Raw genomic sequence first — 57,671 nt, 5'->3', positions numbered from 1 at the left:
TAAATTATCTTGAGCAGCTTTAATACCGAATGCTTCCATCCAGTTTAGTGCAGCTGCCTTGTGATGTGGGATTCCGGTAGGGTCATTGTAATTTAATAATTGATCTAAATAGCTTTTACTGACTACTTTCTGAATTGCTTCAGATACAATACTATTCGTTTGTTCAAAAGAAGCTACAAAGCCAAGATCAATACGATTTGCTGTTTTATCTGTTGAAATTGTTATTGAATGGGCTGCATTTGGAGCTACAAAAGTTCCACTTCCTGTAATCGCATAGATTAAACCTTTTACTTCACATATTTTGTAGGCTCGAGTGATTGTCGTAAAGTTTAAGTCAAGAAAATCAGCCAATTCGCGCTGTGGTGGTAACTTTGTACCAGGTGCTAGATAGCCATTAATAATATCTTGTTCTAGCTGTAGTGCAATCGAATGATAAAAAGGACGTTTTAAAGTCAATTTATCGGGTTTCCAAGACATTGGGTAATTTTCAAATGAATTTACTGGCATATACTTCACCTCAACTGTTTAATTCCATACAATTATAGCATTTTTGTATGGAAATCAAAAAATACAAATCGATTCACAATTGAGTAGAAAGTCGGTAAATATACTTTAACTGTATTTGATTTAATTTTTAGAAAATTGTAATCCATACAATTATTTCATTTTTTGTATGGATTCTGTATGGTAAATTATAATAAATTTAACGATACAGGATGTGAAGTTATGAAAAAGGGAAACAAACTTTGGATGGCATTTCGCTTTGCTTTTCCACACACGATACCCATTTTTGCAGGATTTTTATTTTTAGGGATAGCATATGGGATTTTTATGAACTCTTTAGGATTCAGTGCCATTTATCCGATTTTGATGGGGTTAACAATTTTTGCTGGATCCATTGAATTTATTGCAGCAAACTTATTACTGATGGGTTTTAATCCCATTAACGCACTTTTACTAACTATAATGGTGAACGCGCGACATTTGTTTTATGGAATCTCAATGTTAGATAAATATAAAGGCACTGGAAAGAAAAAAATCTATCTAATTTTTGGTCTATGTGATGAGACTTTTTCAATAAATTATACAGCTGATATACCAGAAAATGTGGATAAGAGTTTATTTATGTTTTTTGTTACATTCCTTAATCATTTGTATTGGGTAATAGGAGCAGCAATTGGTGGGATTTTTGGATCACTTGTAAAATTTAATACTGACGGGCTTGAATTCGTAATGACTGCTCTTTTTGTAGTAATATTCATTGAGCAGTGGAAAAAAGAGACAAAACACATTAGTGCAATAACAGGGGTTAGTCTTTCTACTATTTGTCTAATTATTTTTGGTGGAGATCATTTCATTATTCCTGCGATGCTTTCAATTCTCGTTACTCTTAGTGTACTTAGAAAACCAACTAAGAAAGTCGAGGTATCAGTATGACGATGAATATTACACAGCAAGTTATCACAGTATCAATGGTTGTTTTAGGTACAATGTTTACAAGATTTCTTCCATTTATCATTTTTCCACCTGGGAAAGCTACACCGAAATATGTACAGTATTTAGGTAAAGTCCTACCGTCTGCGGTAATTGGACTATTGGTTATCTATTGTTTTAAAAATGTAAATATACTTACCGATACTCACGGTATTCCAGAGTTTATTTCAGTATTTATTGTTGCCATTCTCCATTTATGGAAGAGAATGATGCTTCTTTCGATAGCGGGAGGTACGATTGTTTATATGGTTCTTGTGCAATTAGTTTTTTTAACAAAGTAGGAGTGAAATGATGAAAAATTATAGATGGAATAATGAACAAATTAGAAACCAAGTAAATGTTCTTGATGGAGTAATTAATCCGCATATCATTTTAAAAAATGCAACGTATTTAAATTCATATTTGAATCAATGGTTACAGGCGAATATTTGGGTTTATGGGGATCGAATAGTTTATGTTGGAGAAGCTCTTCCGGAAAACTTGGATGAAATTGAAGTGGTAGATTGTGAAGGACAATATTTAGTGCCGGGTTATATCGAACCTCATGCTCATCCCTATCAACTCTATAATCCTCTAACTTTAGCAAAGCATGCTGGACAATTTGGTACAACAACATTAATAAATGATAATCTAAAATTATTTTTAGAATTGCCTAGTCAAGTTGCTTTTGAATTATTGAATGATTTTAAAAATATCCCATCAAGCATGTATTGGTGGTGCCGTTTCGACGCACAATCTGAATTCCCGAATAATGATGAGCTTTTTCATTCGAAAGATGTTATGTCTTGGCTCGAAAATGAATTAGTTTTACAAGGTGGAGAACTAACTGCTTGGCCAAAGCTACTGAATGGGGACAATCAAATGCTTACCTGGATACAGGAAACGAAGAAGCTAAATAAAAAAGTAGAAGGGCATTTTCCTGGAGCTTCAGAACGCACTTTAGCTAAATTAATGTTATTTGGTGCAGATTGTGATCATGAAGCAATGACAGGAAAAGAAGTACTTTCGCGTTTAATGCAGGGCTATATGGTTTCATTAAGACATTCTTCGATACGGCCTGATTTAGGAGTGCTTTTAAAGGAAATGAAAGAGCTCGGCATTCAAAAATTTGATCGTTTTTTCTTTACGACTGACGGTTCACATCCTTATTTTTATGAAAAAGGAATGACTGATGAATTAATAAAAATAGCAATCCGTCACGAAATTCCTTTAATTGAAGCTTATAATATGGCAAGTTATAATGTAGCTCGCTATTATAATATGGAGCATTTACATGGTTCAATTGCCACAGGAAGAATTGCAAATATTAATCTACTAGAAAGTAAAGAAAACCCAACGCCTATAAGTGTTTTAGCAAAAGGTAAATGGATCAAGAAAAACGAAAACCTTATCAATCAATATTTGCCGATCGATTGGGAGAAATATCAATTTTCTAAACTAGATTTAAAGTGGACTTTACAAAAAGAGGATCTGAATTTATCAAGTTCATATGGTATAAACTTGATAAATAATGTTATTACAAAACCATATGAAAGTACGATTGATGTAGAATGTGATGAATTATCATACGAACATGATGAATGTTTTCTTTTGATGGTTGGAAGAGATGGTTCTTGGAGATTAAACACCATAGTGAAAGGATTTGCTAGGCATATGGGTGGATTTGCAAGTTCTTATTCTGGTACTGGTGACATTTTAATCTTAGGGAAAAGAAAATCAGATATGTTGAAAGCTTTTGAAAGAATGAAAGAAATAGGTGGTGGCATGGTACTTGTTGAGGAGGACAAAATTGTTCATGAAGTATCTTTACCTTTAAAAGGTAGTATGTCTGATTTAGAAATGGATAGTTTAATCCAAATTGAGAAAAAAATGATTAAATTGCTTAAAGAAAAGGGATATAAATATGACGATCCTGCTTTTACGCTATTATTCTTTTCTGCAACCCATTTACCATTTGTACGATTAACTCCAATTGGATTATATGATGTGAAAAATAAAGAAATTCTAGTTTCTCCAACAAAAAGGCAAACTGTACATTAAGAGAATTAGGATTTGAAAAAATGTAAATCTTAACAAAAAGTATAAAATATAAAGCTGTATCTTAGGCATGAATCCGAACATTAATCTGATTCCTGCTTTTTTATTTGCTTTATTTAAACTCATAATAATGAAAAGAAACAAAGAAGCGCATACTAATCAAGATAATTTTAGAGCAGAAATGGTAGGATGAATAATCTATAAGAGTTCTTAGTTTTTATGGAAGGGATGAAATATAAGTGGATCATTTAAATGAAAGAAACGAAAAAAATAAGAAAAAAAATATCCATCATTTCACAATAAATCCCAAAGGAAATATTAATGAAAATTTAGAAATTATCGAATCAATCTTTCCTACTGCTGACCTTGTAAAAAAAATTCTAATGATTGAAGAAAAGCCTGCACTTTTAATTTATTTATCTGGTCTAGTAAATGAGCAAAAAATTGATTCATTTATTAATAATATTATTTCGAAAAAAAAAGATTTCGAGTTATTCATAAATAATAATATGGAAAGTACGATTCGAATTGCTAAAATTGAAAAATCTATTTTAGATGGTAAGAGCATTTTATTTTTAGACGGGGTCTCATCTGCCTTTATTTTATCTACAGAGAATCCTCCTCGTAGGACATTCATGCCACCTACTATCGATAATTCGCTGAAGGGTTCAAGAATATCTTTTGTTGAAACGTATCAAGATAACATTGCATTGCTCCGTAGATTTATTCAAAATCGAGATTTTCGAACAAAGCAAACAGAAATTGGAAATGAGAATCGAAGCATTGTGTCAATTGCTTATTTAGATACTGTGGTTCAAAATAATTTACTTTTATCTATTGAAAAGAAAATTTCAGAAATAAAAGTAGATTCTGTACTGAATGCAAATCAATTGGCTCAATTAATGGAGAGAAATCAATTCTCACCATTTCCACAAATATTAACTACTGAAAGGCCAGATGAAGCGGCTTCAGCAATATTAAAAGGAAAAGTTGTTCTAATATTAGATCGTTCATCTGAAGTCATTATTTTACCTTCTGAGTTCATATCATTTTTTACAAGTATTGATGATTATTCTTCTAGATCTTTAGTAGCTACATTTAATCGAATTCTAAGAGTTGTAGCTTTCTTTATTACGCTCTATTTACCTGGAATTTATATTGCAATTGTTTCGTTTAACTTTGAAGTTGTACCTTTAAAATTACTTTTTTCAATTGGTGAATCACGTGCACAGGTCCCTTTTGACCCTCTATTTGAAGCAATTATTATGGAAATTACATTAGAAATGCTTAGAGAAGCTGGTATTAGGTTACCAGCGCCAATTAGTACAACAGTAGGGGTAGTAGGGGGGATTGTAATTGGACAAGCTGCAGTTCAAGCAGGTATTGTAAGTAACATTATGGTTATTGTAGTTGCATTAACAGCTATTTCTTCGTTTATTATTCCAAAATATGAAATGGCATCAAGTTTACGTATCTTAAGATTTCCTATAATGGTGATGGCGTCATTATTTGGCATTTTTGGACTTGTTATTAGTACAATGATCTTAACTGTTCACGTACTATCATTAAAGAGTTTCAATACAGCATATTCTTCACCCCTATCACCAATTATTTTTAGTCAACTAAAGGATACATTTATACGAATTCCTTTAAACTATCTTTGGAAAAATCAAAATAAAACTATTAAAAAGGATTAAGTGAATATTGGATGTGATTATGAATGAATATCACTAAATTGAACATTACATATTACCAATTTGTTCTTATTATTTTTGGTGTTCAAATAGGTATTGGAATGTTATCGCTACCACGTGAATTAGCTGAAAAATCAGGTGTAGACAGTTGGATTTCGATCTTAATTGGAGGTTTAATTTCAACAATTTTAAGTACTTTATATATAAAATTATGTCAAAAAGTTCCAGACAAAAATTTTTCTTCATTTATTACTTTTTATTTAGGAAAAATAGTTGGAAAAATAATGCTTTTTTTAATCTCACTCTATTTCTTATATGGTGCATCTTTAGTTTTAATGCTATCTGTATTATTTGTTCAATCTTATTTACTTCAACATACCAGTGCTTATATTATATTGTTCTTATTTTTGGTTCCGTCTTTTCAATTAGTAACTGGAGGTATTCATTTAATTGCGAAATATATGGAAACAATATTTCCATTTGTTATATTTTTCTTACTTATGTTATTTCTGACATTAAAAACTCCAAACTTTAAAAATTTAATTCCAATTTTGAAAGAAGGTTGGATGCCTATTATAAAATCTGTTCCATCAACGACTGTGTCATTTTTAGGAATCGAAATCATATTTGTAATCTATCCACTTTTAAATAAAAAGGAAAAAGCAATGAAGGGAGTTATTATAGCAAATGTGATGAGTTCGTTTACCTATTTATTTGTAACAATAATTTGTTTTTTAAATTATAATCCATATGAGATATTAACTATTTTTGCACCTGTTATTGATATTTTAAGTATTATCGAATTTCAATTTTTAGAGAGAATGGATGTAATTTTATTATCCTTACTATTTATGGTAATTTCAAAAACATGGGTTACCTATTTTTGGGTAGGTATGGACGGACTTTATGAGTTATTTAAAATAAAACGATTTCCGCTTTTTGTAATGACTATTTTTAGTTTAATTACAATTAGTTCATTTTTTTTCATACCAACCTTTAAATTCTTTGATCTTCAAGTGAAAACTTTTTCTAATTTGGGGCTCATTGTTATTTTAGGCCTACCTATATTGTTATGGATAGGTGGAATAATAAATAAAAAAAATTTCGGGTGACATCAAAGTGAAAAAAATTGCTCATTGTTTATTAAGTGTGATGATATTAATGGGATTAACAGGTTGTAATGATAAAGTTAATATTGAAGACATTACTATGGCGCTTTTATATGGAATTGATTTAGACGAGCAAGGGAATGTTACTATTTATATGTCAAGCCCTGTTTTTAGTAAAGATGCGAAAGAAAAAAATGAACAATTTAAAGTGAAAAGTTTATCTTTCAAAGAAGCTAGAGATTTTTTTGATGCAAAAGCAACTGGTATTACAGCAGGTGGTAAGTTGCAGGCTATATTAATCGGTAGAAAAATAATTGAACGTAAAGACTGGTTTTCTTTATTAGATGTATTTTACCGAGATCCAAAAATGCGTCTTAATGCTGATATATTAGTTATTAACGGTTCTGTTTCAGATGTTTTTGATTTTAGTCCGAAAAATAAGCCAAGATTATCAGTATTTATTCCACAGTTAATAAAAACAGCAAATTTTAGAAATGTCTCAGTAAGAACTACATTACGAAATTTTTACTCTTTGAATTCAGAAAAAGGTATTACACCTTTTGCACCTGAATTAACTTTAAAGGATGATATTTTAGAAATAAGTGGTACTACTTTATTAAACAATCAAAATCAATATAGTAGGTCCCTATCATTAAAAGAAACATTGCTAATAAAAATATTAGCGGATAGAAATACAGGACAAATAAGTATGTGGTTAAAGGATAAGCAAGAAAACAAAAATAATAATACCATCCCTAATGATAAAATCAGTTTTTATGTTAGGGATATAAAAAGGAATGTAAAAAAGAAATATAAAGATGGAAAATACCAATTTGATATAAACCTTAAATTACCTGTATCAATAACAGAATCCCCAATATTATTAAATGATGAATCACAAGGAAAGTTGAAAAAGGAAATTGAGCATGAATTACAAAAAGAACTTTATCATTTAATTAAATCACTACAAAAAGAAAAGTTGGATCCTATTGGTCTTGGTCAATTCGCAAGGTCATTTAAATACCATGAATGGAAAAAAGTAGAAGATGATTGGGTTAGTGCATACCAACAATCAAAAATTAATATAAACGTAAAAATTATTTTGGTAGATAAAGGGACAACTATGTAAAAGATATATAATTTCACAAAATAAACAAAACAATAAAACAAGTGAAAATCACTTAATGAAAGATTAATGGAAAGATGAATTCTGTATTGTGCAGTTTTCATCTTTTTTAATTTTAAATTGTTATTGAATTTATTATAGTTTCTTTTTTTCATTTGTTCAGCTACAGTCATTTTTCTAGTTCAATATCGTAATAATATTTAATTTATTTGATATAACAAGAAAAGCTTAACCATTATCAAAAATAATTTTTTAATAATAATGTCTTTACTTTATTATTAAAATCTTGATACAATAGCTTTCCGTCTGAAAATTCGGCTATTTATTTATATAAAGGGGGTAGAAGAAATGACTTCACAACAATTTAAAGAAGAACGACAGTATCTAAAAACCATTTTATCTGAAATGGAACGGCAGCTAACGAAGCTAGAAGGGATTCCCGTTTACACTGGAAGTGATGTAACTGAACAAGTACTAGAAGGAATTCGAGAAACAAATCGAAGGAATCTACGTTTAGCTAAAAATGAACCTTATTTTGGTCGAATGGATTTTCAAGAGGAGCATAAAGATTCGGTACCAGTTTACATAGGAAAAGTAGGAATATCAGAACAGGCTACGGAAAATCCATTGATAATTGATTGGCGTGCTCCAATTGCAAGTATGTTTTATTCTTTTACAGGAGGAGATGATTTTGCTTATTATGAATCTCCCGAAGGTATTATCGAAGGTATAATCTATTTAAAACGAAATATAGTAATCCGCAAAAAAAATCTCCAACGCGTTGTAGATACATATGTAAAAGGCGAACAAGATGTATCCACTACTGATGATTTTCTTTTATATCGATTAAGTGAAAATAAAGATAATCGCTTGAAGGATATTGTATCTACTATTCAATCAGAACAAAATGATATTATTCGTTCATCCAAAAATACACCATTAATCATTCAAGGAGTAGCAGGAAGCGGTAAAACAACTGTTGCTCTTCATCGACTTGCATTTCTGATTTACCAATACCGTGAAACATTAAAGGCAGATAAAATGATTATTTTTGCCCCTAATAATATGTTTCTAGATTATATTTCAAACGTTCTTCCAGAATTAGGTGTAGGTGGCATTCAACAGACAACATTTTATGATTGGGCTTTAAATACGCTTGATCATGAAGTAAAACTAAAGGATTCATCAGAAAACTTAAACAAATGGTTCGCAATTGGTGCTAACCGCCTTGAAGTCAATCATACTAGTCCAGGTAAATGGAAAGGCTCAACTCATTTTATGTCATATATTGATCGGTACATGGATATGTATGAAGCTTCCGCAGTTCCTGAAAATGATTTTAAACCATGGAAAAACAGAATGATTGATAAAGAAACACTTAAACATTGGTTTAGTATTGAATATAAACATTATCCACTTGCTAAACGGAGAGAACGTATTGTTGCAAGGCTTAAGAAATGGATAGATAATGAGCTAAAGGTTATAGAAGAAGCGAACAGAAGAAAGGAGAAAAAGAAAAAAGCAACTCAATATTTAAATTCTTATATGAAACAATGGCCAAAGCATACTGCACTTTCTTTTTATAAATCTCTATTCACTACAACAAAGGATGCTTCTATTGTAGACGAAATACCAGCAGATATTATTAAATCTACATCTTTAAATTGTAAAAAGAAAGAGATGGATCAGGAGGATTTGGCTCCGTTAGTCTACATTCACAATCGTCTTTATGGAATTGAGGCAAAGCAAAAGTTTCATCATGTAATAGTAGACGAAGCGCAGGATTTTTCACCTTTCCAAATTGCATTATTACAGAAGATGACGCTTAGAAATTCATTCACCATTCTCGGCGATTTATCCCAAGCCATTCACGAGTATCAAGGAATTAATACTTGGGATGAATTTTTAGAGGTATTCAATGAAAAAGAAGTAACCTATTATGAGTTAAATAGAAGCTATCGTTCCACAATGGAAATCATTCATTTTGCGAATGAGATTATAAAAAAAGCTGATATACCTGTTAGCATAGCAAATCCGGTATTTCGTAGTGGAGAAGAAGTTAAAATACAAAAAGTAGATCATACAAACCGGATTCAAGTAATCATTAATTCCATTCTTCAATTAAAAAAGGATAAAATGGATACAATTGCAATTATTGGCCGTACTGAGGACGAGTGTGGAATTTTACATAGTGAATTATCTGCAGCTGGTGAAGAAGTATCCTTTATTCATTCAAAACAGAGAAAATATGAAGGTGGAATTTCAGTAATACCGGTATATCTTTCTAAAGGACTTGAATTTGATGCTGTACTACTTGTCGATGTAGATGACATACATTATGAAGAAACGAAACAAGACGCTAAGTTACTATATGTTGGATGTACTCGAGCACTTCACAATTTGACCGTATTATATTCTGGAAACAAATCTCCACTGATTGGAAATTCATCACTTCAGATCGATTAAATACAATGCTAATTATTTAATACAAAATATACAAAAAGCATCGATTTTAGAAATCGATGCTTTTTTAAATTGGCTCGAATGAACTTTCTAACACTCTGAACTAAATAAAACTGTCAAAAAAATTCCTAAAATATGGTAAATCTTACTCATTTCAACAAGATTAGTAGTCTATTACTATTTAAGTATTAAATAAAAAGTAGGTGATTAGCATCGAGACAAAACACGAAGTCGTATTGTGCTTGAAGGATTTAAAAAAGGACTATGGGGGAAAATCGGTTTTAAAAGGAATTGATTTAACTGTACAACGAGGACAAATTATTGGTTATATTGGACCAAATGGAGCAGGTAAAAGCACAACTATAAAAATTTTATTAGGAATAGAAGGAAATTACTCTGGGAATGTTGAGATTTTTGGAAAAGAAATTTCAGATCAGAATGTTGAATATAAGAAAAAAATTGGGTATGTTCCAGAAATTGCTGAACTATACGATAATCTTACAGCTAGAGAATATTTAACATTCGTTGGCGAGTTATATGGAATGGATTTTGATGAAGCTGATGAGAAGGCAAAGAAGTTAATGAAGGTATTTGGTTTGGGGGAAGTTTACTTTTCGCGAATCGCTTCTTTTTCTAAGGGGATGAGGCAAAAAGTCCTAATCATTTCTAGTTTAATACATAATCCTGACCTTTTATTTTTGGATGAGCCACTTAGTGGGCTTGATGCAAATAGTGTAATGGTATTTAAAGAGATTCTAGACATTTTAGCTGCTAATGGAAAAACGATTTTTTATTCATCACATATTATGGATGTAGTAGAGAAAATAAGTAATCGTATTATTTTAATCAATGATGGTAAAATCGTTGCTGATGGTAGTTTTAAAGAATTAAAGGAGCAAAATGAAAAAGGGTCATTGGAACAGATTTTCAATCAGCTTACCGGGTTTAATGAACATCAAGCTTTAGCTGAGGAATTTGTAACCATTGTTAAAGGGGGATAACTATGAAGGATTTCCCTATGTTAAAAGTCTTAGATTTTTTTCGACCACTATTTGAGCTATTTGGTGTTGAATATCCAATCATGCGAAAGATTTTAGCAGTTAAATTAACAATGGATAGTCGTAGGACACCGACCATTTTTAATCAAAACAACAAAAAAGCAAAGAAAGACGAAGAAAATGGAATCTCAAAATCATTAGGAATGTATGCTTTATTGAGTCTAATGCTCATTCCATTAGTTCTATTTGGAAAAAGTTATGTCTATGAAATGAGTGCTTTTTTTGGCATTATTATGTTCCTCATCATGACTTCAATGATCTCGGATTTTTCAAATGTCTTACTTGATGTGAAAGATAAGGGGATACTTCACACAAAACCGATTGGAAAAAAGACGATTACTGCTGCAAAAATGGTACATATTTCAATCTATCTTTTATTAATAACTACATCTATTACAGCATTACCGGTAATTGTCGGGACATTTAAACACGGTTTTTTATTCTTAATTTTGGTGATTGTAGAGCTTCTGCTTGTCAATTTATTTATAGTTGTCTTAACGTCAATTATCTATTATTTTATTTTAAGATTTTTTGATGGTGAAAAGTTAAAAGATATTATCAATTACGTTCAAATCGGTCTATCAATTTCGATCGCTATAGGTTATCAACTTGTTGGTAGAGCGTTTAGCTTTGTAAATTTAGATATGTCATTTTCGCCAACTTGGTATCATTTTCTTATTCCCCCTATTTGGTTTGGTGCTCCCTTTGAGTTGATTTTAAATCATAACACAAGTACATATCTTATTGGATTTTCTATTTTAGCACTAATCATTCCAATTTTTGTGATCATGTTATATAGTCTAATGATCCCATCCTTTGAGAAAAATCTTCAAAAATTATCAAATAATAGTGGCATGAATAGAAAAAAAGACAGTAAGTGGAAGAATTGGCTATCTAGAGTTTTTTGTAGTAATAATGAAGAAAAGGTATTTTTTAGATTTGCAGATAATATGATGCGAAACGAGAGAGAATTCCGTCTAAAGGTTTATCCATCATTGGGATTATCACTCGTTCTCCCATTCGTTTTTCTATTCAATCAATTACAAATGTCTTCTTATCATCATATCGTTTTAGGTAAAAGTTATTTAACGATTTATTCGTCTTGCTTAATCATTCCGAATGCAATCGCAATGCTAAAATATTCTGGAAAATATAAAGGAGCCTGGATTTATAAAACAGCGCCTGTGTCAAACCTCGCACCATTATATAGTGCAACTTTAAAAGTATTTATCGTAAATCTATATTTTCCTGTCTATTTTATTTTAAGTTTAATTTTTATAGGAATATTTGGTATGAAAATAATTCCTGATCTATTAGTCGTTTTTATAAGTTCAATTTTATATACAGTTATTTGTTCAAATTATCTTAAAGGTTCGCTGCCATTTTCAGAGTCATTTGAGGATGCCACGCAAAATTCCGGTATAAAAATAATGATTGCCTTAGTATTAGGGGGGATTTTGGCATTAATTCATTGGGGGATAACATTTATTCCATTCGGTGTAATGATTTATTTAGTTTTGATAATGATTGTAACTTACTTTTCTTGGAAACGTGCTTATAACACGATTTGGAATTTTTGAAACGATTATTACTAAAAGTAGAGGGCGAAATGCTTTCTACTTTTTCTATTTTATTACTTGGGTAAGATAAAATAGTGATTGAGCAATTAAATAGAACTTTTTAATTGATTGGGATAATATGGGATTGTAGCTTAAATAAAAAGTTTGTGAGAGGACGATGACTATGTCTAATTTATTTAATCCATTCAAATACAAAGGATTAGAATTAAAAAATCGTGTTGTAATGCCACCTATGTGTCAATATTCGGTCCATTTAAAAGATGGGATTCCAACAGATTGGCATTTCGTTCACTATACTAGTCGTGCAATTGGAGGTACTGGTTTAATCATTATTGAAATGACAAATGTTGAAGATCGAGGTCGTATTTCAGATTATTGTCTAGGAATTTGGAGTGATGATCATATTCCTGCATTTAAGCGTATTATCAATGAATGCCATAAATATGGTGCAAAAGTTGCGATTCAGATTGCCCATGCAGGACGTAAAGCCGAAGATGCACCAATTCCAGTGTCCTCTTCACCAAACGCTTTTAATGAGAAATCAAAAACCCCACATGAGCTAACAACTTTAGAAGTTAAAGAAATGGTTGAAAATTTCAAAAAAGGTGTAGAGCGAGCGGTTCTTGCAGGAGTAGATACGATTGAGCTTCATGGTGCACATGGTTATCTCATTCATCAATTTGCATCTGCTTATACAAATCAAAGAACAGATGAATATGGGCAGGATAAATTTTTATTTGGAAAAGAAGTCATTAAAGCAGCTAAAAGTGTAATGCCAGCTGACATGCCACTTATTATGCGAATTTCTGCATTAGAATACGTGGATGGAGGCTATGGACTAGATTATTCTGTCGAAATGGCTAAAGCATTCCGAGATGCAGGTGTTGATATCTTCCATATTTCATCTGGTGGTGAAGGTCCAATCGGTTCAGGAGGTAGACCTGGATCTCATCCTGGATATCAAGTCAAATTGGCTGAACAAATAAAGAAAGAAGTAGAAATCCCTGTCATTGCAGTTGGGAGATTAGATGATGCAAATCTTGCAGAATCTGTACTTGGCAATCAAGAAGCGGATTTAATCGCTGTAGGTCGTGGGATGCTAAGTAATCCTTATTGGGCAAATGAAGCTTCAATCCTTCTTGATGGGAAACCTTTGACGCCAAAACCCTACGAGAGAGCATATTAAGTATAAAATATTAGAAAAGTACGCTGATTCTTCAGCGTACTTTTTTAATCAAGCTATAAATATGTGGACAAAGTTAGTTCGAAATTTAGATCGTTAATAGACCTTATTTTTTAATTTACATCATCAAAAAATGGTTTATTAGCAAAATAGTACATAATTGCCATCATAAATTCTCCACCAATAAGATTTCCAATTGTTACAGGTAGTAGATTTCGCATAATACCTGAAATAGTAATAGTGTTAGGATGATCAATTACAAGTGCAATTGCAAATGAGCACATATTGGCAATACTATGCTCGTAACCGGACATAAAGAAACAAAAAACAAATAAAATCATCGCAGTAATTTTTGTTAGATTTTCAGTTTCACCAAAAGACATTGGTATGAAAAAGGCAAGACACACGAGCCAATTACACAAGATACCCCTTGCGAATAAATGAAAGATAGAATTATCAATCTTATGTTCGACAACTGATAAAAGAAATGCGCTAGAGTCAGGAGTATCAAAAAGTCCAGTAGTATAAATGATAATAGCAAAAAGACAGGCTCCTAAAACATTCCCTACATAACTATATATCAAGAGCTCAAAAACTTTAGGCCATTTCATTTTATTTCGCAATGCTGCATAAGTGTAATAAAATGTATTGCCAGTAAAGAGATCTGCACCACCATACCAAATCAACACAATTGCTGCTCCAAATGTTATTGCCGCGCTTGGGTAAGCAACAGGAGAATTTACTAAGAAAAACCCGTTCCCTGTTTTGAACGCTACCATAACACCGAATCCAATAAACATACTCGCAAGCATACTTCTTAATAAGTAGCGGAGATGGCTTTGTTCAAATATTTTTTGTTTTTTTAAGGCTAACTTTTCCACTTCTAATAGCGGTTTTACTTCCATAGAATCACCCCTTTTTAATGTGTCCATAAATGTTTAAGAAATAGCATTTTTGTAAAATTTTATGTTAAAATTTAATTATTAAAAATTTTTCTTATCATTAAATCTTCCTTTTTCAAAAGAGTTTATGGATCACGAATAGTAGAAATAGAAAAGTTTATTGGAGGGGATAATTTGAAAGAAGTCATAGTACGCCCATATACATATGAGGATGCAGAGGCTAAGTTACAATTACATGTTGAAAATAAAGAACATTTTGAAAAATGGTCTCCTACGTTAAGGAAAGAAGACTTCTACACAGTTGAAGGACAAATGAATAGCATTAAAGAGTTTATGGAAAAAAGTGCTGAAGATAGTAGATATGATTTTGCAATCTTTGTTAAAGAAGAAAATGAGATAACTTTAATAGGGGAAGTACAGTTCATTTTCGTAACACGAGGACCTAAACAAAGTTGTATGGTTGGTTACCATATTGGGGAAAAATTTAATGGCCATGGATATATGACGAAAGCTTTGAAACTTGCTTTGAAAATTGCTTTTGAAGATTTGAAGTTCCACCGAGTAACTTCAGAGGTTAATCCAGAAAACGTAGGATCTTTACGCGTCCTTGAGAAAGTTGGATTTGTGAAGGAAGGATATTATCGAAAAAACTTAAAAATTAGAGATCAGTGGTATGATCATGTTTGTTTAGCAATCTTAGAAGAAGAATTTGCAGAAAAGGCTGCACAAAGTTTTTACTAATATAAATAGTTTAATTGATTTAAGATAGACAGTTTACTGTTTATCTATTTTTTTATGGAAATTTTTAATAAAAAATTCTATTTTACGTTAGTTTGAAAGGAATTAGATGTATTTCGACGTAATTTTTTATTTTTCTTAAAATTTTAATAATAAAAATAAAGGAAAATTGGCATATTTTAGCTAATTAATAAGATAGGGAGTTTATATACTCTTTCTATTAAATAATCGAAGTAATATTTCGATTCAAGTGTAAGATGCTCAAAGTAAAAACTATGGTGAAAAAAAAAGGAGTGGTAGGGATGAATTTCTACATTATATCGGAAGAGAAAGAAAACCAAAACATTCATTATTACTGTATCGCTGCAGGTAGCCATCGCTACGACTTTGCTGTTATCTTTTCGGAAAAATTTCTAGGGAAAGCAATGGTTGTCTCTATTCAAAGTGGAAGAATGGTATTACTTTGCAGAGAAGACATTGACCATCCGGAACACTGGGACCAAAAGCTTGGTATTGCAGATGAAGACATCAAGGAAATTGAATCGTTTTTTCATTCCATCTTGGACCAACGAATTTTTAGCGATCAATATTAAAAAGTGGGAGTCTCCATATTTTAGGAGACTCTTTTTATTTGTATTCATCAGTTAATTTTCTACCTCTTTTATTTTAGAACAAAGTATTAAAAATACATTTCGAAACATAATTTTTGTTCCTTCACAAAATAACAACTAATTTATATATTCCCCAATCATAAGAAAAAATCAACTTATAAAATTTATGGTTTTTACTAAAACGTTTTGAAATTTCCTAAAATTAACCAGTAATTCCCTTTAAAATTTGTTTAAATGACAATATTTTTAAGTGAAATACCCATTTTTAGGTTCTTTCAATCAGGAGCTCGTATTAATTAATGCATTGCAGCTGTTTTGGCAAGTGCAACACAGAAACTATAAGGGTAAGTCCTGAATAGTTTATGTCAATTCAACATTCTATATTAAGTTTAGCGGTAAATCGAAAGTAATTTTTGTGGGGTTAAATGCTTATTTATACCTCAGTTTTTTATTTAAAAAATGATGGCAAAAATATTAAATAAGGAAGATTTTACTATTTATCTTAAAATTTGATTAACTATATATTAATTTTGTTATAAATACCTTACAATTAATAAGAGTTTGTTACAATTACATCTCTTATTCTGTTGAAAGTGAGTAAATAAGCTAGTTTCGATCTTTAGGCACGTAGGGAAATAGACCTTGAAAAATAGCGAGAATTTAAATTATCAAATACAAAAGTTCTATTTTTGAGCAATCTAAAAGGTATTATTGAGTGTTAACTAGAAAATAATTCCAAGAGAAAGGAGGGGTTCGACAGTTTTGATATGGAACTGATGTAACTACATATAAAGTTTAATCCATTTGTTTTCATTCAAAATCATTTAAATGAATGAATTAATGTTTAGTAGTTACATACTTTGTTTAGTTAATGATCTATGAATCTATTAAAAAGGGGCTCCAACAATGAAGAAAAAAAATTATTTAGCTTTACCTGTATCAACAATCCTGTTATTTTCAAGTATTTATTCTGGAACAGTACAAGCTGCTTCGGTAACAGGATCTAATAGTACAGTATCTAATCAGGCAAACTCTGGTAAAAACCTTAGAAAAAGCCAAATGAAGGAAGTACCAAAAGCAAGTGGCAAAGTACTCCCTAAAAAGGCAGAATCTAAAATTGAAACAAAATTAAGAGATAAATTAGAAAATAAGCGAGCAGTTACGAAACATAATGAACAAACAGGTGAATTAATCGTTAAATATAAAAAGAAAGTGACTACAGGTCAAATCACTACACTTCAGAAAAAGTTTTCTTTAAAGCCCTCAAAGAAATTAAAGAGTTTAAACGCTGAATTAGTAAAAATTCCAACAGGTGAAAGCACAACGGAATACATAACGAAATTAAAAAAAGATCCAAACGTTGAATCTGTACAACCGAACTACAAATATTATGCTTCTGACTTCAATAATGCTAATGACTATTATGATCAATTATGGGGACTTAATAATATCGGACAAAACATCAATGACAGCGTAGGAAAAGAGAATATTGATGTAGACGCACCTGAAAGCTGGACTAATTTTAGTTCAAAGTTAGCAAAACCTGAAGCACAAGTCGTAGTTGGTGTGATCGATACGGGTGTAGATATTAACCATCCTGATTTAAAAGGCAAAATTTGGACAAATACAAAGGAAATTCCTGGTAATGGTATTGATGATGACCATAACGGTTATGTTGATGATGTAAATGGCTGGGATTTTTATAACGATGATAATACTGTTTACGATGCACTAGATGGAGATGAGCATGGTACTCATGTTTCCGGAACAATTGCTGCAGCTTTAGAAGGACCAAGCTTAAAAGATAATAAAGGTGTAGTTGGCGTTGCTCCTAACGTAAAAATTTTACCGTTAAAGTTCCTCGGTCCTCAGGGAGGAACCACTGCAGATGCGATTGAAGCAATCGAATACGCTAAAAGTATGGGCGTTAAAATTACAAATAACAGCTGGGGTGGAGGAGAATACGATCCATTACTTGAAGAAGCAATTGCAAATTCTAATAGCTTATTTGTAGCTGCTGCGGGTAATGAAGGAATGAATAATGATGAAGAAGGGTCATATCCTAGTAGCTATGAAAGTTCTAATATCTTATCCGTTGCGGCTGTTGATAATAAAGGTAACTTAGCTCCTTTCTCGAATTATGGTGCGGAGTCTGTTGATGTTGCTGCTCCTGGGGTTGACATTATGAGTTCAGTCCCTAAATACCCAATCGATGAAATTACAAAATCTTTAAAAATTGATCAAGCTGGGGCATCAGCTCAAATTGCTGGTGACAATTACAAAGCAATCTTTGATGGCATTGGTTATGAAAAGATATCTGAAAAACAAAGACAGGATGCTTTTGATAAAGCATTAAGTTATTTAGATTTAAAAGATACAAATAAAATTTTACTAGTTCAAGATGATGAAAGTGATCTTGCAGATTTGTTAAAAGATTTTATTCCTGAACTTGCTAAAATCTTTAAAAACTATTTACCAACCTATCAAAACTTGTTGTCTAAGTATTCTTCAGTAAATACGGTTACGATCAGTTCTGATTCTGCTTTATCTATGAACAGTACTGATTTATCACAATACGATGCTGTAGTTTGGTTTACAGGAAACGGTATAGGATTAAATTCTGAAGATGGTACTGTGTTAACTAAATCCGATACAGAATTGTTAAAAAATTATCTTTCAGGTGGCGGTAAATTATTATTATCAGGTGTTAACGCTTTAATAGGTGAGGAAAAATCATCATTTGTTAAGGATTCTTTACATTTAAATGTATATTCAGATATGGGTCCAAGTTTAAATGTTGAAGGTTTATCTGGTGGAATCTATGAAAATACTAAATTTGATGTAAACCGATATGATTTACCTTATTACATTGCTGATTATGTCACTTCGAATGATAAAGAGAAAACAATTATTAATTCTAAATATGTTTCTGACTATGCTCAAGCATACGATTATTATAGTGGAACATCTATGGCAACTCCACATACAACGGGTGCTGCTGCTATTTTATTAGGTTTACATCCGAACATGTCACCAGAGATGCTTAAACTATATACAAGTGCAAAAGGAACGAAATTAGATTCACTAAAAGGTCTTGTAGGCACTGGAAATATTGTTAAATCATCAACTCTAGATAACTTTGATGACAATGACACACCAGGTATTCCATTAGATAAAAGTGTATTAAATGGAAGTCTAGATGCTAAAAATGACAAAAACGATGTTTATGCAATTTCCTTAAAAGAAGGCCAAGGTATTACATTCTCATTAAATGGGCAAGCAGGAAGCGATTTTGACCTGTATGTGTATAATGAATCTGCGTCTAGTGTAAATCATAAAAATGGTATGGTTGCCTACTCTGAGAACATCAATTCTTCTAAAGAAAAGATAAACTTTATCGCTCCTAGAACTGGAATCTATTTTGTAAATGTCTACGACTACAATGGTTCAGGAAACTATAAACTTTATTCGGGTAATTTTGGTGGGTCGTATGAAGATGATTCTAACTCAGTGACTTTAGCTGGAGAATGGATGCCAGCATTTAATCCAGAATTCTCTCAAGGAATGGCAGGAGTACTTAATTCTAGAGGGGAAGTTAATTTCTCATTTGTTGGGTCTAGCATTGAATGGCAAGGTTTTAAAGATTCAACACAAGGAATTGCTGATGTCTACATAGACGGGAATAAGATCCCATCTATATCGCTTTATAATAGTACGATGAAAGCAAAGCAAAGTTTATTAAAATACGATTTTACAACTTATGGCAATCACTCTATCAGAATTGTATGGACTGGAAAAAATGATCCAGTAGCAAGAAAGTCTGCTACAGGAATCAATTTGGATAAATTGATTGTAAAAGATAATCCTATTTCATTAAAAACATCATTTGATACTGCTAAGAAATATCCAGTTATTTCATGGACTGCTCCAAAATGGGCAAAATCATATAATATTTATCGAAAAGAGTCTTCACAAACTGATTATGTACAACTAAATAAAACACCTATTACTACAACGACTTTTACAGATACAACTGCAATGTCGGCTGGAAAAACATACAACTATGTTGTGGTAATTAATACACTGGATAAAACTGAGACACCTTATTCTACATCAATTAATTACGTTAACGATGATGATATTAAAGGAAGAGTATATATAACAGGTACTGCAAAAGGCAGTCTAAATAGTGACGGAAATGACTTTAATGATGTTTGGGCTAAAAATTTAGTAGCTGGCAAAACGTATGAAATTTCATTAACTGGCCCTACTAATGCAAACTTTGATCTTTCATTATACAACATTGGTACATCAACTATTTATGGTACGAAAGAATTGAAAAAGTCTGCTAGTTCTACATCTACTGAAAAAATTGTCTTTAAACCAACAAAAACTGGAATGTACTATATCGTTCCTTCTGTTCCTTCTAATGTAAAAGGCTCTGGCCAATATAGTATAAATATTTCAGTTCAAACAACGAAATCAGTAGAGAACAATGATTCCAATGTTAAATACTCTGGTACTTGGAGTAAGTTAAATTATACTAGCGCATCTGGTGGAACGATTAATCAAACAAAAGGATCTACTGGATCACTTCAATACAATTTTAATGGTACGGGTATAACTGTCTATGCTTTAAAAGATAAAAATATGGGAAGAGCAGATGTTTATATTGATGGTAAAAAAATAAAGCAAATTGACCTTTACTCTTCAAGCCGTAAATATAAAGTAAATGTATTCGATATTCAAAATCTAGCAAATAAAGCTCACACTATTAAAATTGTTGCTACTGGTACAAAATCAAGTGCTGCAACAAACAAGTTAATAAATGTTGATTCGTTTAAATTAACTCAGTTTTCTTTAGTTAAATAATAAGCGTAAGCATTTGCAAAACAAAAAATCCTGATTGCTCTTTTGAGTAGATCGGGATTTTTTTTGAATTTTGACTAGTTTAATTACCTTTACGAAAGGAAATGAAAAGGTAACAAATTTTGTGAAATATTTTGAATAATATAGACGTTTTATCTTTCTATTTGGTAAAATTAAGCAAAAATACATGGGTATTTCGTTGGCCAGCCTAATTATTTTGTTATTTTTAGCTAATGAAATGTGGAGGATCTAGGATTTATGGAGAGGAAACCAAGAGTGTTTATCGGTTCATCAGCGGAAGCTATTCATTATGTTGAAGCCGTATTTGAAGGACTAAAAAGGGATACGGAAGTCACGATGTGGATGAATGCTTTTGAATAACTAGAGTACACGATGGATGATTTAGAAAAGCAACTTGATACGAATGACTTTGCAGTGTTCATATTTACTCCAGACGATATAATTGAAATTCGAGATGAGAAATTTTTAGCAACAAGAGATAATACAATGTTTGAAATGGGTCTATTTTGGGGGCGTTTAAGAAGAGGAAGAGTTTTTTACATAATGCCTAATGATACAAAAGGAATCGTACATAAGAACTCGATTGAACCGTTAAACTATCATTTACTTTCGGATTTAACTGGTCTTAATTCTTTAAAATATGATATACGTGATGATAAGGACATCGTTCAAGAAGTGGCTGGAGCTTGTATTAAAATAAAGAGAAAGATTAGAGAAAAAGGCATATTTCCTAATCTTCAAAATAAAATTGATGATTTAATTGTACAAAAAAAAGAAAGTGAAGTTGTTGCTAAATTTAGTACACTACTAACACTAGAACTATTAAAATCAGACCGAAATAAAGTTGCGGTCTTCTTATCAGATAATTTAAAAAGGGCACATAGTGTACCCGAAGGTTATGAAATTGTTGATGTAGGTGTATGGAAAGTAGAAGGGTCTGACGGTTTAAAACATGTTGCCGGTAAAAAATCTAGAATCGATTTTTATCATTTTGGAGTAAATGAAGGTATTGTTGATGAGCCAATCTTTGTGATCGATAGTTATCTAAATAGCGAAATTATTTTCATTAAAAAAAGTGAATTTTACAATACATACTTAATATGCTATCCTATTGAAAATAGTATGGTACTAACTGTCACTTTTTCAAGTGAAGAGTATGAAGCAAGCGATCTAACTGAAGATGAAAAAGACTTCCTTTTAGGAAGAAATAAAAGATTAATGAAAACAATAAATGAACTTTTTGGAGGTGTTTCTGTATGACTAGGTATATCAACTTAAATGATGCTAAAAAGGAATTCAAAAAAGATTTTTATCCAAAAGTTGAAAAAGGTATTGGCCAAAAGGGACTTGCTGATTTTAATGGTAAAACTGAAAGAGGAATTGTTGTTCTTCGTCGCAAAGCAGAATACGGAACTCCAGATCAAATGAAAGCATATTAAAGCAAAAGGGTGACTAAATTAGTTACCCTTTTTTTGTTATTTCATTACTACAATTATGTTTAAAAACTTTAGCTTTTTTAGATAAAACAAAAAGGATTGTCCCCGTTTAATACAGAGTTAAATCCTCTTTATCTACTTATGAGATTCAGCCTATAAAAAATGTAAAGGTGAATTGAGAAATTTAATGGTTTATAATTACTCTATCTAAGTGATCTCTTAATTCTTTTAGATATTTATCAATATCAGGATTACTTACAACATCATACGCCGCAAAACTTTCTAAGTGTGTCATACCTACGAATTGTTGCATTTTATGTAGATGTTCAATAGCCTCATCTAATGGTTTTCCATTAAAGAATTTTTCTTTCTCGTTAAACTCGTTTTCAGGGGCATTCCATGTAGTTGAATACATATATTTTTTACCAGTCATTAAACCGCCCTTACCATATCCTTCAGGAGATCCAATGAAAAAAACACCATATGAGTACACTTCATCAATATATTTCTTAAACAATCCTGGTAAAGAAAACCAATAGATTGGTGTTTGAAAAATAATGATATCAGCCCACTTATATTTTTCTTGTTCCTCTTCTATGGAATATCCATCTTGAATCGTTGTGGTCTTAATTTCAAAATCGTTTGATAAGACTTTTTTAATTTCTTCAAAAAGTGTTTTATTTAATTGCCCTTTCGCGAAATCATAATATTCATGCCCATTAATGATTAAAATGTTCTTCATAATAGATCTCTCCTTAAATATATAAAACAAGATTCATACCTAATTAGCCTATAAAATATAATACTTTTATTGCGCTAATAGAAAAAAGAGCGCAACGATCAAAAAACGATTAAGATAAATGAGTTGAAACTAAATATTAAGTACAATGATATAATTTCTAAAATTTAAATGCATTATTCGTATTGACAACTTCACTAATTCATAATATTATTATCTCGAGTTCAAGATAATTCAATCCAAAATAATGGAGGTGGAAATAATGGGAAATGAATGTCAAAACTGTTTTTATCTTTTAAATTACTAATAAAAAGAAGTTTATAATGAATAAACGTACTAAAATAGCTTTTGAAATAATGTATAAAAATAATTCAATTAAAATTTTTTTATGATATTATCTCGAATTAGAGATAAAAAATAATTAGGAGGATTTAAAAATGTTAAATATTGGTTTATTAATAATTCGTTTAGTAATCGGTTTACTATTTGTAGGTCATGGAGCTCAAAAATTATTCGGCTGGTTCGGTGGTCATGGATTGAAAGGAACAGGTGGATGGTTTGAATCAATTGGCATGAAACCAGGTGTAACTGTTGCACTTTTCGCAGGATTAGCAGAACTGATCGGTGGAATTTTATTTACACTAGGTCTATTAACACCACTTGCAGGAATTATGATTGCTGTAACAATGGTGATGGCAATTATTAAAGTTCATGGACCAAATGGATTATGGGCAACAGCAAATGGATATGAATACAATTTAACATTGCTTGCAGTTGCTATTGGTATAGCTTTAATTGGACCTGGTAAATATGCGATAGATGCATTTTTATTCTAAAAATTACTTTAGAAATTGATTTTAATTATGCACTTAAATAATGAATCTGTTCATAAAAATAAGAAATAATAGATAATGTAAGTCAAATAAAAGTAAGCTAATCGAATCTTGTTCGATTAGCTTACTTTTATTTTAAATTGATGACATTGTACAAAAAAATAGAATCGGGCGACTATTATAGAAAAGATTTTTTGCAAAATTCCAATGATATATAAACAACGTAACTTTACTGATTCTAATGTCAAAATGAATACTTTGATTCCATTTATTTACATAGGATTTAATAATGAAAATCTAGGAGGCAAAAAATTGGATTATCGAATTGAAAAAGATTCAATTGGTGAGATAAAAGTACCAGTAAATAAACTTTGGGGAGCTCAAACGCAGCGAAGTTTTGAGAACTTTAAAATCGGTACTGAAAAAATGCCTATTCAATTAATTTATGCATTGGCATTAATTAAAAAGAGTGCAGCAATTACAAATAAAAAACTAGGAAAATTGGATAGTGAAAAAGCAGATGCAATCATTGATGCTGCAGATGAAATAATAGAAGGTAAGCTTGACAATCATTTTCCACTTGTTGTTTGGCAAACAGGAAGTGGTACACAAACAAATATGAATGTTAACGAAGTAATCGCTCACCGTGGGAATGAGTTCTTAGCAGAAAAAGGAAACAATAAAAGAATCCATCCAAATGATGATGTCAATATGTCTCAAAGTTCGAATGATACATTTCCAACAGCAATGCATATTTCAAGTGCTCTTGCAGTAAATGAACAATTGCTTCCTGCGTTAAAAAATTTAAAAATGACATTAAACGAAAAGATGGATCAATTTAAACAAATTATAAAAATTGGACGAACACATTTGCAAGATGCAACACCAATTACACTAGGTCAAGAAATAAGTGGTTGGCATCGTATGCTTGAAAAAAATGAAGAAATGATAGTAGATAGTATGAAGTTTATAGCTGAATTAGCTATTGGTGGGACAGCTGTTGGTACAGGAATCAATGCGCATCCTAGTTTTGGAACGATGATGGCTGAAGAAATTAGTTCGTTAACTGGACTACATTTTATTTCTGCAGAAAATAAATTCCAAGCTTTAACTAGTCATGATGAAATCGTCTATACTCATGGTGCTTTAAAAGCATTGGCAGCAGATTTAATGAAAATAGCGAATGATGTCCGTTGGATGGCAAGTGGCCCTAGAAGTGGTATAGGTGAAATAACCATTCCATCAAACGAACCAGGAAGTTCAATTATGCCAGGGAAAGTAAACCCAACCCAATCTGAAGCGCTAACAATGGTTGTCACTCAAATTATGGGAAATGATATGACAATAAGCTTTGCTGCTAGTCAAGGGAACTTTGAATTGAATGTGTTCAAACCAGTCATTATTTATAATTTTCTTCAGTCAGTTAGATTACTTTCAGACGCAATGAGGTCATTTGATGATCACTGTGCCAAAGGCATTGAAGCAAATATAGAAGTGATTGAACAAAATCTAAATCGTTCACTCATGCTCGTTACTGCATTAAATCCTCATATTGGTTATGAAAAAGCAGCAACAATTGCGAAGTTAGCATTTAAAGAAAATTTGACACTTAAAGAAGCTGCTTTAAAAACGGGTTATTTAACGGAAGAAAAATTCGATCAAATGATCAGACCAGAAAATATGATTTAGTTAGATTATGAATAGATATCGAATCAAAAAAAATCCTGATGGCTACCACTATAGAGCTATCAGGATTTTTTTATCAATATCAATTAAATTTCTATCAATTTTTCAATATTTGTTCACCGATTTTAGAAAAAAGCGGATTAAGTCAATTTAAAGTTCGATTTTAGTAGATCTATGTTAAAAAAGTTATCATAAATTCACATTAAGTTCACATCAATAGATTATAATCACTTTATCCTTAAATATTCTATCAATAGAAAGAAGGCGGATTATTTGAAGCCCATTAAAACAATTTCACCAGATGAAATGCAAAAATTTGAAGATAAACTAAAAAAACACAATTGGATTCTAATGTTAATAACAGTAATCATAATACCATTTATCGTAAGTAACTTGTAAAAAAAGAAAAGTACTAAATCATACTGTTTTCTTTTTTACATATGCCCCCAAAAAAGAATAGATCTAAAAAATGCCGAGAATTTTTTTCTTGGCGTTTTTTATTCTTGATCAGTTGGAGAAGTAATCTGATCTTTATAAGTATCGATATAAATATTTCCATTTGCTGCCAACACAGCATACACAACTTCTTTCGTTTGAAGATTACGTTTTTTTAGTTCTTCCTGTAATCTTACTTCTGACAGATTATTTTCTTTTAAATTTTTTGAGATAATTTCCCCATCCATTATCAACTCAATCGGTAAATTACTTTCCTTTTTTGTCGGTATATTTAAATCTTGTTTTGTTACGTTTCGGTATTGTGGTTTTTGTAAAAAAGACACTTTACCATTTGTTTCGACTACGACATAAAGAACTTCATCTATGTTAAAAATTCCTTTTTCTCTTAATTGTTGGTTCAAATAGTCTAGAGAATAGCGCATTTTTCTCATATTAGCCTCTAAAATTTTTCCATCTTCTATTATGACAGTTGGATTCCCTGCAAGTAAATTTCTACCGATTCTGCTTTTTAAGGAAATAAAACTAACGAGTAAAATGACTAAAACCAAAATTAAAAAAGCTAAAACTGCATGGTGGATTTTTATATTTAAATTAAAAGCTAAATTTGCAATAATGCTACCAACTGAAATAGCTGCAATAAAATCAAAGGTATTCATCTCAGCAATAATTTGTTTTCCTAATAGTTTAGCACCGATGAACAATATTAAAAATGCTAACATTGTTCTTGTAATAATTTCAAAGTGTTCAGGCATGGTCAACTACTCCTTTTACCAGTAACCTCAATTTATTTTTAATTATTATTCTCATTAAAGTATTTATATAATCTCCCTATAAAAGAGGTTTAAATTGAGAAACAAATTAAAATATGTAGAAAATAGTTTGTGCAACTTAGAAGTACTTGTATCTCTATTTCTGCATTTTAATGAAAAAAGTACAAAATTTTAATTAAGTTTTCACTTTTATGGTGTAATTTTTAATAGATACAGATTTTAAATGGGTACCTATTTTTAGTAAACAAGAAAAGTAATAAATTTATCTTAAAATGTAAATTTAGCATCTTAAATAAAGCCATCTGAAAAAAGTTTTCATAAAAATTTAAGATTTATTTTGTTTAGCAATTTAAAGGAATTTTAAGATTTACTCATTATAATACAAGATGATCATCGAAACTGGAGGTAAGCAAATGGGCAAAATGAGTAAAAAATGGGTCACTATCTGTTCAACTGCAATTGGAGCAATTTATGCTACTGGCTATTTTACAACGGATATTCAAGATTCAAATGTAGCATCGCCAAAAACTGAACAGGTCAATGTTCCGTTAAATAAAAATAATATTGCAAAAAAAAGTTTATATAAAAATGGAACTTTTTATGGGGTGGGTTCTAATCGTCGCGGATCGATTCAAATCGCCTTAAAGATAAAAGAAGATAAAATTATAGATGTAGAGATAAGTAATTATGGTATGCATTATTCTGAGAATGACATAGTAAATTTACCAAATGAAGTAGTAAATGTTCAAAGTTCACAAGTTCGTAATGTGTCAGGAGCGACATTTAGTACACAGGCCTTCAAGGATGCTATTCAAGATGCTCTACTAAAGGCAAGGAACATATAATGAAGAAAATGATAAGAAAAACGAAATTATTTATGGATACAGTTGTTGATATTAAAGTAGTCACATCAAAATCGTTCGAGGAAACGGAAGCTTCAATTAATCGTGCCTTTGATTTATTTCGAGAAGTTGAAAAAACATGTAGTCGATTTAGTATGGAAAGCGAAATAATGAAGTTGTGTAAACAAATTAATAAACCAGTATCTGTTAGTCCATTATTATTTGAACCAATAAAATTCGCATTAGAGGTAGCTAAATGGACAAATGGATTATTTGATCCATCGGTTGGTCAAATCTTGGAAAATGTTGGTTTCAATCAACATTATTTAACAGAAGAGTTCATACAAAATAATACATCTGAAACAGTTAATTACGCTGATATCTCCATAAATGAAAAAGATAAAACAGTCCAATTAAAAAAGCCTTTAGTAATTGATTTAGGTGCTGTTGCCAAAGGTTTTGCCATTGATCTTGCAGTTAATGAATTGAGACAATTTGATGGATTTGTTATTAATGCTGGTGGGGATCTTTATGCAGGAGGATTAGATGAATTAGGGGATAAATGGAAAATAGGAATTCAGCACCCAAAAAATAAGGGGAAAATCATTCATACGATAGAAATTTCTAACATGGCGGTTTGTACTTCTGGAAATTATGAACGTAAAAGTGGTTTAAACCCGGGAATTCATCATATTATTAATCCTAAAAATAAAAAGTCACCAACTGAGTTGATTAGTTGTAGTATCATCGCACCTTATGCAATGATGGCTGACGTATTTTCAACTACATGTTATTTAATGGGAAGAAAAAAGGGACTAGCTCTATTAGAAGAAGTTGAATTAGAGGGCATTTTAATTTCATCCAACTTACAAATTTATCATAAAGGAGTGGATAAGATTGACTATTAAACAATGGATGAAGTCACCAAAAGGATATGTGATGCTGTCCTTAATGATTTTACTCTTAATTGCTTCAATTGATTATCAAACTAGTAGAGGGGCAATTAACTGTATGATTGCCGTTTTTGTGGCATCAATCACAGATATATTATGTATGGTCATTTTAAAAAGGAAAAATATTAAGCCATTCGGAGCAGTTATTACTGGAATGATTGTGGCGATGATTTTAAGTACAACCACGGCATGGTATGTGATTGTTTTCACTACTATCATTTCTATTTTATCAAAATATTTAATTGTTTTTAAAAGGAAACAATTAGTTAATCCTGCAGTTTTTGGTTTATTAATGTCTATCATCCTTTTTCACACTGAACAAAGTTGGTGGGGAGCATTTGGAGATCTTCAAGGTTGGTCAAATATATTTTTAATAATCGTTGGGTATATCGTTGTAAGTCGTGTAAATAAGTTTCCTATGGTATTTTCATTTTTAGGAACTTATTTTATTCTCTTAATATTGACTAATCTTTTTCATATTGGAGATGCATCGGATTCTTTTCGAAGTCCATTTATAAATGCTTCGCTTTTCTTTGCATTTTTTATGCTAACTGACCCACCTACATCGCCCGCCAAAGACAAACAACAAGTTTTTTTCGGTTTTATATGTGCATTAGTAGGAGTATCTATTTATACTTTATTTGGAGGATTAACCTATTTATTTACAGGCTTGATGGTAGGGAATATATTTCATTTATTAAAAACAAAACCATCAATTCAAAAAGGTAAACAAAGAAATCAATCCTTTCATAATGTATGATTTAGAATACTATTTAGGGGATATATATTGAATCGTTTTTTCTAAGATCGATAGTTTTTAAAACAGTTCCATCCTTTAATTGTTAAAATTCTAACTCAAAGCAAAAAAAGCTCAGATTTTTTCAGAGCTTTTTTTTGTTGAATGATTTAGGATTTACCACAATTCATTGAAACTGTTTGAAAAGAAGATTAAATCGCAAATGTTTCTTTTGATTTAAGGAGGTAACGTTCTATAAATTCAGCTAATCCATCATTTTCATGATGGCCAGTTACAAAGTCAGATGCTGCTTTGACTTCCTCGCAAGCGTTCCCCATTGCTACACCTGTGCCAACATGACGAAGCATTTCAATATCATTTGGTCCGTCTCCTATAGCTACTACTTCATTTGGATTAATTCGATATGCACGAATTATGTTTTTAATTGCAGACCATTTTGAGACATTGGGCGCAACCATTTCAAAACCGTCATTCCAATTTATGACCTCAGCTTCCTTTTTAAACAAAGCAGATAATCCAATATTTTGTTCATTTGTTCGTATACTATATTTAAGAACATCATTATAATTTGCTAGTCTTAAGTCACCAATGTATCGTGGTGGAATTTGCCCAACCTTTGTCCAATCATCAATTTCTTCATTTGTTTCTTTACAGTAAAGTCCATTAGCTGTATGGATAATAACATTACAAGGGGTTTCTGCAGTCAGATGATGGAGTAATTCTTCGTTCACTTTGACTGTCTCCATTTGAATCATTCTTCCTGTCTCACCATTATGAATGGCGGCACCGTTCAAACAAATCATCGGAGTTTGTAATCCAATTTTTTTATGGTAGGGAGCGGTCACTTCAAAGTGTCGACCAGTTGCTAGAAAAACCATGACATCTTGATCAATGAGCTTATTAATCGCTTCTATATTTCGGCGAGAAATGTCGTTTGAGACCGTTAAGAGTGTACCATCCATATCGATAAATAATGCACGTATATTCATTTATACTGCCCCCTCATTTGAAGTTAAACCCATCATATCATCTGAATATTAAAACCTAGTAAACTCAGTGTATAGATTTATTGAAGATTAATGAGTAGCAGGGAACAAAATAGAGTAGCCGCAAAAAGTGATAACAGTTAAATCACTAAATTAAATTTATTCAATGAAAAACTATTCTTTGAAATTCAACCTGATTTAGAAGCAATGGATAGGTGTATAAGAGAATGAATTTAGAAATTGAATACTTTTATTGTATATATATTGGAAAGAACGAAAAAATAAAAAATGATAACTAGATGGATGTTCTAGTAAGTTTATATTTTATTCTTAAAAATAATTAGTAATCAAACTCGATTGGGTGGTCTAAATGCGTTTAAAATCAATTGATCAAATTTTAAATGGTCAAAAGTCCGAGAAAGAAGAAAAGACAATAACGTCCATATTTCAACAGGCTTCTAAATCGAGCGATTTCTACAAATTTTCATTATCTGAAGAACAGGATCTAACCATTAGTTACTTTAAAAGTATGGTAGATACCGATAAAATAAATAACCTTTTACTTCCATCATTACAAGAGCATATTAAGAACATTAGTACCATTAATGATGTGAAGAAGTCGATTCCTTTTGAGGATGTCCAAATTACAAATGACCCACTAGATATCGAAAAAAGATTAATAAAAGGATATGTTATTGTTGAATTCAAATATTTCAAGCGCTTTTTGACAATAAGCGTAGAAAATTCAAATCTTGGTTATCGCGAGAATAATGATACAGAAAATGAATTTAGTGTGATTGGTCCAAAGGTTGGATTTGTTGAAAACCTAAGTACTAATCTACATCTACTTCGAAAACATTTAGCTGTACCCGAGTTGATTTTTGAGGAAATCAAAATAGGTTCAATGTCTAAAACAGAAGTTGTTATTGCTTATTTGGATGGTATTACGAATCCAGAATATGTTCAAACTGTTCGTCAACGTTTGAACAACATCGACTTCGACGTTGTTTTTGATAATTCTCTAATCGATCAAATTATTTCAGATAACTCAAATTCGCCTTTTCCTATTTTTTTATCTACTGAACGGACTGATCGGGTTGTCTATGCAATGATTAATGGGCAAGTAGCGATTCTATCGAATGGATCGCCTTATATTATTACAGGACCAACTACTATACTGGATTTTTTCATTTCTCCTGAAGATTATTATCTAAATTGGGTACTAGGATCGTTTTTTCGAATCATTCGTATAATGAGTGTTATTTTCTCATTGTTTGCTACACCAATATATGTAGCAATATTAACCTTTCATTATGAGGTTTTACCTGATGATTTATTGCAGCCCTTAATAAGTTCAAGGGCTCATGTTCCTTTTCCCCCGATATGGGAAGCTATTTTCTTGGAAATTACAATTGAATTATTAAGAGAAGCAGGTGCTCGATTACCGACAAAAATTGGCCAAACACTAGGTATTGTAGGTGGTATAGTAATCGGCCAAGCATCTGTCCAAGCAGCACTAACAAGCAATATATTACTAATCATTGTCTCACTGTCTGCACTTGCTTCTTTCACAACACCGATATTTAAAATGTCAAATGCAATTCGACTTTTGCGGTTTCCACTTATTTTACTTTCAGCATTTATGGGCGGTTTTGGAATAATAATAGGATTTGTTCTTCTGTTAGGACATTTATTAAAGCTTAAATCTTTGGGAAATCCATATATGGTTCCAATGTATCCATTTAGAATAAAAAGCTTTAGCGATAGTTTTATACGGTCATCCTATCAATTTACATCGACTCGAAGTAGATTTTTAAGACCTCTTTCGTTAAAAAGATACAATCCTAATAAAGTTAAGGATGATCGTAATAATGAAAATGAATAGTATAAATAGAAAAAAAATATGCTTAATTTGTGCTTTTTTTCTACATTCCTTTTTACTATCAGGCTGCTCTTTTCCACGGCAAAAAATTATAGATGAAGTACAAATTCTATCTGTATATGGTTTAGATAGGGTTGATGATCATTTTGTTGGAACGGCACTTTATTCTGATTATACCGAAGTAGGAAATAAAGGGAGCTCTATTCTACAGGGAAGTGGTAAGAAATCCCTTTTAATTAAACAGGCTTTAAATGAACAATCACCAAAACCAATAGAAATTGGAAAGTTGAACCTTCTTATCTTTGGAAAGGATCTTGCTGAAAATGGAGTGTCGTATTTTGTTAAGGCGGTTTGTAGAGACCCATTGATTGGAAGCAATGCCCTATTGGCTGTTTCTGAAGAACCTGCAGGGGAATTATTAAAGAAAAACAAAGGGAAAGACAGCAATTATATCTTTAAAATGATTGAACAAAATTTTAAGAACCAATTTGTACCGCTTCCAACTTTTCATAGTTTTTTATTTGATTACTATGGAGAAGGGAGAGATGCTTCAATTCCATATATTAAGATAAATCAAAACGAGAATATTGAAGTAAATGGTCTAGCAGTATTCAAAAAGGACAAACTAGCTCTTATCTTAAATCCTAAAGAAAGCTTACTGTATAAAATATTAAGAGGAAGAGTCATTAGAGGACAAACAGAATTAAATATTCAGAAAGGGAAGAAAATTGATACTGCAATATTAACGATATTAAAAGGGAACGAAAAAAAATTAATTAAAACCAATAAGGAAAAAACAAAAGTGAAATTTGATATTACTCTAAATGGGATGGTAAAAGACTATCCAGATTGGCTAGATTTAATGAAAAGAAAAAATAATCTATTTTTAAACAATCAATTGGAAAAACAGATGAAAGTAGATTTTGAAAATCTATTATTAACCTTTCAAAAACATCATGTCGATCCTTTAGGTATTGGTGATTTAGCAAGAGCACATTCGAAAAGATGGAACGAAAAGGAGTTTTATGAAAAAGTGTATCCAGCTATTGAATATGATGTGAATGTAAAAGTAGTATTAGTTCAATCTGGGATTGGCGAGTAAGAAGTGGAGGAGATCGTCTATGAGTAAACAATTAAAAGAAAGTCTGACAGTATCTCCCTTTTTTTTATTATTTCTTTTTCATAGTACCCAAACAGGTGTTGGCTTGCTTAATTTTCAGAGTAATATCGTAAAAGGTGCCGGACAAGATGCTTGGGTTTCGGTTTTAATCGTTGGTCTCTCTATACATATCATTATTTGGTTAATGTATTATTTGTTAAAGAAATCGAATAATGGAGATATTATGTCTTTACACCAACAATTATTCGGGAAATGGTTAGGAAATATATTAAATACTTTTTTTTATATTTACATGCTTTTAGTCATTACAACGATCATTAGATCCTATATTGCAGTTCTTATTACTTGGGTTTTTCCTTATTTTCCAATTTGGCTCTTATCAATTATTATGCTTTTTGTAATCACATATTTGGTCATTGGAGGATTTAGAGTCATTACAGGAATATGTTTTTGGGGAGTCATCATTCCTTCGCTCTTATTGTTAACATTTTACTTTCCATTGAAATATGCCTATTGGACGAATTTGTTACCAGTTTTTAATCATCAGATCAGTGACTATTATATTTCAGCAAAGTATTGTATTCTGATGTATTCAGGACCTGAATTTTTGCTTATTTACTTTCCGTTTATTAAAAATAACCAAAAATCTCAAAAATGGGCACATCTATCACAAGCGTATACAATCATTTTATACTTATTTATTACATTCGTATCATTCGCTTACTTTAGTCATGGACAACTTAAACATATAACTTGGCCAACCCTTATGATGTCAAAAATTATTCGCTATCCTTTTATAGAAAGATTTGAATATGTATATATATTTTTATGGCTCCTAGTAATACTTCCTCCTTGCTGTATGGCTTTGTGGGGAGCGTTCCGAATTTTAAAAGAATCGTTTCAATTTAAAACTAGAAAGTCTTTATGGTTCTCAATCATTCTTGTTCATTTCATGGTAATCAGTCTCAAAAGTAAATTGGATGTGGAGAAAATAGCGACTTTCATGACCTACATAACTTCTAGCTTTTTATATGTATATATACCAATTCTGTTTATTATTTATATGGTCTTTCAAGCTTTTAAAAAAGCCGATGGATTAGGAAGAAATTAGTTTGATAAAGTAAATAGTATGAGTCAATATTCATTTTGGGACTTCAAATCATTAAAAAAGCTAACAAAGTAGTTAGCTTTTTTTCTTTACCTATTAAATTCATTATATTTTACCTTTATTTGCTTTATCTATGCTGAACTAAATTAAAAATATATGATAAATAACTGATTAGTGATCATTCTTAACCTATTCTAGAAATATTTACAGGAAGGGCATATTTGTCTTTATTAATAGCATATAGAAAAAAATAGGGATTCTCCTTTTTTGTAGAAAGTATGTGGGTTACTAATGTTTTGAAAGAGCATTTCTACTAGCTGATTTGATGTCGAGTAACTGTTGATTACTTGATAAAAGATTAGATTTGTATTAAATCTTATATTTCATACAAAAAGTTTATACTTTCGAAACATTTATTTGCTATGATTTGGTAAAGGCCAATATTGACATATACACATATTGAATTTAGAGGTGAAAATATGAAAAACAATTTTAAAAGGTTATCGATGTTTGCGATTAGTAGTTTCATATTATTAACTGGTTGTATAGAAGCTAAGGCTCAGAAAAATGTAATTGTTTCAAAAACTGATCCAATTCAAGTTGAATTAAATAAACTAACTCTTAAAGAAAAAATTGGACAAATGATTATCGCAGGTTTTGATGGAACAACTTCAAGTAATGCGAATACGCTTTTAAAAAATTATAAATTAGCTGGGGTTATACTGTTTGGACCAAATATAAAAAGTCCAAATCAATTAGTCAATTTAACAAATGACATAAAAACAGCTAATAAAAATAACAAGGTACCATTATTTATCTCTGTCGATCAGGAAGGGGGTAGAGTTAATCGAATGCCTTCTGCGGTTTTAAATACACCTTCTGCTAGAACAATTGGAGATAAAAATAATATGCAATACGCATATAATATAGGTAATATGATTTCAAAAGAGCTGTCATCCTTTGGATTTAATACTGATTTTTCACCAGTATTCGATATACAAAGTAATCCTAAAAATACAGTAATTGGAGATCGTTCGTTTGGAACAACTTCAAGTATCGTTTCAAATATTGGTATTGGAATGATGGATGGCATTCATAAAGGAAACACAATTCCTGTCATTAAACATTTCCCTGGGCATGGGGATACTTCAGTAGATTCACATTTAGACCTTCCTATAGTGAATAAAGATTTATCAAGTTTGAAAAAGTTTGAGCTAGTTCCATTCAATAATGCAATTAAAAATCATGCGGATATGGTGATGGTAGCTCATATAGTTGTAAAAAAGGTAGATTCAAAGTATCCAGCATCTATGTCAAAAGCGGTGATAACTGATCTGTTACGAAAACAATATGGATATAATGGTGTGGTTATAACGGATGATATGTCAATGGGCGCAATAGCTAAACACTATAACTTAAGTAGTGCAGCAGTAACTTCTATTAATGCAGGAAGTAATATTATATTGATAGGGCATGGAAATGAAAATGTAAAAACAATATACAATAGCATCTATACAGCTGTTAAAAATCATAAAATATCAGAAGACACAATCAATAAAAGTGTCTATAAAATTCTATCTTTAAAACAAAAATATAAACTTAACAATAATAAAGTTCAACTTGTAAATGTGTCAAATTTAAATAACCAAATTAAGAAAGCTGTTACTTTTAATAATGTAACTAGTAATAAGCAGTACTTACTTTTAAAAAATATTTCAACAAAGGCGAATGAAGCGAAAATTATCAACGCAGATTTTAATGTAATGAATTCGAATATTGACGGGGTAAGGCAAAAATGGGGAAAAGAAGACAGTAGTGTCTATGTCGAAGCTGCTAAAGGAACATATAACACTTACACCAAGAGAAACGTAGTAATTGGATATCAAAAAAGCCATTTAATATTTGAATTACGTTCTTTTGATCCTCAGTTAAAAACATTAATGATTAATAATCTTAAAAATTATTTTGGTTCACCTAATTCAGAAGTTACTACCTCAAATAACGAAAAAATAATCACTTATTTAATTGGCTCTAATAAGCTTAAATTTGTTTTTCCTTTAAAGAAAACAAATATTGTGTTGGATCATTATTCAATTTATAATCCTAATAATGTTAATAAATAATGTGTCATTAAGTTGTTTGTATATTACATGAAATAACAAGCTATCAACCTGTTCCTGAATTGGAGCAGGTTTTTTATTTCTCTGAAATTGTTTTGTTTCCATTCACTTTATCGAACTGTGAGTCTACAAATCGAATTAATTTTAAAATGTTAGTGTTTTGTTAGCAATGTGATATTGAGTAAGAATGCATGAAGTAATATCTTTACATGAGTACATAATTTTTAAAAGAAGGATTTTTGATTTCATTTGATTAATGTGAAAAAGGGTGAATTTAATGTTTTATTTATTATTAGTTGTTGGAACTATATTAGGGTACATTCTGTTAATTCTACCCGTATATATATGTGCAATAATTCTTTTAGTAGGTTCATTGTGTTCCTTTATTGCAATTTATATTGAATTAACTATTATAGAGAAAAAAGTAAAGGCTAATTTATTATAAGCAATATTATTTATCCATAAATATGTAAATGACAAATAAATTTATTTGCTAAAAAGAGTGTAGAATCTTTCAATCCTTACACCCTTTTTCATTAGCTTTTATTTCTTTACATTATTAAATATCTTCATGATCAAACAGATAACCATATCGAGGGACAGAAACAATCTTTTGACCGTATTTACCTAATTTCTTACGTAATCGATAGATAAGGGTATTAATTTCTTCCCTTCCAACATTAGGCTCCTCAAGCTCTTTCGTCATTCGTTCCGGCCAAACATTTATTTTAATTTCATTATAGCTAACTGCGCTGTTGGCTTTTTGATATAACAGCAAAAATAATTCTGTATCTTTACTAGTTAAATGGATTCTTACGCCATCAATTAAAATTTCTCTCTTAACTACATTTACACTTAAACCATTGAAATCGTTTGTGTGTTTATCTAAAACTAATGGCATATCAAGTGTATCACCAAGGTTCTGTTCTGATAGATTATGAAAAATAAGGACAGCGGCACCACTAGCAAGACTGATACAATCGCCATCACGAAGGAAGTATGGCTTATTTTTTTCTATTAAAATATGATTTACTTGTGTTCCATGTTTACTCATGAGATCAACAATTGTGTAATTTTCTTCTTTATCACAACAAATTAAAGCATGTTTTCTTGAAATATATTGACTTGTAAAAGGAATATCTGGGAAATCATTCCCCCACGTACGGCCTAGCAACGTTTCATTTAACGAAATAGGAATTCTATTCTGATTTGTGGCTGTTTCTCCTTGTTTTATCGAAAGAAACACGTTTTGAATACTCATGAAGTTACTCCTTTAAAAACTAATCTAGTTAAACCAAAAAAGAGTATATCATATGCAACTAATTTGTAAAGATAATTGATTTTGTCTATTATTATTATCAATCGAATTATTGAATAGAATAAAAGTTAAAATTAAATCATCATTTTAAGCAATCATTGGGTTAGGAATTTCATAGAATTAAAAAAGCTAACAATTTAGTTAGCTTGATGATTGTACATATGAACTTAAATTTATTTTTATCGTTATCACAACTTCATCTCATCTAGTTCTAATTGTTAAGAGCTAATCGTTAGAAATTCGATTAGCTCTTGTTTCTGTTAATTGAGTCATTTTAGAGAATTATTTCAGCTTAGAATTCTTATTCAGTAACTCAATATTTTGATTTCTTTCTCCACCATCAGAAAGGTCTTCTGAAAATTCATGGTCAGCCTTTTTACCTAACAGAAGCTCAGATGTACGGATTGTACTAGATGGCAAATTATTATTCGCAGCGGCTTGTTCATTCCATTTACCCAATATGATCACCTCTTAAGAGTAGTATTGGAATTTGTTCATCTAATTATTAAGAATCATATTAGAAATGAGTACGTTAGAGGGCACTTAGGTTTAATTAGGGTTTAAAGGAGGTTTCATTTAACATTTTTTAATCGTTCTTTTTAATCCATAGAATACTTTACCAGTTGTCTCATATCGTTTAATAGAGGGAAACGTGATGAATGAATCGTGTTATATGGAAGAGAGGATGTTAATAGATGAGACGATTTGCAACGTATTATCCATATGAACAAAAATTAGTAATTGAGGGTTATCACAAACTCATTTATGAAGAAAATAAAATTGGACAATCGTTTGTCGATTCAAAATTTTCCAAAGAAATAGGAAAGAAAGTGGTACTTGTCGGGTTCGGAGTAGGGATAGTAGGTTTACTGATTCCTACGAGTAAACTTTTCCTTTATCCAGTCTGTATGATCATAGAGAATGCCTACCACCATATAATTGATTGGTTCCATTATGATGTTGGACATCACATTCACAACTTATCATTAATTAAGTTCAGTTCGGATCACTATCTTGTTTCAATTGATGCACATCAACCACAAAATAGTCCGCTTGCAAAAGACGGTCATTTTATTCTTGAAAAAATCGATGGAAAAATGAAGCATCATTTCGAAGGAGTTAAAGATTTTCTTGAACGAAATAAATGAAGAAAAAACTCCTTGCCTTGTTGAGGAGTTTTTATATTGTTAATTAAGTAGACAGAATATCACAAGATACATAAATGGAATACATACCCGTTTTAGAAAATGGTTCGTCCAAAGGTTAATAGGTGTCACCTACTCAAATTTTGTTTACTCTTAATTAAGCATCTAATAACATGATTTATAAGCGGTAGTAGAAATCTATTTATATAATGAAATGAGGGTTTTACAGGCTTAATTTCCTCAAGAAAACTTATTGAAAGGAGTACGATAATGACTTTATTCTTTGATCACCTTGTTTGGTTCTTCAAAAAACCAGAAAATGCAATTTTACCCTTAAAACAAAAAGGGATTCATGTTGTAAAGGGAGGACGTCATGAATCTTGGGGTACATATAATACCCTAAGTTATTTTGGTTTAAGTTATATTGAATTTTTAGGAATTGAACATTTATCAATAGCTGAAAAACACGATGAAAATCGATTAATTACGCAAATCGTAAAACAGTTAGCTAAAGAAAGTCGGGAAGGTCCTGCGATAATAGCCATCCGAACAAATCAAATTGAAGAACTAGCAATTAAACTTAAAGAAAAAGGACTTACAGTATATGGACCTCTTTCTGGGGAGAGAGTTCGTGCTGATGGTCAACTAATCAGATGGTCATTGTTATTTTCCGAATACCCAGAAAAAGAGGTTAGGTTACCATTTTTTATTGAATGGGAAAAATCAGATGAAGAAAGGTATTCGGAATTAGAGGATCTAGGACTTATAAATTCACACAAATTAGGACAACCCAAATTCGAAAGTGTAGGTTTAGTCGTAAATAATTTGGAAAAGACATTAGAAATTTGGAAGAATTTGTTTGGACTGAAACCAGGAGACGAGTATATTAATTCCGAAATCAATGCACGTTGTAAAATATTAAAATTGAACGGAACTAATTTATTATTTTGTACACCAATTGGAGCTGGTCCAGCTGCTAAGGTATTAAAAGAAAAAGGGGAGACACCTTTTTTAGTTAACCTTACTGACACGAAACAAAGTCATTTTTTTGAAATGTTGGATGGTTATTGGAAGTTCAAATAAATTATTCTACTGATTCTTTTTTTAGTGTTGAAAAGGGCTTGTAAAAAACTTGTAAAAAAAGTGTAGTCTAATTTGCATTAAATTGTTACATTTCTAAGTTAACATATATAAGTATATGTCAAGCTTAGGGAGATAAAGATGAAACGAATTATTAATAAAGTACTATTAGTAGCTGCAAGTTTATCATTTACTATACTTCCAAAAGGTGTACTTGCAGATACTATACCAAATACAAAGATTAAGAGTATTCAAGATAAACGAGTAAAAGTTCAAGAACAAACTCAAAAAGCGAAAAATGAAATGGATCAATTAAAACATCAACAAAAATTGTTAGTAAACTCTTTAGATACAATTTACTCAACAATTGAGAATACAAAAATAAAAATGAGCCAAAAAGAGGCTGAATTAATAAATGGCAAAAAAGAAATAGAAGATTTAGAAGCTGAAATAGCAAAATTTCAAAAACGTTTAGATCAACGTCAAGTAATCATAAATAATCGATTAATTACAATACAAAAATCGGGTGGAAATAACTCATATTTAGACGTTATTTTTGATGCAAAAAGTTTTAGTGATTTAGTTCAACGAATAAATGCAATTGGTAAATTTATGAATGCTGATCAAGACATTGTTAAGGAACAACAGAATGATCTTGAAAAAGTTGAATTAAAAAAGAAAGATTTAATGTTAACTCAAAATAAGTTGGAAAATGATAAAAAAGATCTTCAAAATATAGAACGTACACTTGTTAATCAAGAAACACAAATGAAGGCTATACTGAGCAAACTTAAAGATGATGTAATTGAGAAGGAACAAGATATTTTGAGTTTAGAAGAACAGGCAGAACTTTTAAAAAATCAGGAAAAAGCAATTAAAGCCGCTTCAAGTATTTCAGGTGGTGATTTTACACGACCAGCGGAAGGATATGTATCTTCAGGTTTCGGATATCGTTCATTTGATCATGAAACGCATTTTGGTGTAGATATTGCTAAAAAAGGGAGTACACCGATTGTCTCCGTAGCAAATGGCGTTGTAATAAGAGCTTACCATTCATCTAGTTATGGTAATGTTGTCTTTATTACACACAATATAAATGGAAAAGTATTTACATCAGTTTATGCTCACATGCAAAAGTATCAAGTCTCAACAGGGCAAACTGTTTCAAAAGGACAAAAAATCGGAACGATGGGCAATACGGGTCATTCTTTTGGTCAGCATCTTCACTTTGAATTACATGATGGACAATGGAATGAGGCAAAATCAAACGCTGTTAATCCAGCGAAGTATATTAAGTTTTAGGATTTTAAAACGATTCACTCCACTCACATAAATTTTCAAGCATCTGCTGGAATTGAAGAGCATGGTATATACCCTAATGCAATTAAAGCAAGAAGAAGTAGGAATCGATATTCGTAACCAAACATCTTATGTAATTTATAATGAATCTTAATCTAATTCAGATTTATTTGTTACATTTTAAAGTCATGAAAATAGATACGCATTTGTCCTGTATTAAAGTATAATCCATTCCTAAAAGGAGAGCGTAATATATAAAATATATAAACTAGCCCTCATAACCAATTATTTGCTTCGAGTGACCCTCAATTTGAGGGTCATTTTTTTATCGTTGTATATATCTCAATAGATTGTAACGCCCCAAAACTAATAAATTCAGATTAACGATTTAATGACGGCATTTTAATGTTAGTAGCATTATATGAACCATTATGAATATTATTAGAGATGATAGTATTCCTTTGATAAATAGATAAAAGGATAGTTAATTTAATCTATAAAGAAGGAATAAGAAGTTTTGACTATCACAAAGATAGACTTTAAGATGGGGGTATAATAATGGAGCAAAATGAGCTTTATACAAAACCATTTCTAGGTGATCTATTTCCTGAATTAAAGGTTCAAACCACTCTTGGTGAATTAGTTCTTCCAACGGCTTTTCAAGGACATTGGTATGTATTATTTAGTCATCCAGGTGATTTTACCCCAGTTTGTACAACAGAATTTGTAGCTTTTCAAAAAATGATGCCAGAATTTATGAAGCTGAATACATATTTAATTGGATTATCTGTTGAGCAAGTTTACTCGCATATAAAATGGATTGAATGGATAAAGCAAAATCTTAAAGTGGAAATAACTTTTCCAATCATAGCAGATAGCCTTGGCAAAATAGCATCTAGATTAGGAATGATCCATCCAACGATTGGCACAAGAACCGTTCGAAGTGTTTTTATTGTTGATTCGACAGGAAAGATACGGTTAATATTGACCTATCCAGAGAATGTTGGACGCAATATCCATGAAATTATAAGAGCTGTAAAAGCATTGCAAATTGCTGATATAAATAAAGCAGGAACACCAGCAAACTGGCCAGAAAATGAACTTGTAGGTGAACGATTAATCATGCCACCACCAAATACGATCCAGGATGCAAATAAACGTTTGGAACAATCAAAAGAAGGACGGATACAATGCTATGATTGGTGGTTTTGTTCAAAGTAATCTTAAATCCTGGTCAGAGAGCTAAGGTCTAAATTAGTTGAGTCGATGAACGATTATCGGCTCCTATTTTATATCTGGTAGAATCAATTAACGTCTATTAAAAATAAATCAATTGCCATCAACATTATTAAAAAGCATATAGGTTATTTTTTACATTTGAGAAAACAAAGTAAAATAAATAAAAATAATTTAGATCAATTGACGGTTCTTATTTAAACCGTTACATAACTTTTGCCATTATTAATCACCTAAGTCAAAGTAAAGAGGGTATTTCATGGATTCAAACTGGAGGAAAAAAAGAATATTTATCATTTCAAGTAATTGAAGCACAAAGGAATCTTATTATTGAGGATGAAGAATAGATTCTAGACTATTTGTCGCCATAATACACAATTATATCTGTTCGTCCATTTGTTGAAGGTGACTTTTACTATATTCATAATTTGAATATAAAGGAAAAATTGAATAATCGCGTTGAAAAAAGTGAAGATACTCAAAAAGCTTGGGAAAATTAATGAATAAAAAAAGTCTTGATTTTTTTGGTGAAATTTTAAAGAACAATATTAGAAACGAAGCAATAGATCAATGGAAAAGAGTTATTGAAGGTAAGATGAAAAATGAAGAAAGTCAAAAACTACATAATATCCTCACAGAAAAGGAAAAAGATTTATTAAAAATCTTCTACCTCTTTTCGGTATTAGAGTAGGTACAACTACAATACATTCTATATCCATTGATAAAAGCTGGCGGTAAATACAATACCCGCATGAACCTGCTTCATAGCAAACTAGTAGCTTTTCTGGATCGCCTAACTTCTAGAAAAGCTTAAGAATCCTATCAGGTGTGTTTTGAATATTACCGTAAAATCGTGGTTCTCCCCGTCCTTCTTCAGCAATACCAACAGAAATAATGTCTTTTGAAACGTCTAAATCAATAAATTTTTGACGATCCTTAAAATATAAACGGCTCCTTTTTGTTTGTAGCTCTACATTTGGAATGGGTAGGCTTTTACTTAACTCCCATTATTGCCAAGTGCAACCTACGCTAAGCAAAAGGAGCCGTTTCGTTCATTATGACTAACGCATGCGTTTGTTGTATAACGAATATGCTGATTTGCAGACTTTTTTATTTTACTAACGGATTTTAATCTACAAAAAAAACCAACGTAATTTTTGAATTGTTCTTATAATTCTTAACGAGGTGATTTTTAATAAATCATGATCATTAGGAGGAAGACAGAGTGTCAAATGAAATTAAGAGTTACATTGACTATCAAATGGTAAAAATTCCAGGAGGAAATATAGAATTAAGAGACGATAGAATAAAAAGTAAATGGAAAACTGAAATAAGACCATTTCATCTTGCAAAGTATCCTGTAACTATGGGTATATACAATACTATAACAAATACATCACTTAGTACTTTTGTCAGAGACCTAAAACCAGTTGTGAATATTTCTTGGAATGATGCTATTTCTTTTTGTAATCTACTTTCACAGAAAGCAGGATTGAAAGAGTGTTATTCAATAAGTAATGATGGTGAAAACATATTTTGTGATTGGGAATCAGATGGCTATAGACTTCCTACAGAAGCAGAGTGGCAATATGCGTGTAAAGCAGGGACCACGGGTTATAGATACGGTGAACTTGATAAAATTGCCTGGTACAATGAAAATTCGGGAGATAAAGTACATGAAGTAGGAAGAAAGGAACCAAATGCATGGGGTCTGTATGATATGTTAGGAAATGTTTGGGAGTGGTGTTGGGATTTATATGATGAACAGGTCTATGGGTCCTACCGAATTTTTCGAGGTGGTAGCTGGGCAGAGGTAGCAAGAGGTTGTGGTGCTTCATGTCGTCGTCGAAGCCATCCGTCATTTTGCATAGACGACCTTGGATTCCGTCTTGCACGGTCTTTTTAATTTCCTCAAAGTATGGGGACAGATATTAGTCAATGCTTATATGTTCTTATTCAACTACGCATGCGATACTTCAATAGAAGATCGCTTTTTCCTATTAACATAATAGAAAGACATCAAAGTAGTTAATATTAAGAAAAGTTATTCAAGTAACGAGGTTAATGTAAGAAGGATTGCAGGATATCGTATGCAAAAAATCGAAAAACTTACTTAACAAACTATGTAAGGAGATAGTACTTTGTACATTTTAACTTGTATTCTAAGTTATTTAATAGGATCAATCTCATTTGCTTTATTAATAGGTAAAATGTTTTATAAGAAAGATATTCGTGATTACGGGAGTGGTAATCTTGGTGCAACAAATGCTTATAGAGTTTTAGGCATAAAAGCAGGAGTAATTGTTGCAATTGCTGATATATTTAAAGGTACATTTGCTTGTTTACTTCCCCTAATACTTGGTTCTACAGTTAACCCTATTGTATGTGGTTTATTAGCCATCTTAGGACACATATTTTCTGTTTTTGCTAGTTTTAAAGGTGGAAAGGCTGTTGCGACAGCAACCGGAGTTTTCTTATTTTTGACTCCATTAGGTGTTTTTGTTGGTTTTGTTGTGTTTGTGTTAACTTTGCTATTTACTAAGTATGTATCACTAAGTTCAATGTTAGCTAGTTTAGCATTATTCATTTACAGTCTTATATTTGCAGATAAAGTTATCATTGCCCTTTCGCTACTAATAAGCGTATCAATAATCATTCTACATCGACAAAATATACAGAGAATTGTTAATGGGACAGAGAACAAAATAGTTAAAAATTAGTGTTTACTTGTTAAGCTAACGCATGCGTTACTTGAATATCTCGTCTCTGCTAATATGCAGCTTTTTTTATGAAGTAAATGCGGTTTAGTTTAAGAAGGAAAACAAAAACATTTGTTGAGGTTTTTAATTCAAAATTAGTTTTGAGGAGTGTCGCATTAAATCATGAAATTATCAAAGTCGCAACAATTGGCTATCGAAAATATTACTAAGTATGCAAGAAACTATAAATTTGAAGCTCAATCAGTTATTAATCATATTCTTAAAATGTCGAATATATCGGAACATACTTTTAAAAATGCTGTTTCCAATTTAAAAGTTAATGCAAGGATTGGACTACATTTCCATCCAGATAGACCGGATTCAACTATGAAAACCGTTGCTGAAGCACTGTTAGAACAAGGAGTATATAAGAGTCAGTTTGAAACAGGTTTATCTAATGGTAGCGTATCAGCATATTCTGGTGGTGAACGTGATCTTTGGGAAATGAGAATTTTTGGAGGAGCTTATCAACTGGTGGGCACTTCAAATTATCAACGCCCTAAATATGGGGCCCTCAATTTAATGTTACATCCAGATGGACCTGCGCCTCGTTTTGGGTCATGTTATTTTCTACTATCACCTTATGTATCAAATCGATCCACATATACATATTTAGATTCGCATCAAGATCCAAAAGAGAAGGGTACTTATGAAGAATTTAATATCATTTTAGCTGCTTTGTTGGAAGAGTCGTTCGTAAGAGATTTTGCGATCGGTGAAAGAAACCTGACCCCGGTAAAATTAGTCAATCATTTGCTTGATAATCTTAAAAATCCGTTTAAATACGCTGCAAACAAAGAGCCAAACCGCAATCTTAATCACTATATTGAGGCCCAGGTTCATGGGGATATTTCACTTAAAGAAGATGTGGAAGTGCTTGTTGCAGATCCTTCATTTAAGAACACTTCTGTGGGAAAAATTTTAGAACAGATTTGCCAAAAGTATTCTATTAATCTTTATTGGCACAGGGGCTTTGAACTTATGGTAGACGAAGTTCCTTCAGATTTTCGAGGCCCATCGATGCCTTCCTTAGCAAAACGTATTGCCCAAAACAATTATATCAATGCAAATATAATTGGAACTGCAGTAATGAACTTAAAACTCAATCCAGATACTTGGAGTGATAGGGGCAATTATAATGAGATCCTTCAGGAATTAAAACTATTGTGGCATGTTTTAGTAAGATATGGAAAACCATTTAGGAATTCAATGAATAAATAGTAACATTGGTCAACTATCAAGTAGGACTGCTTTTTATTTATGTATTTGGCAAAGTTTAATATGAAAAACGAAAATGAGAAGCGATTTGATAACGAAGAAATTTTAGTGTGGTTAATTTTAAATGATGGTAAAATTAATATGGAATATATTTACAAAAGTTGTAAGGGGGATTAATTTGATTAGACTTTCTATACAGTTTATTTTAGCCTTAATTTTATTAATATTTTCTACTTTCGCTAGTTGGTATGAAGGTAGTGAAATCTTAGATAAACCTTGGGAGTGGAAGTACTCAACACCATTTACTAAATTGTTTTATGAAGGAAATTACAATGTAAGCAATATTTCACATCTCGATTACTTTGTATATGCAGTTAAGTTTAAACCTACTTACCCAATCATTATGTTAGTAAGTATTTTATATTTACTAATAATTATTGGTTATTTTTACCTAAAGCCTCGAATTAAATGGCTTGCTTATTATCAGTTTATTTTAGGTGGAGGTTTTATTATACTAAGTTACTTAGTGTTTCAATCACCTACTTTGGGTGGTCAAACTCTTTACAAAATTTTTATTCTTAGTGCAATATTTTGTATAGGAGCTTCTATAATCACTTATCTACAGATTTTTAACCTCATAAGAATGAAATTGCAAATAAACCATAGGTAAATACTTAAGTCTAATTGTAATTCACAAAACAGTCCGTCAAAGGGAAACGGAGTAACTATCTCATAATTTTAATTGTATCAGTTTTATAAAAATTATTTTAGGGGTTAATATTGTGCTTAATTTAAAGAGTATAAGTAAAGAAAATTGGATAGAAGTCGTTCGATTATGCAGTAGTGAAGATCAAAAAAATAAAATCTTTGAAGAAACGATTGCTTCAAATTGTCTTTCAATAGCTCAAGCGAGTATTGAGGATAATTGGAGAGTAAAAGCTATATATAATGAAAAAACATTAATAGGATTTACAATGTACGGATATTCTGATGAATTAATAGGATACGAGATTTGCAGGTTAATGATTGATTATCATTTTCAAGGGAATGGATTTGGTAAGGAGGCATTACCACTCATTGTTGAAGAGATGAAGAAAGAATACAAATGCACAGAAATTCTAATTTGTTTTCAACCAGATAATATTAAAGCAAAGAACCTATACAAAAATTTTGGATTTAAGAATACAGGAAAAATAATAAAAGGAAATGTTGGGTTGGTAACATTATTTATCATTAATATGGTAATTTATCTACGCCAAAGAAATGTGAACAAACAAATTTAATTAATTTAGTTTGAAAAAGGATGTATTATTCAACTACTCATGCGTTAGTTGAAGACTATCTAGTACTGTGTAGTTAGTGATTTTATTGTGCAACAGGCAGAAGATTTTTGTAAATAAGAGAAACAGCCCATCGAATGGCTGTTTTTTTTTGTTAGTAAAACAATAAATTCAATGGTAGGTGTAAGAATCAAAAAAATCAATCATTTTATTAATTACATTTTTGATAATGATAGGGGTTCGATATAAAGTTATTACAAAACAAAATTGTATTTGACTAAAAAAACCGTAGAAACTTATTTGGTAAACAAAGGTGTAAATGAAAAAATATACAAGAAATGGAACATTATTATAGTTGGAAGCAAGGCGGTATTGAAGCTTGGGGAGTAATTGCAAAAAGGAGGATTTAAATATCGATCCATTAATTTTATCCTTTTCTAGTTTACATAATATATATTATAGGAAGTTATAATGAAATCACTATAATTCATCTCAATTAGCAAGTATTCTTATTATTTTGAGATGAAACGAAAAAAATCACAATTTGAATAGTCAGATCAAAAAAATAAAATCAGTTTAAAAATTAACCAATTTATTTAAACCAAATTCTAAATCGTAATTTAACCATCTAAAACTTGAGTAAAAATTAAAATCTATAAAAAATAAAAATGTTTTAGTTAATTTGTTTTTAGTTTCTACAACAATTCAAACTTTTTATATTTAATTGCACTCACTGATTTTAATTCATTTTTTTCTATTTGATTTCAAATATCGTTTCTATATTAAAAATCATGTTTAACCCCTAAATATTACTAATTTTTTTAAATCCTATTTCAAACTAATACTCTCCTTTAATTCCCCTTCATGTGATTTCCCTCACAAATCTACTTCAATAAAAAACATCACATTTTTTGCGATGTCTTTTAAAGTTCGTTTTTATCGATCCGTTTCCGTATAAGTAATTCCTAAGTATCTTTCTGTTCTTGGTTCAAATTCTACATTTACATAAACCCCGAATTCCCTGCTTCCATCTTTTAATCTTAACCATAACTTAAATCTTTCCATTGAGACTGTTGGTGTTTTTTGTTCTCTTCCTATGTGTAAATAATCTATTACATCCGCTTGAGGGTATCTTTGGATTGTTTTTTCAACTGCAATTTTCCCCCATTTAGCATATGGAGGCTCATAAACAGGTTCTGCAGTTGATGGGTTTACTTTGCAAAAAATACAAAATAAGAATGTGAAAATGAAAATGGCTCTATATGTTCTTTTCATAATACCTCCTCCTTTTTGCTCCTATCCTTACTATTCGACCCCTCTACTCGTTCTATCCGTTTGTTGTTTGTGCAATTTATATCAGTTTTTACGCTTTTTACTAATAAAAAGAAATTTTTTACAAATAGTAATCATATATGTATTAGATTAAGGAGGATTTATTTTGCAAAAGAAATTTCATTTGAAAACTGCATTTATTATCTTATGCATAATATGTATTTCACTGATTACGTTAACTATTGACATACCTAAAAAAGAAGTTGATGCGTTTAGTAGCCAAGTGCTCAGCCGTGGATCAACAGGACAAGATGTGAAAGAGCTTCAAGAACGTCTTATATTTATAGGATTTCTTGATGATAAAGCTGATGGCGTTTTCGGCTGGAATACTTACTGGGCTCTTCGTAATTTTCAAAAGCAATTTGGTATGAAGGTTGATGGTATCGCTGGAACCAAATTAAAAGAAAAACTGACAAAAGCAACTAAAAATTATAAAGGTAGTACGGCTAATAATACGTCAAATAATAATACTTCCAATAACAACAATAAACCGAATACAAATAAACCAAATAATTCGAATGCAAAACCAAATAATAAACCAATTGCAAACGCACCAAATGGTTATACAGATAATGACATTAAATTAATGGCAAATGCTGTATATGGAGAATCACGTGGTGAGCCATATATTGGACAAGTTGCTGTTGCTGCAGTCATTTTAAACCGTTTAACAAATGCATCTTTCCCTAATTCAATAGCAGGTGTTATTTATCAACCAGGTGCTTTTACGGCAGTAGCTGATGGTCAAATTAATTTAACTCCTAATGCTCAAGCTAAAAAAGCTGTAATTGATGCAATAAATGGCTGGGATCCAACGACCGGTTGTATTTACTATTACAATCCTAAAACAGCAACTAACCAATGGATTCGTGGCCGCCCTATTATTCTTACAATTGGTCAACATATTTTTTGTAAATAACTGTAGTGAGGTGTAATTATGAAAGGTAGTTGGATTGTTGCAGGTGCTTTAGCAGCCGCTCTAATCGGAACTGGTTATTGGGGATATACGCAAAATCGCGATCTAAAAGAAATGAATTTAAAAGCCGAAAATAATTATCAAAGGGCTTTCAATGAACTAACATTTGATATGGACTTATTACACGATAAAATCGGTACAACATTAGCTATGAATTCAAGAACGTCTCTCTCCCCTGCTTTAGCAGATGTCTGGCGTCTTTCGATTCAAGCTAAATCTGACATTGCACAACTTCCACTAAAATTTGTGCCTTTTGACAAAACACAGGCTTTTTTAACTGGAGTAGGAAACTTTAGTTATAAAACAGCAGTTCGAGATTTAAATAAAGAACCTTTAACTGCAAAGGAATATAGTAATTTACGTAATATCTATTCAACATCTGAAAAAATTCAAGATGGACTACGGAATGTACAAACAAACATCATGAATAAAAACTTAAGCTGGATGGATGTTGGCCAAATGTCCGAAGAAAGAAAAGCACCACGAGACAATAGTATCGTGGATGGTTTTAAACATATTGAACAAGTAAAAGCAACTACAGACAATGATTTTGGTCCTACGTTTACAAATGGTCAAGAAGAATCTAAAGGTTTAAAGAAGCTAACAGGTCGAAAAATTGATGAAAATGAAGCGAAAAAAATTGCTCAAGATGTTGTACCGCTCAAAAATGTTACGAAAATTCAAGTGACTAGAAGTAAGAGCGATAATGATCGATTTGAACCTTTTTACTCAGTTACGATGGCTCATAAAAACCCTGTAGCAGATACGTATATGGAAATAACTGAAACTGCAGGCTTGCCAATCTTCTTTATCACAAATAGACCGATAGCCAAACAGCAAATCAGTTTAGACGATGCAGTGAAAAAAGGTTTACGTTATTTAAATTCAAAAAACTATAAGAACATGGAGTTATATGATAGTTCACAATACGATACGATTGGCGTTCTACAAATGGTTAAATCAATTGATGACGTGCGGATCTATCCAGAAGCAATTCAATTAAAGGTTGCATTAGATAACGGGCAAATCATCGGATTTAATGCTAAAAACTATATTACATCAAACCACGTACGTAAAATCCCTACTCCTAAGCTTACACTTGAACAAGCAAGAGCAAAGCTGAATAAAAATGTTAAAGTTGAAGAAGAACGATTAGCTATCATCTTAAATGATTTTAATAAAGAAGTTCTTACCTATGAATTTTTAGGTACATATAATCACGATACATATGATATCTTTATTAATTCTACAACTGGTGATGAAGAAAAAGTTAAAAAGCTTTGAGGTAATTTAAAAAAGCACAGGTTAATTACTTCCTGTGCTTTTTTGTATACAAAAACGTTGACTAATTTTTATCGATTTCCATTAAAATATCTTCAAATATTGAAGCACTACGATACTAACCCCTAAAAAAATAACATAATAGCCAAAAATATTGAGTGATTGTTTTTTCAATAAATTAATCATCCAACTAATCGCTAAATAACCAAATAGGCTTGCGGCTAATGTTCCAAGAAATAGTGGGAAAAACGCAATTTGCTCCGCGTTTCCACCAAGAAGATCTTTACCTTGGAATACGATTCCGCCTAATATTGCAGGAGTAGATAGTAAGAATGAAAAATAAGCAGCGCTTTTTCGTTCCATTCCTTTAAATAATGCTGCTGCGATCGTTAATCCTGAGCGAGAAACAGCTGGAAATATAGCAAGTGCTTGAAATGAGCCGATGAATAAAGCATCTACCCATGTTAGTTCCTCCATTGTTTTCTTCCCTTTTCTCCTTTTATCAGCAATAAATAAAATAATACCAGTAAAAATAAACTCCCATCCAATCGTTTTACCTGAAACAGATATTTCATCGAAAAAATCTTTAAATAATAATCCTACAATTACAGCGGGTAATGTTCCTACAAATAGTAATAAAGTTAATTTTGAAAAAGGTTTTTTTATCAAACCTTTCCATTCTTTACTGTAAAAAACAAACACCGCTAATAGAGTACCAATATGCATTAACGTATCTAATAATAAGCCTGCTTCATCTAAGCCGAATAAATGCCTACCAATATATAAATGTCCGGTACTACTGATAGGGAGAAATTCAGTTAAACCTTGAATGATGCCTAATATAATTGCTTCGAAGTTAGACATAATCAATTCTCCTTTCATTCAAATTAATAAATTATATGCAAAAAAAATTCAATTCTTGTCCAAAATATGTAAAACAATTTAAAAAAGCATCATGTTTGATGCTTTTTGAATGGTAAATTTGAAAATAACTGACTAGTAGGCTCTTCTTTTAATTGATTTGAAATATAGTTTGAAGCGTCTAGTAGTTTAACTATGTCGACATCAGTAGTGATATCAAGTCGATGTAAAAATGAAATTAAATCTTCCGTTGCAATCAATCGATTTAGTTCATTAGATGGAAAACATCCTCCGAATCCTCCACTTGCTGATTCAAACCGCTGAATCCCATACGAAAGTGAAGTAAAGATGTTAGAAAGGCCATTTCCAAAAGTATTATAAAATTGCATCGAACAACGCTCTTTAGGTATTTTAATTAATAAATCCTCCAAAAATAACCTAACTTGAAAAGGCGATACCTTGCCTACCGTATCAACAAATGATAACGCCTCCACTCCCTCATCTAATAATCGCGATGCCAAGTCGATTGCTTTTTGATGACTTACTTTTTCATCGTGACATCCGAATACAGTTGTAATATAAGCACGCGTAAGCTTTTTATAATCTTTTGTTACTTTTGTCATCTCTTTTATATCCTTCAAAGATTGTTTGATCGAGCAATTTTTAACTTTAACATTATATGACTCACTTGTTGAAATAAAAAAGTTAATTTCATCTGCATCTACAACAAATGCTCTCATTAAACTTCGCTTATTCGGTACTAATACGCCATATGTTATATGTTGATCTCTTTTTAGCTTCAGTACTAATTCGGTAGCCTCATTAAACTGTTGTTTATCCGGAAAATTCATTAATGTGGAAACTTCAATGTGATTTAATCCACTATCAATAAGATGGTTAATCCAATGTAATTTTTGGTCAATCGATAATCGTGATCCATATTGAAAATTTATACGAGGTCCAATTTCTTTTATAAATACAGACTGTGGCAGGTTCAATATGATCAGCCCCTATTCTACTTTTTATTTTTTTAAACAAGCTCCTTTGAAAATATCCTTGTATAAATTCTACTTTAGTCAAAAGTTAATTATGATTGATAGAATAGAATCTAAATAAAAAAAGCTCTCGATAAAAATATCAAGAGCTCTTTGTTAAAATAATTGTCCTAAATTAATAATTAAAATAAAATCGTGAAACTTCCATTTTTTGCATAAATACCCAATTTTAAATATATAAACCCGGTATTTATGGAAGAATATACATTTATTTGGAAGTTTATACCTCTAGATCTTCGCCTTCTTCAATTACATGGAATAATAGATGAACTAAATGATGAATTGAACTAGAAGCATCTAGCTCAACTTCCTCTTCTTCAGAAGTTTCATCAACGAATTCTAAATCATTTAAATATAAAGCCATGAATTCGTAAAAATCTTTCATTGCAAATGAATAGCAAGCAACTGGCTCTTCATCTTCTTCATTATATTGAAGGACTAAATGTGATACATTTCCCTCATTATCCTCTGAATCTAAAAACACAAAAAAGCCTATATTCGTATCAATTTCGAATAAATGTCTAGTGCCACCTTCAGTAGACTTATGGTATTCCTCGTCATTCAATTTTTGGATTAACATATTATCTACATTATCTTCTTTGTGAAATGTTACATTAAAAGATTTCATCATCATTCTCCTTTATATCAATTGATCAACGCATATCTTCATTATGTAACATTCCCTATTTTATAGCAATTATTTCCATAATTAAAAAAATCAATAAACGGGAAATCTACGACTAAAAGGAGTGGGTTTGATGAGTAGAAAAAATAAAATCTTAGTTCCTGAATCTAGAAAAGCTCTTGATGCTTTAAAAGCTAAAGTCATGCATACAACAAAACCTGAAGATGCAAAGTTCGAAGCTGCTGAGGAAGTAGGAGTTCCTTTAACGAAAGGATATAATGGCAATTTAACCTCTCATGAAAACGGTAAAGTTGGGGGCCGGATCGGTGGAAATATGGTAAAAGAATTAGTTAGAATGGCGCAGGAGAATTTGAATAAACAATGATGTAACTGGATTTATTAATAGTATTTAAATTATCTCCTTCTCCCGTGGTAATAGTTAACTATGGAGAGTACGCTTAATGTACTATTAGACTTTGCCTTATTGGTGTTTTTGACAATAAATTGATTTGTATTATAGTTTGTATTAAATGATTCCTAGAAGTGCGTAACAAATTTATCTAAAAAGCACAGTAAATATAAAAAAAGCATAAACAATTGTTGTTTATGCTTTTATTAAAAGAAGTGCTCATATGATTTAGTTTGATTTTTCATATAGTTTTCATCATTTGATTTATTTTCTTTTGAGGGGGTTATTAATATCTAATTGGGTAATTCTAAATGTCTATAAAAAGCATGTTCATTTATCTAATCACGTATTTTTTAAATTCTGACAACTTTTGACCTTCGGAGTTTATTTAACGTTTTACATTTTTAGGAGAACCTTTTTAAACACTTTATTTATATCAAATGCATCTGAAATAATTTTCGCTTGAAGGTCGGATAATAAAAATACTTAAAATTATCGCTAAAAATAGCATAAAAAGACTACCAGCAATTACTGATATTTTAATCGATACATAGTGAGTTGAAAATCCTATTAGGATAGTTGAAACTATCACTAATATTGCCTCAACAAAACCATAGATACTTCCAACTCTTCCCATTATCTTAACATCTACGTTGGATTGGTAAAATGTATCAAATCCCGTATTTGCAAAAGACAATGCAAATGATAATATGAAAAATCCTAATCCAGCAATTGAAAAAGAATTAGAAAATGAATATATGATATATCCTAATGATAAAAAAATTGTCCCAATCCCCATCAGCCAAGAAGGATGTAGTCGTTTTGCTAAAATTGTATTAATTATTGCACCTATTCCAATTCCTGCCCCAGCAATACTTACTAGAACACCATATTCTGTATTACTCATATGAAGTATGCTTTTTGAAAACACTGCTTCTAAAGAATCAACAGCAGCTGTTAAAACTAAAATACTATTAAATAAAAAATAAACTATCATAACGTAACTTGATTTACAGCTGAATTTTAAAACCTCAGTAAAATCTTTCCAAATTAGTTTGAAGGAGAACATCTGATATTTAACCTTTCGCATGGGTAACTTATCCAAATTAGGCAAACTAGCTGTTACAATTCCCGAAATGATAAAAGAGATCGCATTAATATTAATAGCAAACATAGGTGAGCTAATCATAAAAAGTAGACCTGCAATCGCTGGTCCAGTTAGGAATCCTCCTGATTGAACTAAACTACGCAAAGCATTGAAGCGATTCCTCTGATTGTGTGGAATTAATTTAGTTATATAAGTTGTTGATGTTGGATAAAACATTGAACTTCCCATATTAACAATAAATACGATTACAAAGATCAGAAAGACGGATGATATACTTGGTATTAAGAAAATTAATAATCCCCTCAAAAAATCTAAAAGTACCATTAAATTCCTTTTGTTAGATCGGTCAATTAAACTACCAGCCCATAAGTTAGTTAGTATTGTTGCTAGTGGTTTCAAGACATAAAGTGTGGATACAGTCAAAACAGATTTCGTCATATCAAAAATAATTAGATTTAGTGCGATTAAATAAATCCAATCTCCAATATTTGAAACACCTATTCCAAATAGTAAAAGCAAAGGTTTTTTCCAAGCAATAAACATCTTAGCTTTTTTCATTTTACACCTCTGAAAATGTATTTTTTGTACAAATAAAAAAACTCGCCCTCCAAGACCGTAGTCTTGGGGACGAGTTTACCTATCGTATCGTGGTGCCACCCCAGTTTGTTAATATGTCATCACATTAACCTCATTAAGTACATTTTAAACATACTCATACTCTATAACAGGAGCGCCTGTCATACCATCGCCATTATTGGTTCCGATATGAAACTCAGAGTCTTGCTTCAATGGACCATTCATACTCCTTTTCAGCAACTGGAGCTCTCTAAGATGAATGAATTCTATTTACTCTTCTCTTCATAGTTTTTTATTTATTTTTATACTATTATAACTTTTCTGTCTTATTTGTCTACTGTTTTTTATCTATTGGTGCTGCATTAGCTCCTTTTCTTATTTTAGTCATTAAAATCTTTACAGCGGGATTTTTAGTAAGTATTTCTTCTGCTATACTACTTACTTCCTTTTTCAGTTTGAAGTGACATATTTGCCAATAGTCAAAAATAAAAAATAGGAGTGTGCATAACACGCCCCTATTTCTACTAATTAAAAGAAAATGTATTTTTTTTTATGCTATTCGTTTTTCCATTTCCTCAAATTGCTTTTCTACTTTTGGATTTGAATTTGAAGTTAATAGACTAACTACAATAACTGCTAGTAAGCTGAAAAAGAAACCTGGAACCATTTCATATAAGTTAATTGCTTCTTTAATTGCATCGAAGCTAATCCAAATGATAACGGTTGCTGCCCCTACTACCATGCCAGCAAGTGCACCCCAGCTAGTCATTCGTTTCCAGAATAAACTTAATAATATTGCTGGACCAAATGCAGCACCGAAGCCCGCCCAGGCATTACCAACAAGATTTAGAATCGTATCATTTGGAGTCACCGATAAAAGTAATGAAACGATCGCAACGATTAAGACAGTTATTCTACCAATACGAACAAGTTCTTTATCAGTTGCATTCTTTTTACCAAAGATACGATAGAGATCTTCTGTTAAAGCACTTGCAGTTACTAAAAGTTGAGATGAAATCGTACTCATAATCGCTGCAAGTATAGCAGATAACAAGAATCCCGTAATGAGTGGATGAAATAATGTTTCTGAGAAAAAGATAAAAATTGTTTCTGGATCATCTAATGTTAAATGGTTAACTGAAATATATGCAATTCCAACTAGTCCTGTTAATGTTGCTCCAACAATTGTAAAAATCATCCATCCCATTCCAATTCGACGCGCTGGCTTTAATTCCTTTACACTTGAAATCGCCATAAATCGAACAATAATATGAGGTTGCCCGAAATAACCTAACCCCCAAGCAAGTAAAGAAACAATTCCAATAAATGAAGTGCCTGTAAAGATATTTAATAACTTCGGGTCTATATGTTTAATTTCATCGAAAGTCGGCTTTACTCCACCTACATCTGTAAAAGCAACAAGTGGTACCAAAATTAATGCAATAAACATAATTAAACCTTGAACGAAATCCGTTAGACTTACAGCTAAGAACCCGCCAAATAATGTATAGGCAATTACAACTGCAGCTGTAACAATTAA

51 protein-coding genes and 1 other annotated feature (2 of these 52 running past the window's edge) are annotated in these 57,671 nt (G+C 31.1%); of the genes, 38 read left to right on the top strand and 13 right to left on the bottom strand.

Annotated elements, in window-relative coordinates; all coding sequences use genetic code 11:
• Positions 1-507 carry the 5' end (the start) of a PLP-dependent aminotransferase family protein gene (locus tag RAH41_RS10070; RefSeq protein ID WP_331222255.1) on the bottom strand. It extends 888 nt beyond the left edge of the window, so only the first 507 of its 1,395 coding nucleotides appear in the window; the start codon lies at positions 505-507; the stop codon falls past the left edge of the window.
• A gap of 219 nt (positions 508-726) precedes the next feature.
• On the opposite strand from RAH41_RS10070, the gene azlC reads away from it, so the two are divergent.
• The 10 genes from azlC (at position 727) to RAH41_RS10020 (ending at position 13,747) form a co-directional block, all read left to right on the top strand.
• Entirely contained in the window at positions 727-1,437 is a 711-nt protein-coding gene (azlC, locus tag RAH41_RS10065) for an azaleucine resistance protein AzlC (RefSeq protein WP_419471586.1), read from the top strand.
• Complete coding sequence (locus RAH41_RS10060; RefSeq protein ID WP_331222252.1) at positions 1,434-1,775, top strand: branched-chain amino acid transporter permease; 342 nt, start codon at positions 1,434-1,436, stop codon at positions 1,773-1,775. Before azlC ends, RAH41_RS10060 begins: the two co-directional genes overlap by 4 nt.
• Before the next feature lie 10 nt (positions 1,776-1,785).
• A complete protein-coding gene (locus RAH41_RS10055) occupies positions 1,786-3,534 on the top strand; it encodes an adenine deaminase C-terminal domain-containing protein (RefSeq protein WP_419471585.1) in 1,749 nt (582 codons plus the stop codon).
• A 236-nt stretch (positions 3,535-3,770) separates the two neighbouring features.
• The gene (locus RAH41_RS10050; RefSeq protein WP_331222249.1) at positions 3,771-5,228 is read left to right on the top strand and encodes a spore germination protein; all 1,458 of its coding nucleotides are present in this window, start codon (positions 3,771-3,773) and stop codon (positions 5,226-5,228) included.
• A 23-nt stretch (positions 5,229-5,251) separates the two neighbouring features.
• Positions 5,252-6,337, top strand: a complete 1,086-nt coding sequence (locus RAH41_RS10045) for a GerAB/ArcD/ProY family transporter (protein ID WP_331222248.1) — start codon at positions 5,252-5,254, stop codon at positions 6,335-6,337.
• 7 nt (positions 6,338-6,344) lie between these two features.
• The gene (locus RAH41_RS10040) at positions 6,345-7,463 is read left to right on the top strand and encodes a Ger(x)C family spore germination protein (protein WP_331222247.1); all 1,119 of its coding nucleotides are present in this window, start codon (positions 6,345-6,347) and stop codon (positions 7,461-7,463) included.
• A 345-nt stretch (positions 7,464-7,808) separates the two neighbouring features.
• Positions 7,809-9,926 carry a HelD family protein gene (locus RAH41_RS10035; RefSeq protein ID WP_331222246.1) on the top strand — a complete coding sequence of 706 codons (2,118 nt, stop codon included), beginning with the start codon at positions 7,809-7,811 and terminating at the stop codon, positions 9,924-9,926.
• 239 nt (positions 9,927-10,165) lie between these two features.
• Positions 10,166-10,924, top strand: coding sequence for an ABC transporter ATP-binding protein (locus RAH41_RS10030; RefSeq protein ID WP_331222244.1), 759 nt, complete (start codon positions 10,166-10,168; stop codon positions 10,922-10,924).
• A 2-nt stretch (positions 10,925-10,926) separates the two neighbouring features.
• A complete protein-coding gene (locus tag RAH41_RS10025) occupies positions 10,927-12,561 on the top strand; it encodes a hypothetical protein (RefSeq protein WP_331222242.1) in 1,635 nt (544 codons plus the stop codon).
• Positions 12,562-12,724: 163 nt separating this feature from the next.
• A complete protein-coding gene (locus RAH41_RS10020) occupies positions 12,725-13,747 on the top strand; it encodes an NADH:flavin oxidoreductase/NADH oxidase (protein ID WP_331222241.1) in 1,023 nt (340 codons plus the stop codon).
• Between the two features lie 110 nt (positions 13,748-13,857).
• Here the strand turns inward: RAH41_RS10020 and RAH41_RS10015 are convergent, their stop codons facing one another.
• Positions 13,858-14,649: a formate/nitrite transporter family protein gene (locus RAH41_RS10015; RefSeq protein WP_331222240.1), complete on the bottom strand. Its 792-nt coding sequence runs from the start codon at positions 14,647-14,649 to the stop codon at positions 13,858-13,860.
• Positions 14,650-14,820: 171 nt separating this feature from the next.
• Between RAH41_RS10015 and RAH41_RS10010 the strand changes: the two genes are divergently transcribed.
• The 6 genes from RAH41_RS10010 to RAH41_RS09985 all read left to right on the top strand — a co-directional run bounded on the left by RAH41_RS10010 (position 14,821) and on the right by RAH41_RS09985 (position 22,324).
• A complete protein-coding gene (locus RAH41_RS10010; protein WP_331222239.1) occupies positions 14,821-15,387 on the top strand; it encodes a GNAT family protein in 567 nt (188 codons plus the stop codon).
• A 299-nt stretch (positions 15,388-15,686) separates the two neighbouring features.
• On the top strand, positions 15,687-15,977 hold the full coding sequence (locus RAH41_RS10005) for an SAV0927 family protein (RefSeq protein WP_331222238.1): 291 nt from the start codon (positions 15,687-15,689) through the stop codon (positions 15,975-15,977).
• A gap of 924 nt (positions 15,978-16,901) precedes the next feature.
• Complete coding sequence (locus RAH41_RS10000; protein WP_331222237.1) at positions 16,902-20,867, top strand: S8 family serine peptidase; 3,966 nt, start codon at positions 16,902-16,904, stop codon at positions 20,865-20,867.
• A 255-nt stretch (positions 20,868-21,122) separates the two neighbouring features.
• Positions 21,123-21,245, top strand: a complete 123-nt coding sequence (locus RAH41_RS09995; RefSeq protein ID WP_331222236.1) for a hypothetical protein — start codon at positions 21,123-21,125, stop codon at positions 21,243-21,245.
• A gap of 12 nt (positions 21,246-21,257) precedes the next feature.
• Positions 21,258-22,145 carry a TIR domain-containing protein gene (locus RAH41_RS09990; RefSeq protein WP_331222234.1) on the top strand — a complete coding sequence of 296 codons (888 nt, stop codon included), beginning with the start codon at positions 21,258-21,260 and terminating at the stop codon, positions 22,143-22,145.
• A complete protein-coding gene (locus tag RAH41_RS09985; protein WP_098427971.1) occupies positions 22,142-22,324 on the top strand; it encodes a hypothetical protein in 183 nt (60 codons plus the stop codon). The genes RAH41_RS09990 and RAH41_RS09985 overlap by 4 nt, the downstream gene beginning before the upstream one ends.
• A 181-nt stretch (positions 22,325-22,505) precedes the next feature.
• On the opposite strand, the gene RAH41_RS09980 is transcribed toward RAH41_RS09985, so the two are convergent.
• A complete protein-coding gene (locus RAH41_RS09980) occupies positions 22,506-23,063 on the bottom strand; it encodes an NAD(P)H-dependent oxidoreductase (RefSeq protein ID WP_331222232.1) in 558 nt (185 codons plus the stop codon).
• 434 nt (positions 23,064-23,497) lie between these two features.
• Between RAH41_RS09980 and RAH41_RS09975 the strand changes: the two genes are divergently transcribed.
• Positions 23,498-23,896, top strand: a complete 399-nt coding sequence (locus RAH41_RS09975; protein ID WP_331222231.1) for a DoxX family protein — start codon at positions 23,498-23,500, stop codon at positions 23,894-23,896.
• 309 nt (positions 23,897-24,205) lie between these two features.
• The gene (gene fumC / locus RAH41_RS09970) at positions 24,206-25,582 is read left to right on the top strand and encodes a class II fumarate hydratase (protein WP_331222230.1); all 1,377 of its coding nucleotides are present in this window, start codon (positions 24,206-24,208) and stop codon (positions 25,580-25,582) included.
• A 494-nt stretch (positions 25,583-26,076) separates the two neighbouring features.
• Here fumC and RAH41_RS09965 read toward each other — a convergent pair whose 3' ends face one another.
• Positions 26,077-26,787 (bottom strand): DUF421 domain-containing protein, encoded by a 711-nt coding sequence (locus tag RAH41_RS09965; RefSeq protein WP_331222228.1) that lies wholly within the window; start codon positions 26,785-26,787, stop codon positions 26,077-26,079.
• A 431-nt stretch (positions 26,788-27,218) separates the two neighbouring features.
• Here RAH41_RS09965 and RAH41_RS09960 point away from each other — a divergent pair, with 431 nt between their 5' ends.
• The 3 genes from RAH41_RS09960 to RAH41_RS09950 are packed head-to-tail and all read left to right on the top strand — an operon-like array spanning position 27,219 to position 29,360.
• Positions 27,219-27,650: an FMN-binding protein gene (locus RAH41_RS09960; protein ID WP_331222227.1), complete on the top strand. Its 432-nt coding sequence runs from the start codon at positions 27,219-27,221 to the stop codon at positions 27,648-27,650.
• Complete coding sequence (locus tag RAH41_RS09955; RefSeq protein WP_331222226.1) at positions 27,650-28,555, top strand: FAD:protein FMN transferase; 906 nt, start codon at positions 27,650-27,652, stop codon at positions 28,553-28,555. Before RAH41_RS09960 ends, RAH41_RS09955 begins: the two co-directional genes overlap by 1 nt.
• Complete coding sequence (locus RAH41_RS09950) at positions 28,545-29,360, top strand: RnfABCDGE type electron transport complex subunit D (protein WP_331222224.1); 816 nt, start codon at positions 28,545-28,547, stop codon at positions 29,358-29,360. Before RAH41_RS09955 ends, RAH41_RS09950 begins: the two co-directional genes overlap by 11 nt.
• 188 nt (positions 29,361-29,548) lie before the next feature.
• Here the strand turns inward: RAH41_RS09950 and RAH41_RS09945 are convergent, their stop codons facing one another.
• Complete coding sequence (locus RAH41_RS09945; RefSeq protein WP_331222223.1) at positions 29,549-30,346, bottom strand: HAD family hydrolase; 798 nt, start codon at positions 30,344-30,346, stop codon at positions 29,549-29,551.
• Between the two features lie 367 nt (positions 30,347-30,713).
• On the opposite strand from RAH41_RS09945, the gene RAH41_RS09940 reads away from it, so the two are divergent.
• The 4 genes from RAH41_RS09940 to nagZ all read left to right on the top strand — a co-directional run bounded on the left by RAH41_RS09940 (position 30,714) and on the right by nagZ (position 36,576).
• Positions 30,714-32,228, top strand: coding sequence for a spore germination protein (locus RAH41_RS09940; protein ID WP_331222222.1), 1,515 nt, complete (start codon positions 30,714-30,716; stop codon positions 32,226-32,228).
• Complete coding sequence (locus RAH41_RS09935; protein ID WP_331222221.1) at positions 32,215-33,327, top strand: Ger(x)C family spore germination protein; 1,113 nt, start codon at positions 32,215-32,217, stop codon at positions 33,325-33,327. Before RAH41_RS09940 ends, RAH41_RS09935 begins: the two co-directional genes overlap by 14 nt.
• Positions 33,328-33,346: 19 nt before the next feature.
• Positions 33,347-34,456: a GerAB/ArcD/ProY family transporter gene (locus RAH41_RS09930; protein WP_331222220.1), complete on the top strand. Its 1,110-nt coding sequence runs from the start codon at positions 33,347-33,349 to the stop codon at positions 34,454-34,456.
• A gap of 476 nt (positions 34,457-34,932) precedes the next feature.
• Positions 34,933-36,576: a beta-N-acetylhexosaminidase gene (gene nagZ / locus RAH41_RS09925; RefSeq protein ID WP_331222219.1), complete on the top strand. Its 1,644-nt coding sequence runs from the start codon at positions 34,933-34,935 to the stop codon at positions 36,574-36,576.
• Positions 36,577-37,132: 556 nt separating this feature from the next.
• On the opposite strand, the gene RAH41_RS09920 is transcribed toward nagZ, so the two are convergent.
• Together RAH41_RS09920 and RAH41_RS09915 are read right to left on the bottom strand one after the other, a co-directional pair.
• Entirely contained in the window at positions 37,133-37,834 is a 702-nt protein-coding gene (locus tag RAH41_RS09920) for an FHA domain-containing protein (protein ID WP_331222217.1), read from the bottom strand.
• A 339-nt stretch (positions 37,835-38,173) separates the two neighbouring features.
• Entirely contained in the window at positions 38,174-38,350 is a 177-nt protein-coding gene (locus tag RAH41_RS09915) for a hypothetical protein (RefSeq protein ID WP_331222216.1), read from the bottom strand.
• A 236-nt stretch (positions 38,351-38,586) separates the two neighbouring features.
• Between RAH41_RS09915 and RAH41_RS09910 the strand changes: the two genes are divergently transcribed.
• From RAH41_RS09910 to RAH41_RS09865, 10 genes are all read left to right on the top strand, one after another.
• A complete protein-coding gene (locus RAH41_RS09910; RefSeq protein ID WP_331222215.1) occupies positions 38,587-39,039 on the top strand; it encodes a hypothetical protein in 453 nt (150 codons plus the stop codon).
• A 267-nt stretch (positions 39,040-39,306) separates the two neighbouring features.
• The gene (locus RAH41_RS09905; RefSeq protein WP_331222213.1) at positions 39,307-40,119 is read left to right on the top strand and encodes a VOC family protein; all 813 of its coding nucleotides are present in this window, start codon (positions 39,307-39,309) and stop codon (positions 40,117-40,119) included.
• A 138-nt stretch (positions 40,120-40,257) separates the two neighbouring features.
• A complete protein-coding gene (locus RAH41_RS09900; protein ID WP_331222212.1) occupies positions 40,258-41,418 on the top strand; it encodes a murein hydrolase activator EnvC family protein in 1,161 nt (386 codons plus the stop codon).
• Positions 41,419-41,973: 555 nt separating this feature from the next.
• Positions 41,974-42,636: a peroxiredoxin gene (locus RAH41_RS09895; RefSeq protein WP_331222210.1), complete on the top strand. Its 663-nt coding sequence runs from the start codon at positions 41,974-41,976 to the stop codon at positions 42,634-42,636.
• A gap of 514 nt (positions 42,637-43,150) precedes the next feature.
• Positions 43,151-43,342, top strand: coding sequence for a hypothetical protein (locus RAH41_RS09890; protein ID WP_331222209.1), 192 nt, complete (start codon positions 43,151-43,153; stop codon positions 43,340-43,342).
• Between the two features lie 570 nt (positions 43,343-43,912).
• Entirely contained in the window at positions 43,913-44,557 is a 645-nt protein-coding gene (locus RAH41_RS09885) for a formylglycine-generating enzyme family protein (protein ID WP_331222440.1), read from the top strand.
• 235 nt (positions 44,558-44,792) lie between these two features.
• Positions 44,793-45,371 carry a glycerol-3-phosphate 1-O-acyltransferase PlsY gene (plsY, locus tag RAH41_RS09880; protein WP_331222208.1) on the top strand — a complete coding sequence of 193 codons (579 nt, stop codon included), beginning with the start codon at positions 44,793-44,795 and terminating at the stop codon, positions 45,369-45,371.
• Between the two features lie 162 nt (positions 45,372-45,533).
• Positions 45,534-46,631, top strand: coding sequence for a DUF3626 domain-containing protein (locus RAH41_RS09875; RefSeq protein WP_331222207.1), 1,098 nt, complete (start codon positions 45,534-45,536; stop codon positions 46,629-46,631).
• Positions 46,632-46,806: 175 nt separating this feature from the next.
• Entirely contained in the window at positions 46,807-47,298 is a 492-nt protein-coding gene (locus RAH41_RS09870; RefSeq protein WP_331222206.1) for a YjdJ family protein, read from the top strand.
• Between the two features lie 112 nt (positions 47,299-47,410).
• Positions 47,411-47,911 carry a GNAT family N-acetyltransferase gene (locus tag RAH41_RS09865; protein ID WP_331222205.1) on the top strand — a complete coding sequence of 167 codons (501 nt, stop codon included), beginning with the start codon at positions 47,411-47,413 and terminating at the stop codon, positions 47,909-47,911.
• Between the two features lie 933 nt (positions 47,912-48,844).
• Here RAH41_RS09865 and RAH41_RS09860 read toward each other — a convergent pair.
• On the bottom strand, positions 48,845-49,183 hold the full coding sequence (locus RAH41_RS09860; protein ID WP_331222204.1) for a DUF3889 domain-containing protein: 339 nt from the start codon (positions 49,181-49,183) through the stop codon (positions 48,845-48,847).
• Positions 49,184-49,346: 163 nt separating this feature from the next.
• Between RAH41_RS09860 and sleB the strand changes: the two genes are divergently transcribed.
• Together sleB and ypeB are read left to right on the top strand one after the other, a co-directional pair.
• Entirely contained in the window at positions 49,347-50,159 is an 813-nt protein-coding gene (gene sleB / locus RAH41_RS09855) for a spore cortex-lytic enzyme (RefSeq protein WP_419471584.1), read from the top strand.
• A gap of 15 nt (positions 50,160-50,174) precedes the next feature.
• The gene (ypeB, locus tag RAH41_RS09850) at positions 50,175-51,500 is read left to right on the top strand and encodes a germination protein YpeB (RefSeq protein ID WP_419471590.1); all 1,326 of its coding nucleotides are present in this window, start codon (positions 50,175-50,177) and stop codon (positions 51,498-51,500) included.
• An 81-nt stretch (positions 51,501-51,581) separates the two neighbouring features.
• Here the strand turns inward: ypeB and RAH41_RS09845 are convergent, their stop codons facing one another.
• From RAH41_RS09845 to RAH41_RS09835, 3 genes are all read right to left on the bottom strand, one after another.
• Positions 51,582-52,361, bottom strand: coding sequence for an undecaprenyl-diphosphate phosphatase (locus RAH41_RS09845; RefSeq protein ID WP_098233615.1), 780 nt, complete (start codon positions 52,359-52,361; stop codon positions 51,582-51,584).
• An 89-nt stretch (positions 52,362-52,450) separates the two neighbouring features.
• Positions 52,451-53,356, bottom strand: a complete 906-nt coding sequence (locus RAH41_RS09840; protein WP_331222201.1) for a hypothetical protein — start codon at positions 53,354-53,356, stop codon at positions 52,451-52,453.
• 277 nt (positions 53,357-53,633) lie between these two features.
• Positions 53,634-54,041, bottom strand: coding sequence for a cytosolic protein (locus tag RAH41_RS09835; protein WP_069033110.1), 408 nt, complete (start codon positions 54,039-54,041; stop codon positions 53,634-53,636).
• 130 nt (positions 54,042-54,171) lie between these two features.
• Between RAH41_RS09835 and RAH41_RS09830 the strand changes: the two genes are divergently transcribed.
• A complete protein-coding gene (locus RAH41_RS09830) occupies positions 54,172-54,423 on the top strand; it encodes an alpha/beta-type small acid-soluble spore protein (RefSeq protein WP_331222198.1) in 252 nt (83 codons plus the stop codon).
• Positions 54,424-54,883: 460 nt separating this feature from the next.
• Here RAH41_RS09830 and RAH41_RS09825 read toward each other — a convergent pair whose 3' ends face one another.
• Positions 54,884-56,113 (bottom strand): MFS transporter, encoded by a 1,230-nt coding sequence (locus RAH41_RS09825; protein ID WP_331222196.1) that lies wholly within the window; start codon positions 56,111-56,113, stop codon positions 54,884-54,886.
• Between the two features lie 62 nt (positions 56,114-56,175).
• Positions 56,176-56,426: a binding site (T-box leader), on the bottom strand.
• A 255-nt stretch (positions 56,427-56,681) separates the two neighbouring features.
• Positions 56,682-57,671, bottom strand: partial view of a sodium/proline symporter PutP gene (gene putP, locus RAH41_RS09820; protein ID WP_331222195.1) — the 3' portion only. The gene runs 486 nt beyond the window's last position; the window shows 990 of its 1,476 coding nt (coding positions 487-1,476); its start codon lies off the right edge, out of view; it ends in the stop codon at positions 56,682-56,684.

Origin of the sequence: Gottfriedia acidiceleris, assembly GCF_036421055.1 — a bacterium.
GTDB classification, from domain to species: Bacteria; Bacillota; Bacilli; order Bacillales; family Bacillaceae_G; genus Gottfriedia; species Gottfriedia acidiceleris_C.
The sequence above is the reverse complement of the archived record's forward strand: the minus strand, read 5'-3'. Positions and strand labels throughout refer to the sequence as shown.

Excerpts from the sequence above, each read along its gene's own strand:
- RAH41_RS09860 (WP_331222204.1), bottom strand. The coding sequence starts at position 49,183 with ATGAAAAGAACATATAGAGCCATTTTCATTTTCACATTCTTATTTTGT.
- RAH41_RS09980 (WP_331222232.1), bottom strand. The coding sequence starts at position 23,063 with ATGAAGAACATTTTAATCATTAATGGGCATGAATATTATGATTTCGCG.
- RAH41_RS09920 (WP_331222217.1), bottom strand. The coding sequence starts at position 37,834 with ATGAGTATTCAAAACGTGTTTCTTTCGATAAAACAAGGAGAAACAGCC.
- RAH41_RS09995 (WP_331222236.1), top strand. The coding sequence starts at position 21,123 with ATGGAGAGGAAACCAAGAGTGTTTATCGGTTCATCAGCGGAAGCTATT.
- RAH41_RS09885 (WP_331222440.1), top strand. The coding sequence starts at position 43,913 with ATGGTAAAAATTCCAGGAGGAAATATAGAATTAAGAGACGATAGAATA.
- RAH41_RS09965 (WP_331222228.1), bottom strand. The coding sequence starts at position 26,787 with ATGCCTGAACACTTTGAAATTATTACAAGAACAATGTTAGCATTTTTA.
- RAH41_RS09825 (WP_331222196.1), bottom strand. The coding sequence starts at position 56,113 with ATGAAAAAAGCTAAGATGTTTATTGCTTGGAAAAAACCTTTGCTTTTA.
- RAH41_RS09890 (WP_331222209.1), top strand. The coding sequence starts at position 43,151 with ATGAATAAAAAAAGTCTTGATTTTTTTGGTGAAATTTTAAAGAACAAT.
- RAH41_RS09945 (WP_331222223.1), bottom strand. The coding sequence starts at position 30,346 with ATGAATATACGTGCATTATTTATCGATATGGATGGTACACTCTTAACG.
- RAH41_RS10060 (WP_331222252.1), top strand. The coding sequence starts at position 1,434 with ATGACGATGAATATTACACAGCAAGTTATCACAGTATCAATGGTTGTT.
- RAH41_RS10025 (WP_331222242.1), top strand. The coding sequence starts at position 10,927 with ATGAAGGATTTCCCTATGTTAAAAGTCTTAGATTTTTTTCGACCACTA.
- RAH41_RS09910 (WP_331222215.1), top strand. The coding sequence starts at position 38,587 with ATGAGACGATTTGCAACGTATTATCCATATGAACAAAAATTAGTAATT.
- RAH41_RS09900 (WP_331222212.1), top strand. The coding sequence starts at position 40,258 with ATGAAACGAATTATTAATAAAGTACTATTAGTAGCTGCAAGTTTATCA.
- RAH41_RS09905 (WP_331222213.1), top strand. The coding sequence starts at position 39,307 with ATGACTTTATTCTTTGATCACCTTGTTTGGTTCTTCAAAAAACCAGAA.
- RAH41_RS10020 (WP_331222241.1), top strand. The coding sequence starts at position 12,725 with ATGTCTAATTTATTTAATCCATTCAAATACAAAGGATTAGAATTAAAA.
- RAH41_RS09985 (WP_098427971.1), top strand. The coding sequence starts at position 22,142 with ATGACTAGGTATATCAACTTAAATGATGCTAAAAAGGAATTCAAAAAA.
- RAH41_RS09935 (WP_331222221.1), top strand. The coding sequence starts at position 32,215 with ATGAAAATGAATAGTATAAATAGAAAAAAAATATGCTTAATTTGTGCT.
- RAH41_RS09830 (WP_331222198.1), top strand. The coding sequence starts at position 54,172 with ATGAGTAGAAAAAATAAAATCTTAGTTCCTGAATCTAGAAAAGCTCTT.
- RAH41_RS09960 (WP_331222227.1), top strand. The coding sequence starts at position 27,219 with ATGGGCAAAATGAGTAAAAAATGGGTCACTATCTGTTCAACTGCAATT.
- RAH41_RS09845 (WP_098233615.1), bottom strand. The coding sequence starts at position 52,361 with ATGTCTAACTTCGAAGCAATTATATTAGGCATCATTCAAGGTTTAACT.
- RAH41_RS09955 (WP_331222226.1), top strand. The coding sequence starts at position 27,650 with ATGAAGAAAATGATAAGAAAAACGAAATTATTTATGGATACAGTTGTT.
- RAH41_RS10000 (WP_331222237.1), top strand. The coding sequence starts at position 16,902 with ATGAAGAAAAAAAATTATTTAGCTTTACCTGTATCAACAATCCTGTTA.
- RAH41_RS09940 (WP_331222222.1), top strand. The coding sequence starts at position 30,714 with ATGCGTTTAAAATCAATTGATCAAATTTTAAATGGTCAAAAGTCCGAG.
- RAH41_RS09895 (WP_331222210.1), top strand. The coding sequence starts at position 41,974 with ATGGAGCAAAATGAGCTTTATACAAAACCATTTCTAGGTGATCTATTT.
- RAH41_RS09875 (WP_331222207.1), top strand. The coding sequence starts at position 45,534 with ATGAAATTATCAAAGTCGCAACAATTGGCTATCGAAAATATTACTAAG.
- RAH41_RS10015 (WP_331222240.1), bottom strand. The coding sequence starts at position 14,649 with ATGGAAGTAAAACCGCTATTAGAAGTGGAAAAGTTAGCCTTAAAAAAA.
- nagZ (WP_331222219.1), top strand. The coding sequence starts at position 34,933 with ATGAAAAACAATTTTAAAAGGTTATCGATGTTTGCGATTAGTAGTTTC.
- RAH41_RS10045 (WP_331222248.1), top strand. The coding sequence starts at position 5,252 with ATGAATATCACTAAATTGAACATTACATATTACCAATTTGTTCTTATT.
- RAH41_RS09930 (WP_331222220.1), top strand. The coding sequence starts at position 33,347 with ATGAGTAAACAATTAAAAGAAAGTCTGACAGTATCTCCCTTTTTTTTA.
- RAH41_RS10055 (WP_419471585.1), top strand. The coding sequence starts at position 1,786 with ATGAAAAATTATAGATGGAATAATGAACAAATTAGAAACCAAGTAAAT.
- RAH41_RS09990 (WP_331222234.1), top strand. The coding sequence starts at position 21,258 with ATGGATGATTTAGAAAAGCAACTTGATACGAATGACTTTGCAGTGTTC.
- RAH41_RS10005 (WP_331222238.1), top strand. The coding sequence starts at position 15,687 with ATGAATTTCTACATTATATCGGAAGAGAAAGAAAACCAAAACATTCAT.
- RAH41_RS09835 (WP_069033110.1), bottom strand. The coding sequence starts at position 54,041 with ATGAAATCTTTTAATGTAACATTTCACAAAGAAGATAATGTAGATAAT.
- RAH41_RS09975 (WP_331222231.1), top strand. The coding sequence starts at position 23,498 with ATGTTAAATATTGGTTTATTAATAATTCGTTTAGTAATCGGTTTACTA.
- RAH41_RS10035 (WP_331222246.1), top strand. The coding sequence starts at position 7,809 with ATGACTTCACAACAATTTAAAGAAGAACGACAGTATCTAAAAACCATT.
- azlC (WP_419471586.1), top strand. The coding sequence starts at position 727 with ATGAAAAAGGGAAACAAACTTTGGATGGCATTTCGCTTTGCTTTTCCA.